Below are 57671 nucleotides of genomic sequence, written 5' to 3' on the forward strand. Positions count from 1 at the left end.
GTAGTAGCAGGTGTAGTCGGCGACGACGGAGATCCCGTTGCCGCGCAGGTACGCCTCCATCGTGAACAGGGCGTCCTCGCCCGTCTTCAGCTTCTCGTCGAAGGCCATGCCGAGGCGGACGAGGAGCTCGCGGCGGAACAGCTTCTGCGCGCTCAGGGTGAACTTGACGTTGGAGGAGAACAGGTCGGCGTGTTCGACCGTCTCCTTCCACATCGACTTCGCGGCCCCGCGGTTGACGCCGACGATCTTCCCGAGGACCACGTCCGTGCCCGCCCGGTCCCCCATGGCGACCATGCGCTCCAGGGCTTCCTCGCCGAAGTAGTCGTCCGCGTCGAGGAAGAAGACGTACCGGCCCCGGGCGAGGGCGAGGCCCCGGTTGCGCGGGCCGCTGGGCCCCCCGGAGTTCTCCTGCCGGACGACTCGCGTGGGGATCGCGGTCCGGGCGGCGAACTCCTCCAGGTACGCGCCGGTGCCGTCGGTGGAACCGTCGTCGATCGCGACGATCTCCATGCGGCCGGGGCCGATGGTCTGCGCTTCCACGGACTCCAGGCACCGGATCAGGTAAGGCATCGCGTCATAGGCCCCGATGATCACACTGACATCGGGCTCGTCGGCCGTCCTGGACGTGTCGAACATGTGCACCTGTCGATTTGATCACGAAAGAGGGAAGATCGCCCGATCCTGCACTCTTTTGCGCATTACGACACCGAACGACCCGTACGCCCCTCCCTCAGGGGAGACGTACGGGTCGCGTTCGGGGTTGCCCGTCGTTCGGTTATTCGATCAGTTGTGCGCCGCCCGGCGGTGCGCACACCGGGGTACGCGGCGCACGGGTTCCGGCCGGAACCCGTCAGAGCGCCGGCGAGGTCCCTTCGGTGAGGGCGGTCTCCGCCTCCATCTGCTCCGGGTCGGCCGCCGGGGCGTCCGGGTCCGCGGCGGCGGTGGCCGCGGCCACCGCCTGCGGGTCGATGCCCCCGGCCCCGCTGGTGGCGGCCTCCTCGTCCAACGCGGCCACGGCCACGGCCTGGTCGCCGAGACGCTGGGCGACGCCCAGGTTGCGGGCCTCGGCCTTGGCGGCCAGCGCCCGGACGGCGGCGTTGAACTGCTCCATGGAGGTCGGCTCGTCCGGCCCCAGCAGGTAGGTCTTCAGCTCGCGGCGGGCGCCCGCCAGGACGTCGGCGGCCGGGTCGGCCACCGCGGCCAGCAGCTCGTCCAGTTCCTCGGCCGTGTTGGACAGGATGACCGCGGCGCGCACGGCGGTGTTCTGCCGCTTGAACTCCGCGGCCCCGAGCGCCGCCGAGTCGGTCACCGCGTAGGGCTTGCCGCTCGCGATGAAGTCGGAGACCACACTGGAGATGTCCGAGACCATGGCGTCGGACTCGTTGAAGCAGTCGTACAGCTTGGGCTGCGCGCCGGTCACCGTACGGTGCTCCCACCAGCCGAAGGAGCGCCAGTAGGCGTCGTTCCACTCGGCCCGCAGCCGGGCGGCCTCCGCCTCGCGGGCCGGGTCGGCGAGCGAGATCCGCGACTCCTCCGCCTCGTCGCCGCCCGCGTGCCCGGAGGTCGCGAGCTTCGCCAGCCGCGCCTCGATCCGGACCAGCTCGGCCCGGGCGGCGCTGTGCCCGGCGGCGGCCGAGGACGTCTCCTTCGCCCAGCGGGGGTCGGCCGCGCGCTCGGCGGCGGCCTTCTCCAGCATCGCCTGGATGCGGGCGTCGACGGCCTTGGCCTTGCGGCTGCGGATACCGGTGAAGGGGTGCGGCTTGTAGATGATCCGGACCGGGTCCGCGGCGTTCAGCAGGCGGCGCACGATGTTCTCGCCCGCCAGCAGCAGGGAGGTGTTGCCCGGGTTGTCGTCCCAGCCCTCCCAGGTGGGCGCGTACAGGACGGTCGGGATGGGGTTCTTGGCGGCGCCCGTCCAGCTCTTGATGGGCTCCAGCTGCGGGCGGCCGACCTCGACGATGTCCTCGTCACGGACGCCCACGTCGGCCAGCGCGTAGCGGTCGCGGCCGGCCCGGCCCGCGGTCCAGACCTCGTCGTACACCTTCGAGTACGGGTTGACGCTGGCGAGCTTGTCGCTGTCGCCGTGGCCGATGAAGACGTGCTTCATCGTCGGAACCCGCAGGATGTGGATGTTCTTGCCGACGTTGGCGGGGTACAGGCAGACCCGGACGGTCGAGAGGTCCAGGTTCATCAGGTGGGTGCCGGCCGGGACGCAGAGGACCGGGACGGAGGTCTCGGCGAGCTGCGGTACGAGACCGCGCTCCCGCATCACGATCAGCGGGCGGCCCTCGACGCGGGCCATGGTCTCCAGCCACATGTTGCCCTGGTAGGCGGACTCGTTGGAGCCGGAGAAGTAGAGGACCACGGTCGGCTGGTACTCGCGCAGCCAGGTGTCGACGGCCTTGAGCACGACGGGGGCCGGGGGGGCCAGACGGCCGCGGCGCACGTAGGGGACGAGCGCCGCGAGGTAGGCCAGGGCGAGCAGCAGCGTCAGGCCGAGGCCCGCGTAGCCGATGACGTCGTCGCCGGTGCCGGCGGCGATCAGGACGCCCGCGACGGCCGGGATGTCCAGGTGCAGCATCTTCTCGGCGGAGCGCCGCAGCAGCACGCCGGGCGGGGCGTCGGGGATGCGGACCGCGTGCAGGTCCACGTTGCGGGTGACGACCGGCATGGTGCGGCGCATCCGGATCAGGGTGGTCAACGCCCCGTGCGGCGCCTGGAGCCCGTAGAAGAGCAGGAAGCAGGCGACCGCCGCGTAGAACAGCGGCGTCTCGGCGAGATCCAGGCGGGCCAGCAGCAGGATGACCATCAACTGCCGCAGCAGGAAGCGGATCGACAGCCCCGCCCGCACCTTGCCGAGGCGGTTGACCAGATAGCTCCCCTTCTGGTGCAGGTACCAGTCGGCCGCGTACGTGACGGCGGCGGCCGCCGCGAAGAACCAGATGTGGGGGATGAGCGCGGCGAGCATGACGCAGGGGTATCCGAGCCCCATCAACAACGCTGCCGCCAGTTCCGACCTGCTGCCCACACGGGCCAGGCGAATGGCTGTCGAGATCACGAAGAACCTGCTCCAGGGGGTGCCGGATGATTCACGTATAGGCGGAAATGTGAAGGTGCGGCTTCACGCATTCGGGCCTCTGCCGTCGCGCGGAGCGACAACAGAGGCCCGTAAAAACACATTTGTCAAGAATTATTACACATCTGCTTGACGGTCCAGCACCGAGGCCAGCGCCTGCTCGAACCCGGAGGATTCGGCGGCTCCCGCGGTCGGGTCCTGCTGGCGTACGTCGATGACGTGACCGGTCAGCGCGGACAGCAGGACGTCCAGCGAGGTGCGCGCCACGGCCTCCGAGGAGAGCAGCGAGCCCTCGGGCTCCTGGCCGAACGCCTTGGTGCGCATCGGCGTCGCGGTCCGCTCCGGGTTCACGCAGTTGACCCGGATGCCCTCCCCCGCCCACTCGTCGGCGAGCGCCTGGGTGAGGTTGACCATGGCGGCCTTGGTCGAGGAGTACAGGCTGTACTCGGCGCGGCCGCGGGTGTAGCTGCTGGAGGTGTAGAGCAGCAACTGGCCCTTGGTCTCGGCGAGGTACTTGTACGAGGCGCGGGCGATCTGGACGGGGGCCAGGTAGTTGACGTTCAGGGCTTCCTGGATCGTCGTGTTGTCGGTCTCGGCCAGCTTGCCGATCCGCAGCACGCCCGCGGTGTTGATGACGTAGTCGATCCGCCCCGTCTCGCCGTACGCCGTGGAGAGCGCGTCGTCCACGTGCTCCGGGTTCTCCACGTGCGTGCCGGTGGTGGAGCGGCCCAGCGCGTAGACCTTGGCCCCGTAGTTCTCGGCCAGCGTCGCGATGTCGGCGCCGATGCCGTACGAACCGCCGAAGACGACGAGGGTCTTGCCGGTGAGCAGCTCCCGGTAGGCGGCCTCGTCGGCCTGGCGGGGGGCGGCGGTGGAGGCCAGCTGGAAGAGCTTGTCGGTGATGAAGACGTCGACCGGCTGGGTCACCTTCATGTTGTACTCGTCGCCCGCGACCACGTAGATCGGCACGTCGGGCAGGTACTTGAGGACCACCGAGCAGTCGTCGGTGGCCTGGAAGTTGGGGTCGCCCGACGCGATCTCGTACGCCTTGCGGATCGTGGAGAGCTTGAACGCCTGCGGCGTCTGGCCCCGGCGCAGCCGGGAGCGGTCGGGGACGTCGGTGATGAACTCGCCGTCCTCGCCGTGCGTGCGGGTCACGATGATCGTGTCCGCGGACGGGATGGCGACGTCGACGGCCTGGTAGCGGTCGAGGGCGTCCACGCAGTCCTTGATCACGCGCTGTGACAGCAGGGGGCGCACCGCGTCATGGAAGAGGACATTGCGGTCCTCGCCCTCGGCGAGCCCCTCCCCGAGGGCCGCGATGGCGCGCTCGGTGGTCTCGTTGCGGGTGTTCCCGCCCTCGATGACGCGGGTGACCTTGGTCAGTCCGGCCTTCTCGACGATCTTCTCGACGTCGGGCACGAACCCGGGCGCCATCAGCACGATGACGTCGTCGATGCCCTCGGCGTTCTCGAAGATGGTCAGCGTGTGCTCGATGACGGCCTTGCCGGCGATCTTCAACAACTGCTTGGGGATCGACAGGCCCACGCGCTGGCCGGTCCCACCGGCGAGCACGACCGCTGTGGTCCGGGGCTTGGCTTCATGCGGCACAGACACAGACGACCTACCTTGCTATGACGGGGGAACAGTGTGATGGTCGCACTCTCCGTGACCGTCTCGCAAGGTGGACGCCGGCCGTCGCTCGCCTCGCCGATGCCCGCAGTTCACCCTCTGGCCAGGGAGGTTGGGCGCTTCCGGGTGCCACGCGGGGTGACCGACCCCACAGATGTGTTGCGCAATCGGCACATGAGCAGCACCTGCACCCGGTGTGACCGGCGGAAACCGCCGACGCCCGGGGCCAGAATCTACCGGACGGCCCGCCTCCGCGGAGACGGGCCGTCCGGTGGGGGCCTTCAGGAGGCGCGGGGCGGCGCCTTCGGGAGGAGGCCGCCCCGGAAGGGGGCCGCCCCGGAAGGGGGCCGCCTCCGGGGAAGGGCTCCGGAAACGGCTCCGAAGGCTCCCCCTAGAAGGGGTCGAACTCGTCGTACTCCTTCTGCGCGTCGTCGCGTTCGGCCTCGCGGTCCCGACGGCGCTGGGCGGCCGGGCGCGGCTCCTCCAGGCGGTGGTCCTCGCCCCGGCGGCCGAGCATCTCGGCGCCGGCCTGCACGGTCGGCTCCCAGTCGAAGACGACCGCGTTGTCCTCGGAACCGATCGCGACGCCGTCGCCGGCCCGGGCCCCGGCCTTCATCAAGGCCGCCTCGACGCCGAGGCGGTTGAGCCGGTCGGCGAGGTAGCCGACGGCCTCGTCGTTGTTGAAGTCGGTCTGGCGCACCCAGCGCTCGGGCTTCTCGCCGCGCACCCGGTAGAGGTCCTCGCCCTCGGCGGTGACCGTGAAGCCGGCGTCGTCGACGGCCTTGGGGCGGATGACGATGCGCGTCGCCTCCTCCTTCGGCTTGGTGGCGCGCGCCTCGGCGATGATCCCGGCGAGCGCGAAGGAGAGCTCCTTGAGCCCCTTGTGCGCGATCGCGGAGACCTCGAAGACGCGGTAGCCGCGGGCCTCCAGGTCCGGGCGGATCATGTCGGCGAGGTCCTGGCCGTCCGGGATGTCGACCTTGTTGAGGGCGACGATGCGGGGCCGGTTCTCCAGGCCGCCGTAGAGCCTCAGCTCCTCCTCGATCATGTCGAGGTCGGAGACGGGGTCGCGGTCGGACTCCAGGGTCGCGGTGTCCAGGACGTGCACGAGCACCGAGCAGCGCTCCACGTGCCGCAGGAACTCCAGGCCGAGGCCCTTGCCCTGGCTGGCGCCGGGGATGAGGCCGGGGACGTCCGCGATGGTGTAGACGGTGGACCCGGCGGTGACGACGCCCAGGTTCGGCACGAGGGTGGTGAACGGGTAGTCCGCGATCTTCGGCTTGGCCGCCGAGAGCACCGAGATCAGCGAGGACTTGCCGGCGCTCGGGTAGCCGACGAGCGCCACGTCGGCGACGGTCTTGAGCTCCAGGACGATGTCCCGGCTCTCCCCCGGCTCGCCGAGCAGTGCGAAGCCCGGGGCCTTGCGGCGGGCCGAGGCCAGCGCCGCGTTGCCGAGGCCGCCGCGGCCGCCCTGGCCGGCCACGAAGGTGGTGCCCTGGCCGACGAGGTCGGCGAGGACGTTCCCGGCCTTGTCGAGCACCACGGTGCCGTCCGGCACGGGCAGGACCAGGTCCTGGCCGTCCTTGCCGGAACGGTTGTCGCCGGCGCCGGGCTGGCCGTTGGTGGCCTTGCGGTGGGGGTGGTGGTGGTAGTCGAGCAGGGTGGTCACGGCCTGCTCGACGACGAGGATCACATCGCCGCCCCGTCCGCCGTTGCCCCCGTCGGGGCCTCCCAGCGGCTTGAACTTCTCACGGTGTACGGAGGCGCAGCCGTGGCCCCCGTTACCCGCGGCGGCATGCAGCTCGACGCGGTCCACGAAGGTGGTCATGGTCAGGGCCTCCAGGTACAGCGGAAAAAGCGGAATTGTCTCTGTCGTAACACGCCGAGGGCGGACCCGCTTCCCCGTTCACCGGGAAAGCCGCGATCCGCCCTCGGAAGGTGCTGTGTCGTTCTGCGCGCGCCGGGAAGAACTCAGACGGCGAGCGGAACGATGTTCACGACCTTGCGGCCGCGGTGCGTGCCGAACTCCACCGCACCGGCGGCGAGCGCGAACAGCGTGTCGTCGCCGCCACGGCCGACGCCCGTGCCCGGGTGGAAGTGGGTGCCGCGCTGGCGGACCAGGATCTCACCGGCGTTGACGGCCTGGCCGCCGAAGCGCTTCACGCCGAGCCGCTGAGCATTGGAGTCGCGCCCGTTCCGAGTGGAAGATGCGCCCTTCTTGTGTGCCATGTGTTCTCAGTCCCTTACTTCGCAGCCGCGGGGATACCGGTGACCTTGATCGCCGTGTACTGCTGGCGGTGACCCTGGCGACGGCGGTAGCCGGTCTTGTTCTTGTAGCGAAGGATGTCGATCTTCGCGCCCTTGTGGTGGTCCACGACCTCGGCCGTGACCTTGATGCCGTCGAGCACCCACGGGTCGCTGGTGACCGCGTCACCGTCGACAACGAGCAGGGTCGAGAGCTCGACCGTGTCGCCAACCTTGGCAGTGGAAATCTTGTCAACCTCAACGATGTCGCCGACAGCAACCTTGTGCTGGCGACCACCGCTGCGCACGATGGCGTACACGCGGATCTCTCTCTCGCTCGGAACGGAACCCCTGATGCCAGCCGCCCGCACGGGCCGGGGCCCGGGTCGATCCGGAAGGATGAGCGGCCTCTCCTGACGGACGGCGCGAACACCGACCGTGACCGGGAGGGATGTGCTCAGGGGTGGGTGCGTCGAAGAAACACACCGAGGGTCAAGGTTACGGGGCGGGGGTGTGGGGGTCAAACCGGGGTGCGGGCGGACGGCGGGCCCGCGCCCGGGGACCGGGCGGACCTCCCCCGTATGCTTTCCGGGCGCATCAGCTCTCCGAAAGGCATGCCGTGAACTACAGGGTCCAGCCCACCGCCCAGGTCGACGAGACCGCCGAGATCGGGGCCGGCTCCAGCGTCTGGGAGCTGGCGCAGATCCGCGAGGGGGCCAGGCTCGGCGAGGGCTGCGTCGTCGGCCGCGGCGCGTACGTCGGCACCGGTGTGCGCATCGGCGACAACGTGAAGCTGCAGAACTACGCCCTCGTGTACGAGCCCGCCGAGCTCGGCGACGGTGTCTTCGTCGGCCCCGCGGTCGTCCTCACCAACGACCACAACCCGCGCTCGGTCGACCCGGACGGCAAGCAGAAGCGCGGCGGCGACTGGGAGGCGGTCGGCGTGAAGGTCGCCGAGGGGGCCTCGCTCGGCGCCCGCTCGGTCTGCGTCGCCCCGGTCCGTATCGGCCGGTGGGCCATGGTCGCGGCCGGCGCGGTAGTCACCAAGGACGTCCCCGACTTCGCCCTGGTGGTCGGCGTGCCGGCCCGGCAGATCGGCTGGGTCGGCCGCAGCGGTGTCCGGCTGGTCGAGCGCGAGGGCGAGCCGGGGGCGTGGGAGTGCCCGCAGAGCGGAGCGCGGTACGAGGAGAAGGACGGGATGCTCGTCGAAGCGGCCGTGTAGGGCGCGCAGACTTGGTCGCCTCTTGATCTCGGTTCGGGATCTCGATCCGGGTCCTCCCGCCGTGGGGGCCCGCTGGTGCTCTCCCGGCTCGTGCACCGCTACGTCGAACGGCCTTCCGTGCGATGGCCGCGCACGAAGCTCCGGCACCTCCCCGCCGAACGCGTCAGGGCCCCGTACCGGTTTCCGGTTCGGGGCCCTGAGGTCTCCGGGGCTCAGGCGCGGGCGTCGGCCTTGGGCTCCGAGGACGCCGCGGGCACCCTGGCGCGGTCCGGCAGCAGGCGGCTGTAGATGCCGTCGAGGATCTCCGCCTGCGCCTCCCAGGTCCACTTCTCCAGCAGGCCCGGCGTGTCATAGGCGGCGCGGTAGCGCTCGGGGTCGGCCAGCACGGCCTTCACCGCCCGCACGTAGTCCTCGGTGTCCTGGGCGCGGAAGACCTCACCCTGGCCCGTCGACCTGACCATCTCGGACATCGTGCGGATATCGCTGACGACCTGCGGAAGCCGTGCCTGCGAGTACTCGAAGAACTTGTTGCTGAGCGCCAGTTCGTGGTTGGCGAGGTGGTGCAGCGGGCTGACGGCCGCGTCGGCCGGCGCCACGAACTCGGCGACCTGCCAGTGCGGGACGAACGGCAGGAAGTGCACCCGGTCGCCGACCCCGAGCTCGGCGACGAGCTTGCGGATCGTGGCCGTCGCCGCATACGGCTTGCCCGGCGGTACGGAGACCATCGCGACGTGCACGTCCGGCATCCGGGTCAGGCCCTCGATGATCGTCTCCACGCCGCGGACGGGGTTGATGCCACCGACGTACGCGAGCAGCGGGGTGTCCGGGCCCACACCGCACAGTTCCCGCAGGTCCGGTACGGGGTCCGCCCCCGCCACCTCGTCCGCGCCCGGCGAGATCACCGGAGCGTTCAGCACGACCGTGGGCAGCTCGGTGAGCTGGTGGCCCTCCTTCAGCAGCTCCGCGAGGGCCGGGGAGACCGTGACCACCGCGTCGGCGAACACGGCGTGCTCCTTCTCCCACGCCACGTGGGCGGGCAGCCACCGTCCGTGCCGCGGGGGCAGGCCCGGGACGTACTCGTGGGCGTCCCAGACGAGCTTCACGGGCCGTCCGGCCGCCCGTGCGCGCACAGCGGCCCGGGCGCCGACGCCGAGCATCTTGAAGTCGTGGGCGTGGATGAGGTCGGGCTTCAGGGCGTCGATGTGCTTGGCGAAGGCCAGCTCGAAGTCCCACAGGTTCGGCATCAGGCGGCGCCAGGAGCGCTGCCCCATCAGCTTCTGCCACAGGGCGGTCGCACACCGGTCGAGAGGGGCGTCCAGCATCGACCGGCGTTCCTGCAGATTCGTCGTCTCACGGGCGCGCAGCGCGACCCACTTGCCGTAGATCCTGGAACTCACCCGCGGCACCAGGAGCCGCCCCTTGGATCCACTCGCGCTGCGGCCCGGGTGCCCGGCCGCCGCCGCCTTCGCGGCCGCCTGCCGGAAGCTCAGGTCCGAGCGCCACGCCTTGACCGCCTGCACCCGGTAACGCGCCACCTGGGGCGACCGGTAGGCGAGCGGGCGGCGCGGGAAGGGGCGGCGCAGGTCGTGCCGGCGCGGCCTGAGGGGGTTGGGCTTGGGGATCAGGCGCACCTCGGCGTCGCCGATCTTCCAGGAGTGCTTCTCGCTGTTCGGGGAGACTCCGAAGAGCACGACGTCCCAACCGGCGTCCGCCGCGGACCTGGCCGCCTTCTGGACCCGGGAATCGCCTTTGACCCCGTTGTCCACGAGCATGACCACTCGTCCCCGGGACTTGTGCCGCGTGGTGCTGTCGGGCTCCATGTACGCGCCTTTCCTGATAGCCGCCGTCACGGCCTTCTCCCCGCCGCAGACATACCGCAGCCAGCGAGCATACCGGCCGCGCGGCACCCTGCGGTGCCCCTGCCCCGCAAGGCCCCACGTACCATCGGGAGCGGCCCGCAACGGGCCCGGCAAGCCTCCAAGGAGTAGAACAACGTGAAGGTCCTCAGCGTCGTCGGAGCACGGCCGCAGCTCGTGAAACTCGCCCCCATCGCCGCGGCCTTCGCCGGGACGCCCCATCAGCACGTCATCGTGCACACCGGCCAGCACTACGACGCCGATCTGTCCGACGTGTTCTTCGACGGGCTGGGCATCCCGGCGCCGGACGTCCACCTCGGGGTGGGCTCCGGAAGCCACGGAGTGCAGACCGGGGCGGTGCTCGCCGCCATGGACAAGGTCCTGGAGGACGAGCGTCCGGACTGGGTCCTGGTCTACGGGGACACCAACTCCACCGTCGCCGGAGCACTGTCCGCGGTGAAGATGCACCTGCCGGTCGCCCACCTCGAAGCCGGGCTGCGCTCCTTCAACCGCCGGATGCCCGAGGAGCACAACCGGGTCCTCACCGACCACTGTGCCGATCTGCTGCTGGCCCCCACCGAGGAGGCCATGCGCCACCTGGCGGCCGAGGGGCTGGCGGAGCGGTCCCGGCTCGCGGGCGATGTGATGGTCGACATCTGCCTGCGCATCCGTGACGCGGTGGCCGCCGGGGAACACCCCGCGCCGGCGCTGCCCGAGGGCATCGACCCGTCGAAGCCGTTCCTCCTCGCCACGCTCCACCGGCCGGACAACACCGACGATCCGGAGCGGCTCTCGGCCATCCTGGCGTCACTGGCCGCCCTGCCCGTGCCGGTGGCTCTGCTCGCCCACCCCCGGCTGGTGGCACGCGCCGAGGAGCACGGCATCAAGCTGGCGCAGGGCAACCTGCATGTCGGCCGTCCGCTGCCGTACGCCGGTCTGGTCGCCGCGGTGGTGGCGTCGGCCGGCGTCGTCACCGACTCGGGCGGTCTGCAGAAGGAAGCGTTCCTGCTCGGCCGTGCTTGCACGACGATCCGTCCCGAGACGGAGTGGGTCGAGACCCTGGAGGGCGGCTGGAACGTCCTCGTGCCGGACCCGCACGCGATGCCGTCGGACGAGTTCGCGGCGCTGGCCACCCGTCCGGCTCCGCGGACCGTACGGGGCGCCCCGTACGGCGAGGGCACTGCGGCCGTACGGGTCGTGGAACTGATGGAGCAGGCGCTCCGCGGCTGACCCCGCCCCGTTCCGTGAACAGGAGAACTCCCCGGCCGAGGCGGCCGGGGAGTTCTCCTGTTCACTGGGGGCCGGACGCGGTTCCTCTCCCCGGGCGCGTCCCGCCGGAGACGCCCTAACGGGTCAGGAAGGCGTCCAGCGCACGTGCCGTGGCGGTGCCGTCGTGGTACTTCCGCGCGAACGCCGCCGACTCGACGCCGAGCCGCGCCGTGCCCTCGCGGTCGGCGAGCAGGGCCTCCATGACGGAGTCCAGCGTCTCCGGGGTCGCGTTGACGATCGGCGGAGTCACCCCGCACGCGGCGATCGACTCCTTGTCGAGGTACGCGACGACGGGCTTGCCGGCGGCCATGCCCTCGCAGGCGAACGTGCCGTAGGTACCGATGGCGAACTGGTCGATGATGATGTCCGCCTCCATCACCATCTCCCGGACGGTGTTCCAGGAGACCTGCTCCGCCAGCCGGAAATCGATCCGGCCGCGGTCGTGGAGGTCCTGGAGCACCGGCAGCACCCGGTCGGTGCCCTTGGTCCAGCGTGCCGAGGGGGCGTGCAGGACCACCGGGCGCTCGCGCTCCATGACCGGCCGGTCGCAGGCCCAGGCGTCGACGTCGACGACGAGCGGCGCCCAGGTCGCCATCGGCAGGTCGAGCAGCAGATCGGGCGTCGTGACGAAGACCGGAAGACCGCTCTCACGTGCGATGCGACGATTCTGCTCCGCGATGGCGGCGAGCTTCTCCTCGTAGCCTTCGGGCGCGTCGAGGAAGAGGGAGTACGGGTTGCGCTGCCGGTGAAGCGCGGGGTCGCGGACCTCGCTGCCGTGGGCGAGCAGCGCGACCTTCACCTTTCCCTTGCGGAGCGCGGGCAGGTCGCCCTCGATGCTGTCGCCGTTGAGCCCGCCGAAGACGGGGCGGAAGGCGTCGGCGATGAGGTGCGTGTAGCGCGGCAGGATCCGCTGCACCTGTTCGAGCTGGACGTCGAGGTTCTTGAGGGTCTTGCCGTCGACGTAGACGTCGGCGGGGTAGTCGTGGGTCCGCGCCGTGCGGTGCTTCACCACTTCCGCCGAGACGTCGGCGCGCTGACGGGTGACGGCCTGGGCGAAGGCGGCGAGCTGCCCGGCGTAGTTGGCCGGGGCGAGGCCGAGCTTGATCGGGGTCTTGCCGAGCGGGGTCCAGCCTCGCTCCAGCTCCGCGCGCGGCTGCTCGTCCGCGTCGGCGGCGGTGACCGCGCGTTCGACGGCCTCCCAGGAGAACCCCGGCTCGGCGGGGGGCGGGGTGAGACCCGAGATGTCGCTGTAGAGCGCCATCAGGCCCTCGCACTGATGCTCCCAGGAGAGCTCGGTGAGGATGTCCTCGCTGATGTGCCCCTTCATGTCCGCGATGTGCGCGAAACCGCGCGTGACGGCCTCGGCGAACGAGTCCGCGTCGCCGGAGACGAACACCTGGCCGACCCCGTGCTCGCGCACGAACGCGCTGAGGGTCTGCACGTCGCTGGCGATGATCGGCAGTCCCGCGTGCAGGTACTCGGCCGTCTTGGTCGGCAGCGACAGCTCGTAGTTGATCGTCCGCTGGGAGCAGATCAGTCCCAGGTCGGCGGTGGAGAGGTAATCCGCCACCTCGTGCTGGGCCACGTAGGGCACCACATGGATCCGGTCCCGTACGCCGGTCTCCTCGGCCAGGGCGAGCAGCCTCACCAGCTCCGGGCTGCGCTTTCCGGCGACGATCGCGAGGTGGTGGCCGGGCAGCTGGGCCAGGCCCTCCACGGCGGTGCCGAGGCCGCGTTCGGAGGAGATCCACCCGGAGTACACCATCAGCGGGACATCGTCGCCCAGACCGCAGGCCTGGCGGACCGACACCCGTCCGCCGGCTCCCCCGATCGTCTCGCGGATCGGGGTGTTGCGAACCACCAGAGGCGTCTTGGCCAGGCCGTAATCCTTGCGGATGACCTCGGCGATCTCCGGGGAGACCGTCACCACCGCGTCGGCCTTGGCGATGAACTCCTTCTCCACGGCGGGGAAGGCGCTGTCCATCCGCGGCTGGGGCCACTCGACCCCCGCGACGTACTCGTGGGCGTCGTAGAGCCAGGCGCACTTGCGTCCGCTCGCCCGCAGCCGTGCCGCGGCCATGGCCCCCACGTTGATCGCGGTGATGTCGTTGGCGTGGATGACGTCGGGCGCGAGCTTCTCGATGACGGGACCGAACGCGAGGTCGATGTCGAGCAGGGCCGGCCAGTCCTTGCGCCACTCGCCCGTGGGCTGCTGCTCGGGCTTGCGCCGCTCCTCCCACTTGTACGCCTTCATCCGCAGCTTGTGCGCGCTGCGCCGGGCACGCACCACTGCCTTGAGGCCCACCGCCGCCGGGACGGTGTAGGCCGGGGACTGGCTCAGCCACCCGATCCTGGCGGTCTTCTCCCGTACCCAGGTGCTGTGCGCGGCGCGCAACTGCTCCAGGGCGGCGCGGTCCTTGATACCGAACTGCGTCAGGTGGGCGCGGGCGGTCCCCTGACCGGCACGGGCCGCCACACGACGCTTGATGTGCGAAGAGACCGGTACCCGAACGACCTTGACCGGTCCGAACCAGGAACGTTCCGTGTGCTTGGACGAGCTGCGACCGATGAGAGTGACGTCCCACCCGGCGCGCGCCGCGGCGAGCGCCGTCTTCTGCACCCGGGAGTCCCCAGTGATGCCGTTGGCGACGATGACGGCAAGTTTGGGGCGGGCTACAGATGTTGACATGCTTCAATCCTTACACGACAAAAGCTCTATTCCGGACATATCATTTCAACCACCGATGACCACGCGGCGCACGCCCGCCCAGTTGGCCGGGTCCGTGGTGCGGCGGCCGTCGACCAGGACGCGGACGTCCGGGAGGTCGGCGGCGGACAGCTCGCGGTACTCGGCGTGGTCGGCCTGGAGGATCGCGGCGGTGACGGCCTGGTGGCCGTCGTGCGGGACGAGACCCAGGGCGGTCAGCTCCTCGGGGGTGTACATCGGGTCCGAGACGAACGGCACCGCGCCGCGCGCCTTCAGGGCCTCGACGACGCCGAAGACGCCGGAGAACGCGGTCTCCTTGACGCCGCCGCGGTAGGCCGCGCCCAGCACCAGGACCCCGACGCCGTCCAGGTCGCCGTAGGCGGCGGCCAGCAGGTCGACGGCGTAGGCGGGCATCGCGGCGTTGGCCTCGCGGGCCGAGCGCACGACGGTCGCCTCCGGGTCGTTCCACAGGTACATCCGCGGGTAGATCGGGATGCAGTGGCCGCCGACGGCGATGCCGGGCTGGTGGATGTGGCTGTAGGGCTGGCTGTTGCAGGCCTCGATGACCTTCTTGACGTCGATGTCGTTCTGGTCGGCGAACCGGGCGAACTGGTTGGCCAGGCCGATGTTGACGTCGCGGTAGGTGGTCTCGGCGAGCTTCGCCAGCTCGGACGCCTCCGCCGTGCCGAGGTCCCAGACGCCGTTGGGGCGGGGCAGGTCCTCGCGCTCGTCGAAGTCGAGCACGGACTCGTAGAAGGCGACGCCGGCCGCGGCGGACGCCTCGTCGATGCCGCCGACGAGCTTGGGGTAGCGGCGCAGGTCGGCGAAGACCCGGCCGGTGAGCACCCGCTCCGGCGAGAAGACCAGGTGGAAGTCCTCGCCGGGGGTCAGGCCGGAGCCCTCGGCCAGCATCGGCGCCCAGCGCGTACGGGTGGTGCCCACCGGCAGCGTGGTCTCGTAGCTGACCAGCGTGCCGGGCTTCAGGCCCGCCGCGATGGCCCGGGTGGCGGCGTCCATCCACCCGAAGTCCGGGGTTCCCTCGGCGTCCACGAAGAGCGGGACGACGACCACGACGGCGTCGGACGCGGCGACCGCGGCCGTGGTGTCCGTCGTGGCGGAGAGCAGACCGGCGCCGACGGTCTCCTTGAGCTTCACGTCGAGGTCGTGCTCGCCGGGGAACGGCTCGGTGGCCGCGTTGACGAGTTCGACGACCCTCTCGTTGACGTCCGCGCCGATGACCCGGTGGCCCTTGGCGGCGAACTGCACGGCGAGCGGAAGCCCGATCTTGCCGAGCGCGACTACACAGATGTTCATCGGGTTACTTCCTCTTCGACCTTGACAGCGTTCGGCGCAGCCGCGCGCCCACGCTGGGCTTCGGTTCCCACAAGGGGGCCGTCGTGATCACGAGTCGCCCCTTGGAGTTGGGGCGCGCCGCCACCCGGTAGGGGGTACGGCTGCCCCAACGACGCGCCAACGGCATCGGCAGGCCCTCGGTGCGGACGGGGATCTCGTACGTGGAGCCGGCGACGTCGACGTGGACGCGCACGCCGCGCTTGGCCCGGACCGGCTCGATCGGGATGCGGGCGCTCAGCAGGGTGCCCGTGCCGTCCTCGGCGGGCTCCCGGGCGAACTCTCCGACCGCCTTCGGGCGCGCGGCGTCCGCGGGCAGCTTGCGGGCACCGGCCTTGTCGGCGGTCTTCGGCATGGCGCCCTGCGCGAGGACGACCACGGCCGACGACGTGTCGCCGACGACACCGAGTCGCAGTTCCAGGGCGAGGGTGAGCTGCTCGCCGCTCTGCTCCCACCGCGCCGACTCCAGCGTGGTGCCGGACGCGAGTCTGCCCGCGACCGTCTCGCGGGCCTCGTACCAGCGCTCGTCCAGGCCGACCGCCGGATCCCGGAAGCCCGGGTAGGCGGCGAAGGCCCTCCGACCCTCCAGCAGGAAGGGCGGGGGCCCGTGCTCGTCCTCCTCCGCGATGGCGCGGGTCAGCTCCTCGACCGCGCCGCTGCGGGCGAGGCCGAAGCGCACCCGGCGCTTGACGCCGGTGCGGTCCCGCAGGCCGTCGGTGAAGTACGCGTCCACCAGCGCGCCGACGCCCTCGCACACCTCGCGGCGGGTGTCGGCGTCGAGCAGGGGGAAGTCCTCCTGCAGGAGCTTGGTCAGCTCCCAGTCGAAATGCCGCTTGAACACAGCGTCGCGCCGCGTACCGGCGGGGATCAGCGCGGCCGTGTGCTCCATGATCCGCTGGACGCAGCGGAGCCGGGCCAGGTGGTCCGCCCGGTAGGTGATGTTGCTGGCGTCGCCGCGCTTGACCGCGTAGTAGCAGGTGTAGTCGGAGATCACGGAGATCTTCCGGGCCCGGACGCACGCCTCGATGGTGAACGGCTGGTCGCTGCCGACCGGCATGTCCTCGGGGAAGCGGAGCTTGTGCTTCTCCACCAGCTCCCGGCGGAACAGTTTGGTGTTGGCCAGCGTGAAGGGAAGCGCGGGGTCGTCGAGGGTGACGTCCCGGTTCCCGGTGTACAGCTTCTGGTGGACGTAGCGCCCGTTGGTGCCGACCATCTTGCCGATGACCACGTCGGACCCGTTGGCGTCGGCGCAGGCGACCATCCGCTCCAGCGCCTCCTCGCCGAGGTGGTCGTCGGAGCCGATGAAGTAGACGTAACGGCCGGTCGCCAGCTCCAGCGCGCGGTTGCTGGGAGCGGCCGGACCGCCGGAGTTCGCCTGGTGAAGGACCTTGACCGTGCCGGGGTACAGCTCCGCGAACCGGTCCAGTTCCTTGCCGCTGTCGTCCGTGGACCCGTCGTCCACGGCGATGACCTCGAGCCGCTCCTTGCCGATGCTCTGCCCCACGAGCGAGTTCAGGCACTCGGTGAGATAGGGCATGGTGTTGTACACGGCGACGACGACGGTGACCGCCGGCTCGGTCAACTGGCCACCTCCGCGGCGAGGAGGTCCTCGTCCTGCAACGGGACCGAGAGTCCGGTGGACGCCGAACGCAGCACCGCCGCCGCCACCTCGACGGTGCGCAGCCCCTGCCGCAGGGTGCAGATGTCGGCGGGCAGGCCCCGTACCGCGTCGCGGAACAGTTCGTGCTCGACGAGCAGCGGCTCGCGCTTGGGAATGGCGTAGCGGACCATGTCGCCCTCGGAGACCCCGCGGAAGGCGCGCAGCGCCTCCCATTCGGTGGTGACCGCGGCGTTGGAGTGGAAGGTGAGGTCGGCGGTGAGGGTGTCGGCGATGAAGCAGCCGCGCTCGCCGGTGACCGAGGTGAACCGCTCCTTGAGCGGGCTCAGCCAGTTGACCAGGTGGTTGACCATGGTGCCGTCGGAGAGCTGGCCCACCGCGGAGACCATGTCCTCGTGCGGGCGGCCCGACTTGGAGACGGTGTGCGCGGCGATCGAGGTGTACGCCTGGCCGGTGACCCAGCCCGTCAGGTCGATGTCGTGCGTGGCGAGGTCCTTGACCACGCCGACGTCCGCGATCCGGTGCGGGAAGGGGCCCTGGCGGCGGGTGACGACCTGGTAGACGTCGCCCAGCTCGCCGGCCTCCAGGCGGGCGCGGAGCGAGAGGAGGGCCGGGTTGCAGCGCTCGATGTGGCCGACGCCGGCCACCAGGCCGCGCGACTCGAAGGCGTCGACGAGGCGGCGGGCGCCCTCGACGGTGTCCGCGAGCGGCTTCTCGATCAGGGCGCAGATCCCGGCGTCGGCGAGCTGGAGGCCGACCTCCTCGTGCAGCGCGGTCGGGCAGGCGACGACGGCGTAGTCGATGCCGAGGGCGATCAGCTCCTCGACGGTGGACAGGACGGGGGCGCCCTGGGCCCAGCCGTTCTTGTCGCCCATCGGGTCGACGACGCCGACCAGCTCGACGCCCTCCAGGCCGGCGAGGACCCGGGCGTGGTGGCGGCCCATGGAACCGAGGCCGACGAGACCGGCTTTCAGTACGGCGCTCACAGGCTCTCCCCCAGGGAGTTCACGGCGGTCACGATGCGCGCCAGGTCGCCCTCGGTGAGCGAGGGGTGGACGGGCAGCGAGACGACCTCGGCGGCGGCCTTCTCGGTCTCGGGCAGGTCCCAGGTGCGGCCCGCCTTCTGGTCCGGCTCCCAGTAGGGCTTGAGCCGGTGGATCGGCGTCGGGTAGTAGACCGCGTTGCCGACGCCCGCCTCGGTGAGCCGGGCCATCGCGGCGTCCCGGTCACCCTGGATGCGCACGGTGTACTGGTGGTAGATGTGCCGGGCGCCCTCGGCCACCGGCGGCGTGATGACGTTCGGCGCGGTGATGTGGGCGTCGAGGTACGCGGCGTTGGCGCGGCGCTGCTCGGTCCAGCCCTCCAGCTTGGCGAGCTGTACGCGGCCGACGGCGGCGGACACGTCGGTCATCCGCATGTTGGCGCCGACGATCTCGTTGGCGTACCGCTGCTCCATGCCCTGGTTGCGCAGCAGGCGCAGGGTGCGGGCCAGTTCGGCGTCGGCCGTGCTGACCATGCCGCCCTCGAGCGAGTGCATGTTCTTGGTCGGGTAGAAGCTGAAGGTGCCGCCCGCGCCGAAGGCGCCGACCGGGGTGCCGTTCAGCGCGGCGGCGTGGGCCTGGCAGGCGTCCTCGACGACGGCGAGCTTGTGCTTCTCCGCGATGGGCATGAGCTTGTCCATCGCGGCGGGGTGGCCGTAGAGGTGGACGGGCATGATCGCGGCGGTGCGCGGCGTGATCGCGGCTTCGACCGCCGCCGGGTCGAGGCCGAAGCTGCCCGGCTCGATGTCGGCGAACACGACGTCGGCGCCGACGAGGCGGACCGCGTTCGCGGAGGCGGCGAAGGAGAAGGAGGGGACGATCACCTCGTCGCCCGGACCGATGCCCAGGGCGAGAAGGAGCAGGTGGAGGGCCGAGGTGCCCGAGTTGACGGCGACGCAGTGCCGGCCGTCGACCAGGCGCGAGAAGCCCTCCTCGAAAGCCGCGACCTCGGGGCCCTGCACGACGCGGCCGCTGCGCAGCACGCGCACCGCGGCCTCGATCTCGTCTTCCCCGATGACCGGACGGGCAGCAGGGATCGGCTGCTCGTTGATGCTCGTCATGGACGTCCTCCTTGAACACCGCAAGAGCTCGTTACCAGGCAGAGCTTTGAGGTGCGGGACGTCTTACCGAGGTCGCGCGAAACCCCACCGGCGCGATGCCGACGCCCTGCCGAGGAATGGCGGCCCGGTCGTGTCACCGGGCCTGTCACCAACCGTAGTTCCCGTGGAGCACATCCACCGGCATGGCAACCGCCGTCACATTATCAGGGATTTCTCGACCCATTTCGGGCCGGTTAACCAACGCTTGCATCAGTTCCGAAACAAAACAGGCGTCCCGCCCCCATGTGCTCGGAGCGGGACGCCTGAAAACGAACAACCGGTCACGGATGTGTCAGCCGGCCGACGACTCGCCCTCCCCGGAAGACGCGGGAGCCGTCACGGACGGCGACGACTGCTGCTCGGCGGCGACGGTCTTCTTCGTCGTCTTCTTCGCGGCGGTCTTCGTCGTCGTCTTCTTGGCGGTGGTCTTCTTGGCCGCCGTCTTCTTGGCCGCCGCCTTCTTGGCCGGGGCCTTCTTGGCGGCCGTCTTGCGGGCCGCCTTCTTCGCCGGGGCGGCTTCCTCGGATTCGGACTCCGCCGTTCCGCTTCCCGGCGTTCCCTCGGAGACCGGGACCTCGGAAACCGGGGCTCCGGAAGCCGGGGCCTTCGCCTCGGAGGCCGAGTCGACCACGACGATCGCCGCGTCGGCCGATCCGGTGGGCGAACCCGCCGGAGCGGTGACCTTGCGGGTCACCCGGCGCCGGGCACGCGGCGGGGCGGCCACGGGGGCCTCGGCCTCGGGGGCCTCCTCCGCCGGAGCCTCGGATGCCTCCGGAGCCTCGGACGCGGCCGGTGCGTCGGACGCCGTCGGAGCCGGAACCTCGGCGGCCGGCGGCTCGACCACCGGGTCCTCGACCGCGACCGGGTCCGCAGCGGGCTCGGCCGGCTGAAGCGGCTCCGCCGCCTCGGCCTGCTTCGGCGCGCCCGCCGGGGCGGTCGCCTTGCGGGTGGCCCGCCGACGCGTACGGCCCTGGGGCGCGGCCTCGGCCGGGACCTCGGCAGCGGGCGCTTCCGCGGCCGGGGTCTCGGCCACGGGGGCTTCGACGGCCGGAGCCTCGGCGGGCGTGTCGCGGACCGGCTCGGTGGCGGGGGCCTCGGCAGCCGCCTCGGCCTTCGGGGCGCCGACCGGGGCGGACGCCCTGCGGGAGGCACGGCGGCGGCCACGGCCGCGCGTGGCGGCCGCCTCCGCCTCGGCGGGGCTGCCGTAGAACTCGTCGTCCTCCCCGACCGCGGGCTCCACGGCCACCGGGGCGGCGACCTCGGCGGCCAGCTCGGCCTCCGTCTCGGTCTCCACGGGCTCGGCGGACGCGTGGTCCTCGGCGCCGTGGTCGTGACCGTGCTCGTGGTCCTGGCCCGCACCACCGCGGCGCTTCTTGGACTTCTTGCCGCCGCCACCGCCGCCGACGGACGTCGGCTGCTCCATGTGGACGATGACACCGCGCCCGTTGCAGTGGACGCAGGTCTCGGAGAAGGACTCCAGGAGCCCCTGGCCCACCCGCTTGCGGGTCATCTGGACCAGGCCGAGCGAGGTGACCTCGGCGACCTGGTGCTTGGTGCGGTCACGGCCCAGGCACTCCAGGAGCCGGCGCAGGACCAGGTCCCGGTTGGACTCCAGCACCATGTCGATGAAGTCGACGACGACGATGCCGCCGAGGTCGCGCAGCCGCAGCTGGCGCACGATCTCCTCGGCCGCCTCCAGGTTGTTCCTGGTGACGGTCTCCTCCAGGTTGCCGCCCTGGCCGGTGAACTTGCCGGTGTTGACGTCGACGACGACCATCGCCTCGGTCTTGTCGATCACCAGCGAACCGCCGCTGGGCAGGTAGACCTTGCGGTCCAGCGCCTTCATCAGCTGCTCGTCGATGCGGTACGTCGCGAAGACGTCGACCTCGGAGGTCCAGCGGGAGAGCCGATCGGTGAGGTCGGGCGCGACGTGCGAGACGTACCCGTGAATGGTCTCCCATGCCTCGTCGCCGCTGACGATGACCTTGGAGAAGTCCTCGTTGAAGATGTCGCGGACCACCCGGACGGTCATGTCCGGCTCGCCGTAGAGCAGCGTGGGTGCGTTGGAGGAGCTGGTGCCCTTGGCCTTCTTCTGGATCTCCTCCCACTGCTGCTGGAGCCGCTCGACGTCACGGCGCAGCTCGTCCTCGCTCGCGCCCTCGGCGGCGGTGCGCACGATGACGCCCGCGTCCTCGGGAACGATCTTCTTGAGGATCGTCTTCAGGCGGGAGCGCTCGGTGTCGGGCAGCTTGCGGCTGATCCCGGTCATCGAGCCTTCGGGCACGTACACCAGGTAGCGGCCGGGCAGCGAGACCTGGCTGGTCAGCCGCGCGCCCTTGTGGCCGATCGGGTCCTTGGTGACCTGGACCAGGACCGACTGGCCGGACTTGAGGGCGGTCTCGATGCGGCGCGGCCCGTGGGCCATGCCGAGCGCCTCGAAGTTGACCTCCCCGGCGTACAGGACGGCGTTGCGGCCCTTGCCGATGTCGACGAAGGCGGCCTCCATGGACGGCAGCACGTTCTGGACCTTGCCCAGGTAGACGTTGCCGACGTAGCTGGTGGACTGCTCCTTGTTGACGTAGTGCTCGACGAGCACGTTGTCCTCGAGGACGCCGATCTGGGTGCGCTCGCCGTTCTGGCGGACGACCATCACCCGCTCGACGGCCTCGCGGCGGGCGAGGAACTCCGCCTCGGTGATGATCGGAACCCGGCGGCGGCCCTGCTCGCGGCCCTCGCGGCGGCGCTGCTTCTTGGCCTCCATCCGGGTCGAGCCCTTGATGGACTGGACCTCGTCGAAGCCGGTGCCCGGCTCGCGCTCCTCCTTCTTGCGGGGCTCGCGGACCTTGACGACCGTGCGCTCCGGGTCGTCGGCGGTGCCGTGCTCGGCGTCGGCGACGGCGTCACCGCTGCGGCGGCGGCGACGGCGGCGACGGCGGGAGCTGCTGCTCGAACCGGAGGCCGAGGAGTCGTCGTCCTCGTCGTCCTCGTCGGCGGCCTCCTGGGTCCGGCCGCGGCCCCCGTCCTGCTCGTCCTCGGAGCGGGGCTCCTCGGCGCGGGGCTCGGCGGGCGCGTCGTCGGTGTGCTGCTCGTCGTCCAGGTCGTGGGCCTCACCGCGACGGCGGCGGCGGCCGCCCCGGCGACGGCGGCGCGAGGGGCGGTCGCCGTACTCGTCGGCGTCGTCGCCTTCGTGCTCCTCCGGCTCGGCCTCGGGGGCCTCGTCGGCGGGCGCCTCCACCGCAGCGGCGGGCTCGGCGGCCTGCTCGGCGGCGTCGGACTCGCCGCGGCGGCGGCGACGGCGGCGCGAGCCGCCCTGCGGCGCGGGCGCGGCGCTCTGCGCGGGCTCGACCGCGGGCTGTGCCTCGACCTCGTCGGCCTCGTCGGCCTCGTCGTACGCGGAGCCGGCGGCGGCAGCCGCGGCGGCGGCCGTCTCGGGGGTCTGGAACATCGGCTCGGCGAAGACCGGGGCCTGGAAGACGGCGACGGCGGGGCGCGTCGCCCGTCGGCTCTTCCGGGTCGGCTCCTCGGTCTTCGCGGTGAACTCGGGGCTGCCGGCGGTGGCGGTGGCCCGGCGACGGCGGCGTCCGCGCGGGGCGGCCTCCTCGACCTCGTCCACCTCGGCGGCGAGCTCCTCGGCGACGGCGGCGGGCAGGCTCTCGCCGGACTCGGCGGGCTCCTCCGCGACGGCGGCGGACTCGGCGGGCTCGGTCGGCTGCGGCGGACCGGCGGGCGCGGAGGCCTTGCGGGACGTCCTGCGGCGGGCGCGCGGGGCCGGGGCCTCTTCGGCGGTCTCGGCTTCGAGCGCCTCGGGCTCGGCGGCCTCGGCCTCGGCGGCCGGCTGCGGCTCGCTCACGGGCGCGGCGGCCTGCGGGGCGCCGGCCGGGGCGGAGGCGCGGCGGCGGGTACGGCCACGCGGGGCGGCCGGCTCGGCGGCGGGCGCGGCCTCCGCGACGGCGGGCTCGGGCTCGGCGGCCGGGGCGGCCTCCGCGACGGTGGGCTCCACCACGACGGCGGCCTCGGCGGACTGCGGAGCGCCGGCCGGGGAGGTGGCCTTGCGGGAGGCGCGGCGGCGGCGGGGCGCCGGGGCCTCGTCGGGGATCTCCACGGCGGCCACGGCCTCTTCCTCGGGGTCGGGCGCGGCGGCGTCCTCGGCCAGCGCCTCGACGGTCTCGGCGGCCTCCGGCGGACCGGCCGGAGCCGTCGCCTTGCGGACCGCACGGCGGCGGGTGCGCGGCGCGGGCGCGGCAGGCTCCTCGTCGGCGGCGGGCCGCACGGGGGCCTCCGCGGCGGGTGCGGGCTCGGCGGCCGCCGCGGGCGCCGGCTCGACGGGCTCCGCCTGCTGCGGGGCGCCGGCGGGGGCGGTGGACTTGCGCACGGCACGGCGGCGGGCGCGGGCGGGCGCGGCGGTTTCGGTGACCGTCTCCCCGGGCGTGTCGTCGGCTGCCGGGGCGGCGGTCTCAGCGGCCGGTATGGCCGGCGTGACGTCCTCGGCGGCGGGCGCGGCGCCGCCGGGCGGGCCGGCCGGGCGGGAGGCGGCGCGGCGCCTGCGGCGCGGCGGCAGCTTGTCGCCGGGGGTGTTCTCTTCGTTGTTCCCGGTCGTGCCGGGTTCGTTCGGCTGAGGCATGCGGGCGTTTCTCCCGTCGTGCTCCCGGGCGCCGCGTCGGATTCCGGTCCGGCCGGTCCGCAGTGGTGCGATACCGCCGTCCGGGGCGCGGGCGCCGCACGGGAGCTGATGTCTGGCTCGCCGGTTCCGTATGCGGTGTGCGTACGGCCTGGCGAAAGTCTTGTGGGTCAGTGCGCGGCCCGACCCAGGTGGCTCCCGAGTCGGAGGGCTGCGCTACGACGACCGCCTTACGCGGAACCTGCACCTTCCGGCGCCGTCGCGACGGCTGCCCCGGCGACCGCGGGATATGCGGTCGGGGCGGCCTCGCGGTCGGGCGCGAGCGGGTCGGTCACCGTGCCGGACTCCTCGTCGAAGAGCCCCTGCGCCAGCCTGGTCACCGCGGCGGGGACAGGCGGCGCCAGGTCGGCCACAGCTCGGAGACCGGACAGGACGTCGTCGGGTCGCACGGCAGGTGTCACGTGCCGCACAACCAGGCGCAGTATCGCACAGGGCCGCTCGCCCGGCCTATCGGCCGGAGCGTCCACGACCCGCAGGTCGGCGACGGCCGCGCGGGCGTCGAAGGTCCGGATGCCGTTCTTCGCCTTGCGCTGGACCTCGACGCTCCCGGCGGCGTTGAAGGCGGCCACCGCGGGGCGGGCGTCCTCGGCGTCGACGCCGTCGAGGCGCATCTCCCAGACGGAGGCGGTGAGCCGTTCGGCCAGGCCGGATGTCCGGGCCTCCACCGCGTCGACGATGTCGAGGCCGGTGGGCATCGAGGCGTCGAGCATGGCGCGCAGGGTGTCGGGGTCACGCGCCTCGGTGAGGGCGATCTCCAGGAACTCGGCCTCGCTGCCCGTGCCGGTGGGTGCGGCGTTGGCGTAGGAGACCTTGGGGTGCGGGGTGAAGCCCGCGGAGTACGCCATCGGCACCTCGGAGCGGCGCAGTGCCCGCTCGAAGGCCCGCTGGAAGTCTCGGTGACTGGTGAACCGGAGGCGGCCGCGCTTCGTGTAGCGCAAGCGGATGCGCTGCACTGCCGGTGCGGGCGGCGGGCCTTCGGGCTGTCGCTTGCCCAGTGGTTCTTCTCCTCGGTGCGGGGCGGGCGCGGTGGCGCGCCGCCCACGAGATTTCGGGTCGCCCCGGGGTGCCGCTCCGGCCCGCCCCCGCTCGACGAGTTTCTCGCCGCCCGGAGGGGTCTCGGTCGCCTGCGCCGCGCTGGGGACAGTCGGTGTACTACCCAGAGTACGCGCAGCGATCCCTCGCGGTTCCCCGGACCGTGCGGCGGCCGGGGAACCGGCGAGCGCCCGCCAGGCGTCGCGGCGCGCCCGCCGCACGGTTTCCCGTGCGCTCGCGAGGGCGGCGCGGGCGGCCCGGCCCGCTTCGACGGCGGCGCGTCGGGCCGGGGCCAGCAGGGCGGTGCCGATCCGGCGCAGGCCGTGACCCGGCGGAGTGGGGACGGCCCGGTACAGCCGGGCGGCCGGCGCGGCGATGCCGTAGCGGGCGACGGGGGCGACCACGTACCGCCACAGGCCGGTCCAGGGCCACAGGAGAAGGGCGACGGCCAGCCGGCGGGCGGCCTTGCCGAGTGGTGTCAGGACCCAGGTGTACAGCCGGGCCAGCGGGGTCGGGACCAGCGCCTCCCCCAGCCACAGCAGGCCCGGCCGAGCGGGCGCAGCAGGACGCGGTCGGCGCCGTGCCGGAGCGCGGTGAGCGCGTCCCCGGCCATGCGGACCGGCAGGACGAGCACCAGGACGACGAGCCGCACCGGGATCCTGATCAGCGTGGTCAGGGCGCCCTCGCCCGGTTCGTGCCTCCGGGGCGCCCGGTGCCTGCTGTGGTCCGCCATGCCGCGGGGGACGCGTCAGGCCCGGTCCGGGGTTGCCGGGCCGGGCCTGCGGTGCGTCCGGGGACGCGCTACTTGTTGACGACGCTGAGCGGCAGGAGCTTCTTGCCGGTCGGGCCGATCTGGATGTCCAGGTCGAGCTGCGGGCAGACGCCGCAGTCGAAGCAGGGGGTCCAGCGGCAGTCCTCGACCTCGGTCTCGTCGAGCGCGTCCTGCCAGTCCTCCCAGAGCCAGTCCTTGTCCAGACCGGAGTCGAGGTGGTCCCAGGGCAGGACCTCCTCGTAGGTGCGCTCGCGGGTGGTGTACCAGTCGACGTCCACGCCGAAGCCGGGCAGCGTCTTCTCGGCGCAGTTCATCCAGAGGTCGTAGCTGAAGTGCTCGCGCCAGCCGTCGAAGCGGCCGCCGGCCTCGTAGACCGCGCGGATGACGGAGCCGACGCGGCGGTCGCCGCGCGAGAGCAGGCCCTCGACGATGCCGGGCTTGCCGTCGTGGTAGCGGAAGCCGATGGAGCGGCCGTACTTCTTGTCGTCCCGGATCTTGTCCCGGAGCTTCTTCAGCCGCGCGTCGGTCTCCTCGGCGCTGAGCTGCGGGGCCCACTGGAAGGGGGTGTGCGGCTTGGGCACGAACCCGCCGATGGAGACGGTGCAGCGGATGTCGTTCTGGCCGGAGACCTCGCGGCCCTTGGCGATGACGTTCACCGCCATGTCGCCGATCTGGAGGACGTCCTCGTCGGTCTCGGTGGGCAGGCCACACATGAAGTACAGCTTCACCTGGCGCCAGCCGTTGCCGTAGGCGGTGGCGACCGTGCGGATCAGGTCCTCCTCCGAGACCATCTTGTTGATGACCTTGCGCATGCGCTCGGAACCGCCCTCGGGGGCGAAGGTGAGACCGGAGCGGCGGCCGTTGCGGGTCAGCTCGTTGGCCAGGTCCACGTTGAACGCGTCGACGCGGGTGGAGGGCAGCGAGAGACCGATCTTGTCCTCGGTGTAGCGGTCCGCGAGGCCCTTGGCGATGTCGCCGATCTCGCTGTGGTCGGCGGAGGAGAGCGAGAGCAGGCCGACCTCCTCGAAGCCGGTCGCCTTGAGGCCCTTGTCGACCATTTCGCCGATGCCGGTGATGCTTCGCTCCCGCACGGGGCGCGTGATCATGCCGGCCTGGCAGAAACGGCAGCCGCGGGTGCAGCCGCGGAAGATCTCCACGGACATCCGCTCGTGCACGGTCTCCGCGAGCGGGACGAGGGGCTGCTTGGGGTAGGGCCACTCGTCGAGGTCCATCACCGTGTGCTTGGAGACCCGCCACGGCACGCCGGACCGGTTGGGCACGACGCGGCCGATGCGGCCGTCGGGGAGGTACTCGACGTCGTAGAAGCGCGGGACGTAGACGCCGCCGGTCTTCGAGAGCCGGAACAGCACCTCGTCGCGGCCGCCGGGGCGGCCCTCGGCCTTCCAGGCGCGGATGATCTCGGTGATCTCCAGGACCGCCTGCTCGCCGTCGCCGACGACCGCGCAGTCGATGAAGTCCGCGATCGGCTCGGGGTTGAACGCGGCGTGGCCGCCCGCGAGGACGATCGGGTGGTCCACCGTGCGGTCCTTGGACTCCAGCGGGATGCCCGCGAGGTCCAGGGCGGTGAGCATGTTGGTGTAGCCCAGCTCGGTGGAGAAGCTGAGTCCGAACACGTCGAACGCGCCGACCGGGCGGTGGCTGTCCACGGTGAACTGGGGCACGTCGTGCTCGCGCATCAGCTCTTCGAGGTCGGGCCACACGCTGTACGTGCGCTCCGCGAGGACGCCCTCGCGTTCGTTCAGTACCTCGTAGAGGATCATGACGCCCTGATTGGGGAGCCCGACCTCGTAGGCGTCGGGGTACATCAGGGTCCAGCGGACGTCACAGCTGTCCCAGTCCTTGACGGTGGAGTTCAGCTCACCGCCGACGTACTGGATGGGCTTCTGCACATGCGGGAGCAGAGCTTCGAGCTGTGGGAAGACCGATGCGGCAGACATCTCGCGAACCTTCGTGAGCCGGCAGGGGTGACCATCCAGCGTACCCCGCTCACCGGTGCTTCAGATCCGCGCGCAGTCGGCGGCCGGCCGCGCGGGCCCAGACCGCGGGCAGTTCGCGCTCCCGGGCCTCGGCGGCGGCCTCCTCCCGCCCGTACAGGAGGCCCCAGGTGAAGGCGGTCTCGCCCGCCGCGTGGGCCTGGATGCCGAGGGTGCGCAGGGCCTCGCGGGCGACGACGCTGTCCTGGTGGTCGCCGAGGAGGGACTGCACGGCCTTCACCCGCTTCGCGAAGCGCCTGGCGGGTTTGCCGAGGGCGGGGCGGGCCGCCTCGCCCGCGTACCGGGCGCGCTTGGCCGCCTTGCGGGCCTCGTGCAGCGCGACGTCCCGCTCGGGTCCGGGCGGCAGCGCGAGGGCGTGCTCGACGCGGGCCGTGAGGCGCTGGTGGTCCTTGAGCACCACCCGCGGCAGAACCTTCCCGGGCTTGCGGGAGGCGGCGGGGCGCAGCGGCGGGTCGGCGCTCAGCGCGTGGAGCGCGTCCAGGAGGTCGAGGTACCGCTTCCCGTCCAGTACGTCGATGATCCTGCTGCGGGCCCCGGTGCGGCGGGCGGCCGACCAGGCGCGGAGCCGGCCGCGCACCGGGCCGAGGGCGAGAGCGGTGGGCAGTTCCCCGACGTGGGAGCCGAGCCGTCCGTCCAGGACCTCCTGGTCGCGGTCGAGGCCCAGTTCGGCGGCGAGCCACTTGAGCTCCGCGCCGAGGGGGTCGGTGACCTCGCGGTCGAGGATCGTGCGGTGGGTCTTGAAGGTGCTGCGCAGTCGGCGGGTCGCGACGCGCATCTTGTGGACGGAGTCGGGAAGGTCGCGGCGGACGGCCGGGTCGAGCCGGACGATCGCGTCGATCTGTTCGCGTACGTAGGCGAGGACGTGGTCGCCCGCGGTGCGCCCGGAGGGCCGGTCACGGCCGTTCTCCTCGCGGCCCGGCGTCGTCTCCGCCAGCGCCCTCGCCAGCTTCGACGAGGACTCCGCGGGGCGCACCCCGGCCTTGCGGAGCCGCTTCTCGACGGCGTCCAGGAAGGCCGGGTCGCCGTCGTCCGCCAGCTCGACCTCGATCTCGGTCCAGGTGGCGGTGGCGCCGGCGCCCTCTCCCGCCAGGCGCTCCGCGAGGACCGTGTCGACGCTCACCTCGGCCAGAAGCGTGCCGTCCGCGGCCAGCAGATGGTGGACGTCGCGGGAGGAGAGCAGCCGGACGACGGGGGCGATCTCCGCGTGCCGGACCCGGGAGCGGAGCAACGCGGCCAGCGTGGGCGGCAGCGTGTCGGAGAGGGGTTCGTGGATCTCGTCCCGGACGCCGACGGCGACGGGGAACTTCACGTGCCAGCCCTCGTCGGCCCCGCCGGTCCTGCGGCGCAGGGTGAGGCCGTCGGCGGCGAGGCGGAGGCCGGGGGTGTCCCAGTAGACGGCGTCCAGCTCGGTCCGCCCGCGTGGGACGGTCCGGGCGACCCCGGCCACCCGGTCCAGGTCGGGCAGCCGGGTGGCGTCGGTGGCCTCGTACTTCCGCTCGATTTCGCGCTTGGTGTCCGCCATGTACGGACACCTACCCGCGACGGCCGGGGTTCAGGCGGACATCGGCCGTTGCACCCTGATCGACTGGAGCAGTCCGATCGCCACCCAGACGGCGAACATCGAGGACCCTCCGTAGGAGACGAAGGGCAGCGGGAGCCCGGCGACCGGCATGATGCCGAGCGTCATGCCGATGTTCTCGAAGGACTGGAAGGCGAACCAGGCGATGATCCCGGCGGCGACGACCGTGCCGTACAGCTCGGTGGTCTCGCGGGCGATCCGGCAGGCGCGCCACAGGACGACGCCCAGCAGCACGATGATCAGCCCGGCGCCGAGGAAGCCCAGCTCCTCGCCGGCGACGGTGAAGACGAAGTCGGTCTGCTGCTCGGGCACGAACTGACCGGTGGTCTGCGTGCCCTCGAAGAGGCCGGTGCCGGTGAGGCCGCCGGAGCCGATCGCGATGCGGGCCTGGTTGGTGTTGTAGCCGACGCCGGCCGGGTCGAGCGCGGGGTTGGCGAAGGCGGCGAACCGGGCGATCTGGTACTCGTCGAGCAGACCGAGCTGCCAGACGGCGACGGCGCCGCTCGCCCCCGCCCCGAGGAGGCCGAAGACCCAGCGGTTGGAGGCGCCGGAGGCCAGCAGGACGCCGAGGACGATGACGGCCATGACCATCACCGAGCCGAGGTCCGGCATCAGCATGACGATGGCCATCGGGACGGCCGCGAGCCCCAGCGCCTTGGCGACGGTGCGGTGGTCGGGGTGGGCCTGGTCGCCCGCGTCGACCCGGGCGGCCAGCAGCATCGCCATCACGAGGATGATGGTGATCTTGGTGAACTCGGACGGCTGGATCGAGAAGCCGGCCGGCAGCTTGATCCACGCGTGGGCGCCGTTGACCGTGGTGCCGAGCGGGGTGAGGACCGCCAGGACCAGCAGCACCGAGATGCCGTAGAGGACCGGGACGGCCCCGCGCAGCGTGCGGTGGCCGAGCCAGATCGTGCCGATCATCAGGGCGAGCCCGATGCCGGTGTTGAGGGCGTGCCGGACGAGGAAGAAGTACGGGTCGCCCTGGGTGAGGTGGTCGCGGTTGCGGGTCGCGGACCACACGAGCAGCGCGCCCATGAACGAGAGCGCGAGCGCGGCCCCCAGCAGGGGCCAGTCCAGCCGCCGCACGAGGGAGTCGCGGGCGGTCAGCTTGGCCCAGGAGCCCTGGTCGGGGCCGTACCGGGAGACGGAGAATCCACCTGCCATCAGGGCTGCCTCCCCGTCGAAGCGGGCGCTCCGGTGAGTCCGGGCTGGCCTCCGGGCCGCAGCGGGAGCTGGGGCTCCTGCCCGCCGGGCTGCTGCTCGGGCGTGACCGGGGCGGGGTCGTAGGGCTTGACCTTCGGCGCGCGGATCGAGCCGTCGGGCTGGATCTTCGGCAGCGCCTTCTGGGGCTTCGGCAGCAAGGCCCTCTTCTTGTCCTGGTTGCCCTCGGCGTCGAGGCCGTAGAGCGCGTCGTAGATCTTGCGGACGGCGGGACCGGCGGCGCCGGAGCCGGTGCCGCCCTGGGAGATCGTCATGACGATCGTGTAGTCGTCGGTGTAGGTCGCGAACCAGGCGGTGGTCTGCTTGCCGTACACCTGGGCCGTACCGGTCTTGGCGCGCATCGGGATCTTGTCCTGCGGCCAGCCGCCGAACCGCCAGGCGGCGGTGCCGCCCGGCTCGACGACCGAGCGCAGGCCCTTGTCGAGGTCCTTGATGGTCTGGGCGTCGACCGGCAGCTTCCCGCTGACCTTGGGTGTGATCTCCCGGACGGACTTGCCGTCGGGGCTGATCACGGCCTTGCCGACGGTCGGCTCGTGGAGGGTTCCGCCGTTGCTGATGGCCGCGTAGGCGGTGGCCATCTGGATGGGCGTGACGAGCACGTCACCCTGGCCGATCGCGTAGTTGATGCTGTCGTAGGCCTTGAGCTGGTTGCCTTCGAGGCAGCTCTCGTACGCGATCTGCTGGACGTAGGTGCCGCCCTTCTTGCCCTCCTTGCACCAGGCGTCCTTGTTGGCCTTCCAGAAGTCCTGCTTCCACTGGCGGTCCGGGATGCGGCCCTTGACCTCGTTGGGCAGGTCGATGCCGGTCTCGGAGCCGAGGCCGAAGTCGCGGGCGGTGCGGTAGAACCAGTTCTTGGCGTCCTTCTTGGGCTTTATGCCGCCGTCCTTGACCCACTCGTCGTGGCCGAGGCGGTAGAAGACCGTGTTGCAGGAGTACTTGAGCGCGTCCCCGAGGGTGATGGGGCCGTGGCCCTTGGACTCGAAGTTCGCGAAGGTCTGGTTGCCGAGGCTGTAGGAGCTGCTGCACTCGTACAGGTCGTTGAAGGCGTGGCCGCCGCGCACGGCGGCGCTGGCCGACACCACCTTGAAGATCGAGCCGGCCGGGGCCTGGCCCTGGATGCCCCGGTTGAGGAGCGGGTAGTTGGACTTCTTGCTGGTGAGCTTGGCGTACTGCTTGCCGGAGATGCCGCCGACCCAGTCGTTGGGGTCGTAGTCGGGCTGGGACGCCATCGAGACGACACGGCCGGTCTTGGACTCCATGACGACCACCGCGCCGGAGTCGGCCTCGTACTTCCGGCCGGTGATCTTGTCGGTCTCCTGCCGGACGGTCTTCATGGCCTGCGCCAGCTCGTACTCGGCCACCGCCTGCACCCGCGCGTCCAGGCTGGTGACGAGGGTGGAACCGGCCACGGCCGGGTCGTTCTCCGCCTCGCCCATGACGCGGCCGAGGTTGTCGACCTCGTAGCGGGTGACGCCCGCCTTGCCGCGCAGCTCCTTGTCGTAGGTGCGCTCGATGCCCGAGCGGCCGACCTGGTCGGAGCGCAGGTAGGGCGACGGTCCGTCCTGGGCCTGCTGGATCTCCTCGTCGGTGACGGGCGAGAGGTAGCCGAGGACCTGCGCGGTCCTCGCCTTGGCGGGGGCGGCGTAGCGGCGTACGGCGGTGGGTTCGGCGGTGATGCCGGGGAAGTCCTCGGCGCGCTCGCGGATCTGGAGGGCCTGCTGGGTGGTGGCCTCGTCGGTGACCGGGATCGGCTGGTAGGGCGATCCGTTCCAGCAGGGCTGGGGGGTCTTGGAGTCGCAGAGGCGGACCTTGTCCCGGACCTCCTTCGGCTCCATGTCCAGGACCTCGGCGAGGCGGGTGAGGACGCCTTCGCCGTCGTCCTTCATCTTCAGCAGCTCGGTGCGGCTGGCGGAGACGACGAGGCGGGTCTCGTTGTCGGCGAGGGGCACACCGCGGGCGTCGAGGATCGAGCCGCGCACGGCGGGCTGGACGACCTGCTGCACGCCGTTGCCGGCGGCTTCGGCGGTGTACTCGTCGCCGTTGCGGATCTGGAGGTACCAGAGGCGGCCGCCGAGGGTGAGCAGCAGCGAGAAGACGAGGACCTGGATGACGATGAGCCGGATCTGGACCCGCTGGGTCCGCCCGGTCTCGGGAATGTTGCTCACGCGGCGCCCCCGCTGACGGTCCGGCCGGGGGTACGGGGGTCCCCCGGGAAGTACAGCCTCACGCGGCGCCCCCGGCGTCCTCGGTGATGTACGGGATCACAGTCGCTTGACCCCTTTGATCCTGCCCGCGCGGGCGGCGCGGCTGCGGGCGGCCTTCACGCGCAGGCCGCCGCGCTGGTTGCCGATCCGCAGGCCGGTGCCCGAGGCGAGCCAGCCGGCGGCGACGTCGTTGCCGCCGGCGGACGCCTCGGCGATCGGGTCGTTCTCGGTGCGTCTGGCCAGCGCCATGATGACGGGCACCGTGAAGGGCGCCAGCAGCAGGTCGTAGACCACGGCCGTGAACAGGAGGCTGCCCAGCCCCACGTGGCGGGCGGCCGTGTCGCCGACGAGCGCGCCGACGCCCGCGTACAGCAGGGTCGATCCGATCGCGGCGGCGACGACCGCGGCCATCGGGGCGAACGCCGACCGCAGTTGTCCGTTCTCCGGCCGGATCAGCCCCGCCAGATAGCCGATGACGCAGAGCACCAGGGCGTACCGGCCCACGGCGTGGTCGGCGGGCGGGGCGAGGTCGGCGAGGAGGCCCGCGCCGAACCCGATGACGGCGCCGCTCACCGGCCCGTACACGAAGGCGAGTCCGAGGACGGTGAGCAGCAGCAGGTCGGGGACGGCGCCGGGGAGCTGGAGGCGGGCGAGGACGGAGACCTGGACGACCAGGGCGACGACGACCAGGGCGGTGGAGAGCAGAGTCCGGTTGATGCGCATGGGATCAGCCCTGCTCCTGGTCGTCGGCCGCGTTGTCGGGTTGCTGGGCGGGGTCCTGCTGGTCGCCCGCCGCGTTGCCGGCGGCGTCGCCGTTCTCGTTGACGTTGCCGACGACCTTGCCCGAGCCGTCCACCAGGTCGCCGTTGGGCTGGACGGTGACGGTGACCGTGGGAGTCGGCTTCGGCTTGGCCTTGGCCGGCTGCTTGGGCAGCACCGCGTCGCGCGGGTCCTCGCGGGGCGCCTGGACGACGACCCCGACGATGTCGAGCTTGGTGAACCCGACGTACGGCTTGACGTAGACGGTCCGGGTCAGCGCGCCGCCCGAGGGGTCGACGCGGACAACCTCGCCGACCGGCACGCCGGGCACGAAGGGCTTGTCCTTGCTGGATCCGAAGGTGACGAGCCGGTCGCCCGGCTTCACCTCGGCCTTCCCGTTGAGGAACTGCACCGACAGCGGGCGCGAGCCCTGCCCGGTGGCGAACCCGAGCTCGTCGGTCTTCTCCATCCGGGTGCCGACGGTGAAGTCGGGGTCATTGGCGAGCAGGACCGTGGCGGTGCCGGGGCCGACGGTGGTGACCCGGCCGACCAGCCCCTCCCCGTTGAGGACGGTCATGTCGCGGCGGATGCCGTCGTTCGAACCGACGTCGATGGTGATCGTCCAGGAGAAGCCCTGGGCCGCTCCTATGGCGATGACCTCGGCGCCCTTGATGCCGTACTGCCCGGCGCCGGCCTTCTTCAGCATGGCGTCGAGCTGGCGGACGCGGCTGTTGGTGCGGTCGTCGCTGCCGAGCCTGGCCTTCAGCGCGGCGTTCTCCTTCTCCAGGACGGAGATCCGGTCGTGCCGGCTGCCGGAGTCGCGGACCGCCCCTATGGCGTTGCCGACCGGGTCGACCGCCGCTGATACGCCGTTCTCGATCGGCCCGAAGACGGTGGCCGCGGCCTGCCGCGCGCCATCGACCGGTGACTCCTCGCCGCCTCGGATATCCACCGTGATCAGGGCGAATGCGATGGCGATCAAGAGCACCAGAAGCAGCCGGCTCTCTCGTGTGTCCCTCACGTGCGGCGGCCGTGCCTTCCTCGTCGGAATGTTCGTGCCCGTGTACGTCTCCGTACGGGTACCGGTGCGGTGAGTCCCGCCCCGGCGCCCGTACAGCAACGATCTATATCAACGATCCGGCGGACGGAGCGTCAGCGTCCGCTCTCCGGATCGGGTGTGTCCCGCAGGACGGCTAGCGGCGGGGCTGGGCGTCCAGCACCTGCTGGAGCGCCTCGAACTCCTCGACGCACTTGCCGGAGCCGAGCGCCACCGAGTCCAGCGGGTCCTCGGCGATGTGGATCGGCATGCCCGTCTCGTTGCGCAGCCGCTCGTCCAGCCCGCGCAGCAGCGCGCCGCCGCCGGTGAGGACGATGCCGCGGTCCATGACGTCGCCGGACAGCTCGGGCGGGCACTTGTCGAGCGTCGTCTTCACGGCGTCGACGATCGCGTTGACCGGCTCCTCGATGGCCTTGCGGACCTCGGCGGCCGAGATGACGACCGTCTTGGGCAGACCGGAGACCAGGTCGCGGCCGCGGATCTCGGTGTGCTCGTCCTTCTCCAGGTCGTACGCCGAACCGATCGTGATCTTGATCTGCTCGGCGGTCCGCTCGCCCAGGAGGAGCGAGTACTCCTTCTTGATGTGCTGGATGATCGCGTTGTCCAGCTCGTCGCCGGCGGTGCGGATCGACTGCGCGGTGACGATGCCGCCGAGCGAGATGACGGCGACCTCGGTGGTGCCGCCGCCGATGTCGACGACCATGTTGCCGGTGGCCTCGTGGACCGGCAGACCGGAGCCGATGGCCGCGGCCATGGGCTCCTCGATGATGTGCACCTGGCGCGCGCCGGCCTGGGTGGACGCCTCGATGACGGCGCGGCGCTCGACCCCGGTGATACCGGAGGGCACGCAGACGACGACCCGGGGGCGGGCCAGGTAGCGGCGCTTGTGGATCTTGAGGATGAAGTAGCGGAGCATCCGCTCGGTGATCTCGAAGTCGGCGATCACGCCGTCCTTCAGGGGTCGCACGGCGACGATGTTGCCCGGCGTGCGCCCGATCATCTTCTTGGCCTCGGAGCCGACCGCCAGGATTCCGCCGGTGTTGGTGTTGATGGCCACGACGGACGGCTCGTTCAGGACGATGCCGCGCCCCCTGACGTACACCAGCGTGTTGGCAGTCCCGAGGTCGATAGCCATGTCACGGCCGATGAACGACATTGAGTTCCCCTTGTTCCCCATGAGGATGCGTCGGGCCTTCCCAAGAAACGAAGATGGCTTGTTCTGGTAGGCGAGGTTGGCGCTGCGGGCGTGGAAGCTTCCATCGTAGTGCCGTATGCACGGACACCACGCGAGGGTCCTTCGCCAGGACGAGCGGAACGCGTACCCGTTCCACCCATGGTGACGTTACGTCGGAGGGATGCGTTCCCGCGACACCGAACCCTATGCCGAGGGGCGACCGAATTACTTCGGTCGCCCCAGGCGTACAGCGCTGTTTGGCCGATCGGGTCAGGAAAGTCCCGGAAAGAAAAGCTTCAGTTCTCGCTCTGCGGACTTCTCCGAGTCCGAGGCGTGGATGAGGTTCTCCCGCGTGATCGTGCCGAAGTCGCCGCGGATCGAACCGGGCGCGGCGGCGATCGGGTCGGTGGGGCCGGCCAGGGCGCGGACGCCCTCGATGACCCGCTCGCCCTCGGCCACCAGGGCGACGACGGGGCCGGAGGCCATGAACTCCATGAGCGGCTCGTAGAACGGGCGGCCCTTGTGCTCGCCGTAGTGCTGCTCCAGCGTCTCGTGGTCCAGGGTGCGCAGCTCCAGCGCGGTGATCCGCCAGCCCGCCTTCCGCTCGATACGGCCGACGATCTCGCCGATCAGGCCACGACGGACCGCGTCGGGCTTGAGCAGGACGAGGGTGCGCTGGGTCATGTACGGGCTCCTTGCAAGACCGGGCTGTGCGGGTGCGGTGAGGGCGAGATTACAGGGGTACGGAGACGGGTTTGCGCCGGGGTTCACCCAGGGTCACCTTCACGCCCCCCGGAACGGCCGGAACCCGGGGCCGGCCCGGGGGTGTCGGCCGGGCTCCGGGAGCACGGGGGCGGGAGGCCCGGCGGCCCCGGCACGGCGGCCCGGGGCCCGGACCCGGCTCCCCCCGGGCGCGGCGGCGCCGGGGGCCGGGGCGGTCGGCGCCCGCGGGCACCGGGGGTCAGGCGGCGGCTTCGCCGGCCTCCTGCGCGGCCCAGCGCGCCTTGGCCTCGTCGATCTTGCGGCCGTAGTGGATCGAGGCCCACCACAACGCGCCGAAGGCCAGGCCCAGGACGAACATCACCGGGACCACGAAACCGCTGAGCACCAGAGCGATCTGGAGCGCCCAGCCGAGCTGGATGCCGCCGGGCCGGGTGAGCATGCCGCACAGCAGCACGGACAGGGCCATGCCGATGCCGCACACCGTCCAGACCACGCCCATGGAGGCGTCGTCCATCTTCATCGCGACGAGACCGGCGAAGCCGATCACGAAGAACTCACTGATCAGCGTCGAGGCGCAGAGCGTCCGCATGCTTCTTCTCAGCCCCTTCCCAGCAGCAGCCGGGCTTCGCCGACCGTGATCACGGACCCGGTCACCAGCACCCCGGCGCCCGCGTACTCGTCCTCCTCCTCGGCCAGCGTGATCGCCGCCTCCAACGCGTCGTCGAGGCGCGGTTCGACCTGGACCCGGTCGTCGCCGAAGACCTCGACGGCGATCGCGGCCAACTCGTCCGCGTCCATCGCACGCGGGGTGGAGTTCTGCGTGACGACGATCTCGGCGAAGATCGGCTCGAACGCCTCCAGGAGCCCCCGGACGTCCTTGTCGCCGCTCGTGCCGACCACGCCGATCAGCCGGGAGAAGCTGAACGCCTCGGAGACGCCCTCCGCCGCCGCCTTGGCCCCGGCCGGGTTGTGCGCGGCGTCCAGGACGACGGTCGGGCTGGAGCGCACGACCTCCAGGCGGCCCGGCGAGAGCACCGAGGCGAACGCCTTGCGGATGGCGTCGATGTCGAGGGAGCGGGCCTGCTCGGCGCCGATGCCGAAGAACGCCTCGACGGCGGCGAGCGCGACGGCCGCGTTGTGCGCCTGGTGGGCCCCGTACAGCGGGAGGAAGATCTGGTCGTACTCGCCGCCGAGTCCGCGCAGGGTCAACAGCTGCCCGCCCACCGCGATCTCGCGGGAGACGACGCCGAACTCCATGCCCTCGCGGGCCACGGTGGCGTCCACCTCGACGGCCTTCTTCAGCATCACCTGCGCGGCGTCCACCGGCTGCTGCGCCAGGATGACCGTGGCGCCCGGCTTGATGATCCCGGACTTCTCCCCGGCGATCTCGGCGGGGGTGGTGCCGAGCCGGTCGGTGTGGTCCAGCGAGATCGGGGTGACGACGGCGACCGTGGAGTCGATGACGTTGGTGGCGTCCCAGGCGCCGCCCATGCCGACCTCGACGACCGCGACGTCGACGGGCGCGTCGGCGAAGGCCGCGTACGCCATCCCGGTGAGGACCTCGAAGAAGGAGAGCCGGTAGGGCTGCTGGGCGTCGACCATCTCGACGTACGGCTTGACGTCCTCGTACGTCTCGACGAACCGCTCGGGCGCGATCGGGGAGCCGTCGAGGCTGATCCGCTCGGTGATCGACTGGACGTGCGGGGAGGTGTAGCGGCCGGTGCGCAGCTCGAAGGCATTGAGCAGGGCCTCGATCATGCGGGCCGTGCTGGTCTTGCCGTTGGTGCCGGTGATGTGGATCGAGGGGTAGGCGCGCTGCGGCTCGCCGAGGACGTCCATCAGCGCGGCGATGCGCGTGACGGACGGCTCCAGCTTGGTCTCGCCCCAGCGCCCGGCGAGCTCCTGCTCCACCGCCCGCAGCGCCTTGTCGGTCTCGGGGTCGGCCGGGCGGGCCGGGACCGCTTCGCCCTGCGGCTGTCCCGAGTAGGCGCGCAGCGTGCGGCTCCCGGCCTCGATCACCGCCAGGTCGGGGTCGCGCTGGGTCGCCTCGTCGACGATCCCCTCGAAGGTGTCGTCGGGATCGGGCGCGTCGTGCCGGTCTGAAGGGCGGGGCTCACTCACGGGCCCAGTCTACGGATGGGGCCGGGCGTCGCACGCAGCGCCCGGCCGACTCCGCCCGAGCCGGTACGGCGAAGCCCCCGCGCGCCCGGTCGGTCGGGTGCGCGGGGGCTCCGCCCTCAGCTCATCAGCTCTGCGGGAGACCCGCCAGCTGGGCGCCGAGCCGCTCGATGTCGGCCTCGGCCTTGGCGAGCCGGCCGCGGATCTTGTCGACCACCTGGTCCGGCGCCTTGGCGAGGAACGCCTCGTTGCCGAGCTTGCCCTCCGCCTGGGCCTTCTCCTTCTTCGCCGCCTCCAGGTCCTTGGTGAGGCGCTTGCGCTCGGCCGCCACGTCGATGGTGCCGGACAGGTCCAGCGCGACGGTGGCCCCGGCGACCGGGAGGGAGGCGGTGGCGCTGAAGCCGTCCCCGGCCGCCTCCAGGCGCAGCAGCTGACGGATCGCGGGCTCGTGCGGGGCGAGCGCCGTGCCGGTCAGGGTCAGCTCGGCCGGGACCTTCTGGCCGGGCTTGAGGCCCTGGTCGCCCTTGAAGCGGCGGACCTCGGTGACGACCTGCTGGACCAGCTCGATCTCCTTCTCGGCCGCCTCGTCGCGGAAGCCGGAGTCGGCGGGCCACGCGGCGACGACGACGGACTCGCCGCCGGTCAGCGTGGTCCACAGCGTCTCCGTGACGAACGGGACGATCGGGTGGAGCAGGCGCAGGGTCACGTCGAGGACCTCGCCGAGGACCCGGCCGGAGACCTTGGCCTGCTCGCCGCCGGCGAAGAACGTCGTCTTCGACAGCTCGACGTACCAGTCGAAGACCTCGTCCCACGCGAAGTGGTAGAGCGCGTCGGAGATCTTCGCGAACTGGAAGTCCTCGTAGTAGCGGTCGACGTCCGCGACGGTCTCGTTGAGCCGGGAGAGGATCCAGCGGTCGGTGGCCGTCATCCGCGACGGGTCCGGCAGCGGGCCCTCGATCGTCGCGCCGTTCATCAGGGCGAAGCGGGTGGCGTTCCAGATCTTGTTGGCGAAGTTCCGGGAGGCCTTGACCCAGTCCTCGCCGATCGGGACGTCGGCGCCCGGGTTGGCGCCGTTGGCCAGAGTGAAGCGGACGGCGTCGGAGCCGTAGGCGTCCATCCACTCGATGGGGTCGACCGCGTTCGGGTTGGACTTCGACATCTTCTTGCCGAACTCGTCGCGGACCAGGCCGGTGAGGGCGACCGTCTTGAACGGCACCTCGCCGTCCATCGCGTACAGGCCGAACATCATCATCCGGACGACCCAGAAGAAGATGATGTCGTGGCCGGTGAGCAGGACGTCGGTGGAGTAGAACTTCTCCAGGTCCGGGGTCTGCTCGGGCCAGCCGAGCGTGGAGAACGGCCACAGGCCGGAGGAGAACCAGGTGTCGAGGACGTCCTCGTCCTGGGTCCAGCCCTCGCCGGTGGGCGGCTCCTCGTCGGGGCCGACGCAGACGACCTCGCCGTCCGGGCCGTACCAGACGGGGATGCGGTGGCCCCACCAGAGCTGGCGGGAGATGCACCAGTCGTTGAGGTTGTCGACCCAGTCGAAGTACCGCTTCTCCATCTCCTTGGGGTGAAGGGCGACCCGTCCGTCGCGGACCGCGTCGCCGGCGGCCTTGGCGAGCGTCTCGACCTTGACCCACCACTGGAGGGAGAGGCGCGGCTCGATGGTGGTCTTGCAGCGGGAGCAGTGCCCGACCGAGTGGACGTACGGACGCTTCTCGGCGACGACCCGGCCCTGTTCGCGCAGCGCCGCGACGATGGCGGAACGCGCCTCGAAGCGGTCGAGTCCCTGGAAGGGGCCGGGCACGGTGATGACACCGCGCTCGTCCATGATCGTCAGGGACTCCAGGTCGTGGCGCTGGCCGATCGCGAAGTCGTTCGGGTCGTGCGCCGGGGTCACCTTGACGGCGCCCGTGCCGAACTCCGGGTCGACGTGGGTGTCGGCGACGACCGGGATCGTGCGGTCGGTGAGCGGCAGCTTGATGCGCTTGCCGATCAGGTGGGCGTACCGCTCGTCGTCGGGGTGGACGGCGACGGCGGTGTCACCGAGCATCGTCTCGACCCGGGTGGTGGCGACGACCAGGGTCTCGTCGCCCTCGCCGTACCGGAGGGAGACCAGCTCGCCGTCGTCCTCCTGGTAGTCCACCTCGATGTCCGAGATGGCCGTGAGACAGCGCGGGCACCAGTTGATGATGCGCTCGGCGCGGTAGATCAGACCGTCGTCGTAGAGGTCCTTGAAGATCTTCTGGACGGCGCGGGAGAGCCCTTCGTCCATGGTGAACCGCTCGCGCGACCAGTCGAGGCCGGCGCCGAGGCGGCGCAGCTGGCCGAGGATGCGCCCGCCGTACTCGTCCTTCCACTGCCAGACGCGCTCGGTGAAGGCTTCCCGGCCGATGTCGTGGCGGGACTTGCCCTCCTCGCCGAGCTGCTGCTCCACCTTGTTCTGGGTGGCGATGCCGGCGTGGTCCATGCCGGGCAGCCACAGCGTCTCGAAGCCCTGCATCCGCTTGCGGCGGGTCAGGGCGTCCATCAGCGTGATCTGGAAGGCGTGGCCCAGGTGGAGGGCGCCGGTGACGTTGGGCGGCGGGATGACGATGGTGTACGGAGGCTTCTCGCTCTTCGCGTCGGCCTCGAAGTAACCGCGTTCCACCCAGCGCTCGTACAGCTTCCCCTCTACGTCGGCCGGCGCGTACGTGGTCGGCAGTTCGGGGTTGCTGGCTGGCTGCTGCGATGAGTTCTCGGTCACGGGGACAGTTTAGGGCCGTCACAGGACTGCACTGAAACGGATTGGTTCGGTAACGGTGTCCGGCCCGGTCGCCCGTGCCGGGGCGGCTTCCGTCAGGATGTTCGCAACGCATAAGGGCTGCCCTCCCCGTGTCGGTCGGCCCGAGACGATCTGGAGGGGACACCCCGATGAGCTACAACCAGCCGGGCCCGTACGGCGGGCAGCCGCCGCAGGGCCAGCCCGGACCGTACGGACAGCAGCCGGGTCCGTACGGAGCCCCGCCGCCGCAGGGCCGGCCCGGCTACGGCTACCCGCAGCAGGCCCCGCAGGGCGTCCCCCCGCAGCAGCCGAACCCGTACGCGCAGCCGCAGCAGCAGCCGGGCTACGGCTACCCGCAGGCACAGCAGCCGGGCCCGTACGGTCAGCAGCCGCCCGGTCCGCAGTACGGGGGGCAGCCTCCGTACGGGGGACAGCCTCCCTACGGCGGGCCGCCGCCGCAGCCGAAGAAGAAGACCGGGCTGATCATCGGGGTCGCCGTGGTGGCGCTGGCGGTCATCGCGGGCGGGGTGTACTTCCTCACCTCGGGCGAGAAGGTCAGCAACTCGGACGTGTCCGAGGCGACCAAGGGCTACAAGATCACGCCGCCGGACGCGGTCGACGCCTACAAGCGGGACGTCTCGAAGCCCGTTCTCAGCGCTCCTCTGACCGGCAGCGAGAAGACGGAGGTCGAGGCGCTGGGGATCAAGAACCCCAGCACCGCCAAGGCCGACTACTCGGTGGGCACCGGGAGCGCCGCCACCAAGGTGATCAACTTCCAGGGCTTCTGGGGTGAGATCGAGGACCCGGCCAAGGTGGTCAACAACGCCTTCGTGGACGCGGAGAAGGACGCGAAGTCGGGCGGCGAGGACGTGGAGATCGAACTCGTCGGTTCGGCCGAGGTCTTCGAGCCGGAGGGTTTCGAGGGGGCGGTGATGAAGTGCCAGGACCTCAGGATGACCAACAAGAAGGCCGACGCCGCCGCCGCGAAGGGGCCCCAGTCCTTCGTGCTCGCGATCTGCGTCTGGGCCGACTACAGCACGGCCGGTGTCACGACGTCCGCGGACAAGCTCCTGGCGCTGGCCGGGAAGGGCGTGCCCAAGGAGGACGCCGCCGCGCTCACCGCCAAGCTCTACAACACCGCCCGCACCAAGATCTGACCGCCCGACGCCGAAGGGGCGCCCGCCGGTCGAACCGGTGGGCGCCCCTTCGGCGTACGCGTCTCGGGTACGGCTACGCGGACTTCTCGTGCCGGCCGCCGTCGTTCTTGCCGATCGTGCGCGGCTCCCGCGGGACCAGCGTCGGGTTGACGTGGTCGCGGACGACGTCCGGGGTGATGACGACACGGGCGACGTCCTTGCGGGACGGGACCTCGTACATCACGGACTGGAGGACTTCCTCCATGATGGCGCGCAGACCGCGCGCACCGGTCTGGCGCAGGATCGCCTGGTCGGCGATGGCCTCCAGCGCCTCGCGCTCGAAGTCCAGCTCCACACCGTCGAGTTCGAAGAGGCGCTGGTACTGCTTGACCAGCGCGTTGCGCGGCTCGATGAGGATCTGGAGCAGCGCCTCGCGATCCAGGTTGTGGACCGAGGTCAGCACGGGGAGACGGCCGATGAACTCGGGGATCATCCCGAACTTCACCAGGTCCTCCGGCATGACCTCCTGGAACTGGTCGCTCGCCTGGATCTCCCGCTTGGAACGGATCGTGGCCCCGAAACCGATGCCCTTGGCCCCGGCCCGCGACTCGATGATCTTCTCCAGGCCGGAGAACGCGCCGCCCACGATGAACAGCACGTTCGTCGTGTCGATCTGGATGAACTCCTGGTGCGGGTGCTTGCGTCCGCCCTGCGGCGGGACGGAGGCGGTGGTGCCCTCCAGGATCTTCAGCAGCGCCTGCTGCACGCCCTCGCCCGAGACGTCGCGGGTGATCGACGGGTTCTCGCTCTTGCGGGCGACCTTGTCGATCTCGTCGATGTAGATGATCCCGGTCTCGGCCTTCTTGACGTCGTAGTCCGCCGCCTGGATCAGCTTGAGCAGGATGTTCTCGACGTCCTCGCCGACGTAGCCGGCCTCCGTCAGCGCGGTGGCGTCCGCGATGGCGAACGGGACGTTGAGCATGCGGGCCAGCGTCTGCGCGAGCAGCGTCTTGCCGGAACCCGTGGGGCCCAGCAGGAGGATGTTCGACTTGGCCAGCTCGATCGCGTCCTCACGACCCGAACCGCCGCCGTTCTCCCCGGCCTGGACCCGCTTGTAGTGGTTGTACACCGCGACGGAGAGGGCCTTCTTCGCGGGCTCCTGCCCGACGACGTACCCCTCCAGGAACTCGTAGATCTCGCGGGGCTTGGGAAGCTCCTCCCAGCGCACCTCGCTCGTCTCCGCGAGCTCCTCCTCGATGATCTCGTTGCAGAGATCGATGCACTCGTCGCAGATGTACACACCAGGACCCGCGATGAGCTTCTTCACCTGCTTCTGGCTCTTTCCGCAGAACGAGCACTTGAGCAGGTCGCCGCCATCACCGATGCGTGCCACGAGGTGCTTCCCCTTCGCCTGGGAGACGCCTGGTTCAGCGGCTCCTGGTGCCTCTATTCGACGGTACCTTGCCTGGGCCCCCGTTCGGGCCCCCCTTGGCACGGTTCACACGGCCGGGCCGTGGACACGGAATGTGCCAAGGGGAAAGACCGACGTCAGAGCGATGCGCCCGCGGTGGTCTTGCGGGTGGAAACGATCTGGTCCACCAGACCGTACGCCAGAGCGTCCTCGGCCGTCAGGATCTTGTCGCGCTCGATGTCCTCGCGGATCTTCTCCAGCGGGGTCGTCGAGTGCCGGGCCAGCATCTCCTCCAGCTGCGAGCGCATGCGGAGGATCTCGTTGGCCGCGATCTCCAGGTCGGAGAGCTGCTCACGTCCCGTCTGCGAGGACGGCTGGTGGATGAGCACCCGGGCGTGCGGGAGCGCCATGCGCTTGCCCGGGGTGCCCGCGGCGAGCAGGACGGCGGCGGCGGAGGCCGCCTGGCCCATGCAGACCGTCTGGATGTCGGGCTTCACGAACTGCATCGTGTCGTAGATCGCGGTGAGCGCGGTGAACGAGCCGCCGGGGCTGTTGATGTAGATCGAGATGTCCCGGTCGGGGTCCATCGACTCCAGGCACAGCAGCTGCGCCATGACGTCGTTGGCCGAGGCGTCGTCGATCTGGACGCCCAGGAAGATCACGCGCTCCTCGAAGAGCTTCGCGTACGGGTCGTACTCGCGCACGCCCTGCGAGGTGCGCTCCACGAAGCGCGGGACGACGTAGCGGTTGTCCACCTGCGGGCCGGTGTAGAGGCCGCTCGCGGAGGCGCCGGAGAAGTTGTTCATGTGGGTGTTCACCATCCTGGTGGCGTTCTGGGGCTGGAGGTCTCGGCGTACGAGAGGGGGGGGCGGGAGTGCCGCCGGTCCGGTGGGAGCCGGATCAGGCGCCGGTGCCGCCGCCGCCCGGGATGCCCGACGCGACCGTGATGATCTCGTCGATGAGGCCGTAGTCCTTGGCCTCCTCCGCCGTGTACCAGCGGTCGCGGTCGCCGTCGCGGATGATCGTCTCGACGGTCTGGCCGGAGTGGTGCGCGGTGATCTCGGCCATGCGCGTCTTGGTGCGGAGCAGGTACTGGGCCTGGATCTTGATGTCCGAAGCCGTACCGCCGATGCCGGCCGAACCCTGGTGCATCAGGATGTCGGTGTTCGGGAGCGCGAAGCGCTTGCCCGCGGCGCCGCCGGTGAGCAGGAACTGGCCCATGGAGGCGGCCATGCCCATGCCGATGGTGACGACGTCGTTCGGGATGTACTGCATGGTGTCGTAGACGGCCATGCCGGCCGTCACCGAACCACCGGGGCTGTTGATGTAGAGGTAGATGTCCTTGTCGGGTTCGGCGGCAAGGAGGAGGAGCTGTGCGGTGATCTTGTTGGCGATGTCATCGTCGACCTGCTGACCGAGGAAGATGATGCGCTCGCCGAGCAGTCGGCTGTAGACCTGGTCACCGAGGCCTCCACCGAGGGACGGCTCTCCGGCGGCGTAGGGCATCAGATTCGTCACGTATCCACCTGCTCGTCTCTGACGGCTCCGGCCGTCTCAGCGTCTTCGTACCGGGCGGGTGAAGTCACTGCCCCACCCTTCCTCTTCATGGACCCTAACGCGCAGGTGGGACAACGCCATCCCGCTTCCCCAACTGTTCGCTGGGAGCGCAAGCTCGGCAGTGCGCACACGGGTTCCGGGGCCGTACGGCGATGCGACGCGGTACGGCGACGGGCCCCGGACGCGCGGTGCGTCCGGGGCCCGTCGTGACGGTCAGCGCGAGGCTGCCGCGGAGGAGAGCGAGGCTCAGGCCTCGTTCTTCTCCTCAGCCTTGTCGTCCGCCTTCTCGTCGGCGGCGGCCTCGGCCGTCTCCGTGGACTCGGCGGCCTCGGCGGCCTCGTCCTCGTCGTCCTCCAGGTCGACGACCTCGCCGTTGGTGTCGACGACCTTGGCGGCCTCGACGACGACGGCGAGCGCCTTGCCGCGGGCGACCTCGCCGACGAGCATCGGCACCTGGCCGCCCTCGACGACGGCCTGGGCGAACTGGTCGGGGCTCATGCCGGAGGAGGCGGCACGGCGCATGAGGTGCTCGGTGAGCTCCTCCTGGTTGACGTTCAGCTTCTCCTTGTTGACGATCTCGTCGAGGAGGAACTGGGTCTTGATGCCCTTGACGGCCTGCTCGGAGGTCTCGTTCTCGAACTCCTCCAGGGACTTGCCCTGGATCTCGAGGTACTTCTCCAGGTCGAGGCCCATCTGACCGAGCTGGTGGTGCTCCAGGTTGTGCTTGCGGGTCTGGACCTCGTCCGCGAGCAGCTTCTCCGGGATCGGGACCTCGGCGAGCTTCAGCAGCTCCTCCAGGACCCGCTCCTGGGCCTGGGTGGCCTGGTCGTACTGCTTGGTGGTCTCCAGGCGCTTGCGGCTGTCGGCCTTCAGCTCCTCCAGCGTGTCGAACTCGCTGGCCATCTGGGCGAAGTCGTCGTCCAGCTCGGGGAGCTCGCGGGAGGCGACGGCGGTGACCTTGACGGTGACCTCCGCGTCCTTGCCCTCGGCGGAGCCGCCCTTCAGCTGCGAGGTGAAGGTGGCCTCGCCGCCGGCCTCCAGGCCGGTCACGGCCTCGTCGATGCCGTCGAGGAGCTCGCCGGAACCGATGGTGTACGAGACACCGTCGGCCACGCCGTCCTCCAGGACCTCGCCGTCGACCTTGGCCTGCAGGTCGATCGTGACGACGTCGCCTTCGGCGGCGGCGCGCTCGACCGGGTTGGTGGAGGCGAAGCGCTCGCGGAGCTGCTCCACGGCCTTCTCGACCTCTTCGTCGGTGACCTCGAGGGCGTCGACGGTGACCTCGATGCCGGAGTAGTCCGGGATCTCGATCTCGGGGCGTACGTCGACCTCGGCGGTGAAGGCCAGCAGCTCGCCGTCCTTCAGCTCGGTGATGTCGACCTCGGGCTGGCCGAGGACGTTCAGCTCACCCTCGTTGACCGCCTCGGTGTAGAACTTCGGGAGGGCGTCGTTGACGGCCTCCTCCAGCACCGCACCGCGGCCGAACCGCTGGTCGATGACCCGGGCGGGGATCTTGCCCTTGCGGAAGCCCTTCACCGTGACCTGCTGGTTGATCTTCTTGTACGCCGCGTCGAGGCTGTCCTTGAGCTCCTCGAAGGGCACCTCGATGCTGAGCCGAACCCGGGTCGGGTTCAGGGTCTCCACGGCGCTCTTCACGGTTCGGTCTCCTTGGTGGCTGACTTCTTGGGGTTCTGCTGGGCCGCCGAGTGGCGGCTTCGCGGACCGAGCCCGGTACATCAGACACACGGGCACGCATTTTGCATAGTAACGGCAAGGAGGATGACTCCCACAACGCGATCTTGCCGGTGGTCGGGGTGGCCGGATTCGAACCGACGACCTTCCGCTCCCAAAGCGGACGCGCTACCAAGCTGCGCCACACCCCGTCGGTGCGACACGTAGGGTACATGGACGACGACCGGGGATACGCCGCTTTACGGGGCGGCTCCACCGGGTCCGGTGCGGTGCGGGTCCGGTACCGCGTCCGGCGGTCGGAGCGACAGGTGTGCGGACACCGCCGCCGACCCGCTACGATGCTCTTCGTGCCGCGGTCCACGGACCTGCGGTGCGGTGCATGCGGGCGTAGCTCAATGGTAGAGCCCTAGTCTTCCAAACTAGCTACGCGGGTTCGATTCCCGTCGCCCGCTCCATGTGGCCGAGGGCCGGGCCGGAGGATCATCCTCCGGCCCGGCCCTCGCGCGTCGTGCACACCGGCGGGGGCGGTCCGCCGCACCCGGCGGGCCGCCCCTGCCCGGAAGCCGATCAGAAGCTGATCTGGTTGATGGTGTCGGCTATCGAGTTCATGAACCTGTTGATCGACGGCGCCATGCCGGTCGAGGCCAGGAAGAAGCCGAAGAGCACGGCGACGAGCGCGGGGCCGGGCTTGATGGAGCCGCTACGGATCATTACCACCAGGATGACCGCGAACAGCAGCACCATCGACAGTGAAATAGCCACGTCTGATCACACCTTCGGTCGGTCCGCCTTGCCGGCCCGGAAGCGTGCACCGCCGCGCGCCCCGTCGCCCCCCATCGTGCCACCAACTCCCCCGTGGGTGCTGCCGGGTGACGGAACGGGGTGACGGAATCCCGCCATCCTTCACGGCCGTCGCCCGCGCCCGGCCCAGGGGGCGGGGACGGGCGGACCGAGCCCGGAGGCCGCTCGGCGCAAGGGACGCGACCGGGGCCGGACGACGGCCAGACGCTCCGGGCCCGCCCTGTGCGGCAGCTGTGAAATCGCGGCGGCCGAATATCGGCTCCGGCGATCGTTTCCGCATCCCCACACTTTATTCACAGCCCACGGACAGAATGGGTGCGACGTAATTCACCCTCCTCAACGCCCAGGCGGTATGCACCATTTCATGGGGATCAATGGTGCCATATCGGACCGTGTTCGACGGTTTCACATTCGAATAGAGGGGAACACGCGATATCTCCCCGCGGTTTTACGCACGGCAATCGACCGGTCTAAGGTGCCTGAGATGTTCCAAGCTCCGAGCGTATTTCAGAGGGCCCCGCTCCCCCCGGCGACCCGGGAGCCGGAGCCCAGACGCGAGCAGACGCTCACCGCCACCGCACCCCGGCCCGCCCCGGTCGGCGGCGCCCCCCGCGCCACCGCTCCGGCGCCCGCGCCGACGAGGAAACGCGATCCCTACTTCGACAATGTGAAATATCTGGCCATCGTTCTCGTGGCGGTGGCCCACGCCTGGGAACCCGTGATGGACGGCAGTCGCGCCACCCGGGCGCTGTACATGATCGTGTACGCGTTCCACATGCCGGCCTTCATCCTCGTCTCGGGCTACTTCTCCCGGAACTTCGACATGACGGCGCCCAAGGTGAAGCGCCTGATCACCGGTGTCGTGGTGCCGTACGTGCTCTTCGAGACGGCCTATTCGCTCTTCAAGCGGTACGCGGACGATTCGCCGGACATGGCCATCAGCCTGGTCGACCCGTTCTTCCTGACCTGGTTCCTCATCGCCCTGTTCATCTGGCGGGTGACCACGCCGATCTGGCTGTCCCTGCGCCACCCGCTGCCGGTGGCGCTCGCCATCGCGGCGCTCGCCTCGATCTCCCCCGAGATCGGCGACGACCTCGATCTCCAGCGGGTGCTGCAGTTCCTGCCCTTCTTCGTGCTCGGCCTGCTGCTGAAGCCGGAGCACTTCCAGCTGGTCAGGCGGCGCGAGGTGCGGCTGCTGTCCGTGCCCCTCTTCGCGGGCGCCCTCCTCTTCGCGTACTGGATCGCCCCGCACATGCAGCTCGGCTGGCTCTACCGCGCCAACAGCGCGCAGGAGATGGGCGCGCCGTGGTGGTCGGGCGCGGTGATGACGCTCGCGATGTTCGGCTGCGCACTGGCCCTGACGATCGGCTTCCTGGCCTGGGCGCCCGGCGGGGCCCGGTGGTTCACGGTGCTCGGCGCCGGAACGATCTGCGGCTACCTGCTGCACGGCTTCCTGATCAAGGGGGCCGGGTACGCGGGCCTGTTCGACCGCCACGCCTGGCTCTCCGACCCGGTGGGCCTCGTCGTCGTCTCCCTCGCGGCGGCGGCCGCGGTGACCCTCATGTGCACCCCGCAGGTGGGCCGGGCCCTGAAGTGGGCCACCGAGCCGGAGCTGTCCTGGGCGTTCCGGAAGGCTCCCGCGAAGCGGTGAACCGTCGACCCGTCGCCCGCCCGGGCGAGGGGCCGCCCCCGCCCTCTCGCGCTGATCCACCCGCGGCCCGGCCGCGGGTGGATCAGCGCGTTCCCGGGTGGATCAGTGCGTTCCCGGGTTGGCCGAATCCTTTCGGTCCGGGGGCGGTTCGCCCCCGGGCAGCCCCAACAGGCCCCGTACCTGCGCATACTTCGCCGCCAGCCGGGTAAGCGTCGCCGTTTCCAGGGCCGCGAGACGGTCGGGATCGGCGTTGTGGGCGAGGTCCGCCTCCTTGACCAGCAACGCGCCGGGGGTGGCCAGAATCCGGGCGGTGTACGAGGTCAGCGCCTCGCCAGGCCGCTTGGTCACCGCCAGGACCATGTCCTTCACCCGCCGGGGCAGGGCGGCGGCCTCCAGCCACTCCGCGGAGAGTGCGCCGTCCTCGATCGCGTCGTGCAGCCAGGCCGCCGCGATCTGCCCGTCGTCGCCGCCGCGCACCCGTACGCCTTCGGCCACGGCCGCCAGATGCTCCGCGTACGGGCGGCCCGCCTTGTCGGACTGGCGCGCGTGGGCCTCACGGGCGATCGACTCCACCTCGAAGACGCTCAACTGGTGTCCGGTCATGGGCCGACCCTACGGCCGCCCCCGCAGCCGAACCCGAACTCGCGGCGGCCGGGAGCCGGTTGACGTGCCGCCCCCGCCGAGCAGGGCAGACAAAACCTGACAATACGAACAACCCGTAGTTGCAGAGTTAATCGTTCGGTAAACTAATTACTGATGGATTCTTGACGCCCTCTTGACCCGTACGTGACCCCACCCCGAAGGAACAGGCTCATCGGACACGCAGACACCCTCCTCGCCATGGGTGGCGCCTTCCTGGCCGCCGCCGTCCTCGCCCGCCTCGGTGGCCGTATCGGGCTGCCGACGATCCCCCTGTTCATCCTGGCCGGGATCCTCCTCGGCCCGCACACCCCCGGGTACACCCTCCTCTCCAACCCGCACGACCTGGAGATGCTCTCCGCGCTGGGACTCGTCCTCCTGCTCTTCTACCTGGGGCTCGAGTTCCACATGGACGACCTCAGGACGGGCGGCCGGAAGATGGCCGTCGCGGGCGGGACGTACCTCGCCCTGAACGTCGGCGCCGGTCTCGCCTTCGGTTTCGCGCTGGGCTGGGGCACCTCGGAGGCGCTGGTCCTCGCCGGTGTCCTCGGCATCTCCTCGTCCGCGATCGTCACCAAGATCCTGGTGGACCTCGGGCGCATCGGTAATCCGGAGACCCGGCCGATCCTCGGCATCATCGTGGTCGAGGACATCTTCCTCGCCCTCTACCTGGCCGCCCTCCAGCCGATCCTGTCCGGCGCGGACAGCCTCTCCACCGCGCTGGTCGACGGCGGCAAGGCGTTCGGGTTCCTGCTGCTGCTGGCGCTGGCGGCCCGGTTCGGCACGAAGATCATCGGCAAGCTCATGAACACCAAGGACGACGAGCTGCTCGTCATCTCGTTCCTGGGGGTGGCGGTCTTCGTCGCCGGCGTCTCCGAGATGTTCGGCGTGGCCGACGCGATCGGCGCCTTCATGGTGGGCCTGATGCTCGGCTCCACCTCGTCCGGCGACCGCATCCTCAAACTGGTGCACCCGCTGCGGGACGCCTTCGGCGCCATATTCTTCTTCGCCTTCGGCCTCTCCATCGACCCGGGCGACCTCCCGAGCGTGCTGTGGCCGGTGCTGGCGGCCGTCGCGCTGACGCTCGCCATGAACGTCGCGGCCGGTTTCGCGGCGGCGAAGGTGTACTCCTTCGGCGCGCAGGCCACCGCCAACATCGCCACCACCCTGGTGGCCCGGGGCGAGTTCGCGCTCATCCTCGCCACGATGGCGGCCGCCGCCGGACTGGACGAGCGGCTTTCGCCGTTCATCGCCGGCTACGTCCTCCTGCTCGCCGTCCTCGCGCCGCTGGCCGCCGGACGCTCGCACTGGCTGGCCCGCATCCTGCCGGGCGGCCGTGCGAAGGACGACCACCAGGACCGGGATCAGGTCCCCGTGTCGGTCTGAGCGGCTCCGAACGACGGAGAGGCGCCCCCGGGCCGGGCCTCGGGGCGCCTCTCCGTCGTTCGGGGCCCGGTGCCGTGCCGGCTCCCCCGGTGCGCGGCCCCTCCGGGGGACGCGAGGGGTGCGGGGCCCGCTGCGCCCCCCGGCCCCGGCGACCGTGCCGGAAGCGGTCCGGACCCGAGGAGACGGCGGCGGTCGCGGGCTACCGGCCGAGCGGGGCGGCCGCGGCCGTTCAGGCCCGACGGGAGAGCAGCAGCAGGGCCCGGTCGTCGTTGACGTCCTTGGCGCACGCCTCGATGAGGTGCCAGGCCGCGCCCTCGAAGCCGGTGGAGACATAGCGGTCGGCCTCGCCGGTCAGCCGGTCGATGCCCTCGGCGATGTCCCGGTCGGACGCCTCCACGAGGCCGTCGGTGAACAGCATCAGCACATCGCCCGGCGCGAGCGACCCCTTCACCGCGTCGAACTCGGCCCCGTCGTAGACGCCGAGCAGGGGCCCCTCCCCCGACTTCTCCTCCCACCGGCCGCTGCCCGCGTGCAGTTGGAGGGCGGGCGGATGGCCCGCGGAGTAGATCTCGTAGTCGCCCGACTCCAGGTCCAGCACCAGGTGGATCGATGTGGCGAAGCCCTCGTCCCAGTCCTGGCGCAGCAGGTAGCCGTTGGCGGCCGGCAGGAAGGCGTGCGGGGGCAGCGAGCCGAGGAGGCCGCCGAAGGCGCCGGACAGCAGCAGGGCCCGGGAGCCCGCGTCCATGCCCTTGCCGGACACGTCGGTGAGCACGGCTTCCAGGGTGCGGCCCCCGTGGGTGCGGGCCGCGACGACGAAGTCCCCGGAGAACGACTGGCCGCCGGCCGGGCGCAGGGCCATCTCGCGGTGCCAGCCCTGGGGCAGCCGGGGCAGGGAGCTCTGGACCCGGATGCGTTCGCGCAGGTCGAAGAGCATCGTGCCGCCGCGCCGCCAGGGCACGCCGACCCGGGCCCGGAACTGGGCGAGGACCAGCCCGAAGAACCCGCAGGCGGCGACCACCAGCACCGTGCCCGGGGTGACCCGGGCGGGGCCCTCCAGGTAGGGGCCCAGGGTGAGCGCCTCGGCGATCAGTGCGCCGGCGGCCGTCGCGTACAGGCCGAGCAGGCTGGCGGGGCGCAGCAGCAGGCCGCCCGCCACGATGGGCAGGGCGAGGGCTGCGGGGTCGAACCAGACGGGGCTGACGACGGTGGCGAGGGTGATGGCCGGGATCGTCAGCAGCAGACCGGCCAGGGCGATCCAGTCGGAGCCGTCGCCGCGGAAGTAGTCGACCCCGGATCTGCGCAGCCCGTTGCGGACCCGGTGCACGTTCTTGCGCCACCGGGCCCAGAAGTCGTCTACTCCTCCGCTGCGGGCCACTGCCCGGACCCTATCCACCCGGACGCCTCCGGTGCAGGGGGCCCCGGTGACAAGATGCGCGAAAAGGGATCGCCCGCACGTTCCCGGCGGCCTTCTTCGAGTGGTTTTCAGCCTTTTTCTCCACCGGGGAGGCCCGGGGGCTGGCACCGGGGGCACCAGAAGAGGTTGCGCGAGACGAGGTCCGCGGTGCGGATCGGCGTACCGCAGATGTGGCAGGGCAGGTTCGCCCTCCGGTAGACGTAGACCTCGCCGCCGTGGTCGTCCTCGCGGGGCGGGCGGCCCATGGCCTCGGGGAGGTGTTCGGGCCGGACGGTGTCGATCCGGTTGTTCGCCACGCCCTCGCGCATCAGCTCCCCCAGGTCCGCCCAGAGGGCGTCCCATTCGGCGCGGGTGAGGTCGCGGCCCGTCCGGTAGGGGTCGATGCCGTGGCGGAAGAGGACCTCGGCCCGGTAGACGTTGCCGACGCCGGCGATGACCTTCTGGTCCATCAGCAGGGCGGCGACGGTGGTGCGGCTGCGGGAGATCCGCTGCCAGGCTCGCTCCCCGTCCTCGTCGCCGCGCAGCGGGTCCGGGCCCAGGCGCTCGTGTATCGCGCGCTTCTCGGGCTCGGTGATCAGGGCGCAGGCGGTGGGGCCGCGCAGGTCCGCGTAGTGGCCGGTGTTGACGAGGCGCAGCCGGACGGTGTCGGTGGGCGGCGGGGGCGGGGCGGCGCCGAAGCCGAGCTTGCCGAAGAGGCCGAGGTGGATGTGGACCCAGCCGGCTTCGCCGAAGCCGAGGAAGAGGTGCTTGCCGTGGGCGTCGGCGGCGGTGAGGGTGCGCCCGTCGAGGAGGGCCGCGCTGTCGGAGAACCTGCCCTGGGGACTGCTCACCCGGACCGGTGCGCCGACGAACCGTTCGGCGTGGTCGTCGGCGAGGCGGCGGATGGTGTGTCCCTCGGGCACGGCGGGCTGCTCCCTGTGGCGCTGGTGGCGGGCGGTGACACGGCCGTGCCGCCGGGTCGGGGACCCGGCGGCACGGGAAGGCGGGGGGTGCGGCGGGAGGTCAGTCCTGCTGCGGGTGGTGGGCCGGGACCGGGGGCAGCTCGCCGGTGTTCTCGTACGCCGTGAGCATCTCGATGCGGCGCGTGTGGCGCTCCTCGTTCGAGTACGGGGTGGAGAGGAAGATCTCGACGAACTTCGTGGACTCCTCGACCGTGTGCATCCGGCCGCCGATCGCGACGACGTTGGCGTTGTTGTGCTCGCGGCCGAGGGCGGCGGTCTGCTCGCTCCAGGCCAGTGCGGCGCGGACGCCCTTGACCTTGTTGGCGGCGATCTGCTCGCCGTTGCCGGAGCCGCCGATCACGATGCCGAGGCTGTCCGGGTCGGCCGCCGTCTTCTCGGCGGCGCGCAGGCAGAACGGCGGGTAGTCGTCCTGGGCGTCGTAGATGTGGGGGCCGCAGTCGACGGCCTCGTGGCCGTGGGTGCCGAGCCACTCGACGAGGTGGTTCTTGAGTTCGTAACCGGCATGGTCGGATCCGAGGTACACGCGCATGGTGGGAAGTGTGGCACGAACTTCGGCGGGTAACCGTCAGCGGGGTCCGGGCTTCCCGCCCGCCGCGCGCGGTGTGGTCGACGCCACGCGGGCAACGATCGGGCAAATGATCTGGAAGAGGGGGTTCCGCTTCTGCCCCTTTCCGGGCTTCAATGCGTGGCCCTGTCTTCGCACCACCCCACCGCGGAGCAGGGCGCACCCTCAGGTTCGAAAACGTAAAGGACTCCCCCCATGACGTCGCAGACGACGCTGGCGAAGCCGGGCCAAGAGCCCGGTGAGCCGGGCCGGCCGGACTCGTCGGACGGGCTTCAGGCAGGCCTGAAGAACCGCCACCTCTCGATGATCGCGATCGGCGGTGTGATCGGCGCCGGGCTCTTCGTCGGTTCCAGCGCGGGCATCGCGGCGGCGGGCCCGGCGATCCTCATCTCGTACGCGATGGTCGGTCTGATGGTCGTCCTCGTGATGCGGATGCTCGGCGAGATGGCGGCCGCCCGCCCCAGCTCGGGCTCCTTCTCCGCCTACGCCGACCAGGCGCTCGGCCGGTGGGCCGGCTTCTCCATCGGCTGGCTCTACTGGTTCTTCTGGGTCGTGGTGCTCGCGGTGGAGGCCACGGCGGGCGCGAAGATCCTGGAGGGCTGGATCCCCGGGGTGCCGCAGTGGGCCTGGGCGCTGATCGTGATGGTCGTGCTGACCGCCACCAACCTGGTCTCGGTGGGCAGTTACGGCGAGTTCGAGTTCTGGTTCGCCGGGATCAAGGTCGTGGCGATCGGCGCGTTCGTGGTCGTCGGCCTCCTCGCGGTCTTCGGGTTCCTGCCCGGGTCGGACAACCCGGGGTCGGGCCTCGCCCATCTGACGGACTCCGGCGGGTTCTTCCCCGAGGGCCCGGGCGCGATCCTCACCGGTGTGCTGATGGTCGTCTTCTCGTTCATGGGCAGTGAGATCGTGACGCTGGCCGCCGGGGAGTCCACGGACCCGCAGCGGGCCGTCTCGAAGGCCACCAACAGCGTGATCTGGCGCATCGCCGTCTTCTACCTCGGCTCGATCTTCGTGGTGCTGACCCTGCTGCCGTGGAACGACCCCTCGATCGTCGAGAAGGGCAGCTACGTCGCCGCCCTCGACTCGATCGGCATCCCGCACGCGGGCCAGGTCATGGACTTCATCGTGCTGACGGCCGTGCTGTCCTGCCTCAACTCCGGCCTCTACACCGCCTCCCGGATGGCGTTCTCGCTCGGCGAGCGGGGCGACGCGCCGAAGTCCTTCGCCAAGGTCAACCGGCGGGGCGTGCCGCAGGCGGCGATCCTGTCGTCGGTGGTCTTCGGCTTCGTGGCGGTGTTCTTCAACTACCAGTGGCCCGACACGGTGTTCCAGTTCCTGCTGAACTCCTCCGGGGCGGTCGCGCTCTTCGTGTGGCTGGTCATCTGCTTCACCCAGCTGCGGATGCGCGGGATCATCCTGCGCGAGAACCCCGGCAAGCTGGTCGTGCGGATGTGGCTCTTCCCGTACCTCACCTGGGCGACGATCGCGATGATCTCCTTCGTCCTGGTCTACATGCTGACCGACGACGCCGCCCGCGAGCAGGTCGTGCTGTCGCTTCTGGTCGCGGCCCTGGTGGTGGGCGTCTCGCTGGTACGCGAGTGGCGCGGCCGTAAGGCCGTCGCGGGGTGACACCCCCGGTCCGTACGCGATCCGCACCCGCGTGATCCATACCTGACGGAGGTTGTCAGGTATGCCGGGGAAGCTCTCCCTCGCACCGCAGAAACGCGAGCGAAGGAGAGCTTTCCCATGTCGTCCCAGCACCGGTCCCCGTCCTCGGCCCAGGGGTCCGTCCCCGTCAGCTTCCAGACCGGTTTCCCGATCCGTCCCGGCCGGGTGGTGGAGGCCCGTACCGCCGCCGACGTGCGGGAGGCCGTGGCGTACGCCGCCGAGCGCGGGCTCCGGGTGACCGCGCACGCCACCGGGCACGGGCTGGCCGGCGCGATCGAGGGCGGGGTCCTCGTGGCCACCGGCGCCCTGGACCCGGTCACCGTCGACCCGGTCGCCCGCACCGCCAGGGTCGGCGCGGGCGCGACCTGGGGCGCGGTGGCCGCCGCCGCGGCCCCGCACGGCCTCGCCCCGCTCAACGGCTCGTCGCCCTCGGTGGGCGCCGTCTCGTACACGCTGGGCGGCGGACTGGGCATCCTGGCCCGGGAGTTCGGGTACGCGGCCGACCGGGTCCGGGCGCTGGAGGTGGTGACCGCCGACGGCGTCCTGCGCCGGGTCACCCCGGAGCGGGAGCCGGAGCTTTTCTGGGGGCTGCGCGGCGGCGGCCACCGGCTGGGGGTGGTGACGGCCCTGGACATCGGTCTGGTGGCGGTGGAGCGGCTGTACGGGGGTTCGATCGCGTTCGACGGGGAGCGGGCCGCCGAGGTGGTGGCGGCCTATCTGGAGTGGACCAGGACCGTGCCCCGGACGCTGACCTCCTCGCTGGCCGCGCTGGTCTACCCGGACATGCCGCAGCTTCCCGAGGGGCTGCGGGGGCGGTACGTCGTCTCGGTGCGGGTCGCCTTCACGGGGGACGCGGCCGAGGGCGAGCGGCTGGTGGCCCCGCTGCGGGCGATCGGCCCCGCTCTGGCGGACTCGCTGCGGGAGATGCCGTACGCGGAGAGCCCCACCATCCACAACGACCCGCCGTTCCCGCACGCGTACTACGGGGACGGGCTGATGCTGCGGGAGCTGGACGCCGAGAGGGCCGCACGGGTGCTGGAGGCGACCGGGCCCGGCGCGCCGATGATGACCGTGGTCCAGCTCAACCACCTCGGCGGCGCGCTGGCCGAGCGGCCGGAGACGGCGAGCGCGGTCCCCCACCGGGACGCGGGGTTCCTGCTGCGGGTCCTGTCGCCGCTGGACGGTACGGACGTGGCGGCGGTGCGCTCGCTGTACGGGGAGGTGGCCGGGGTGCTGGGGCCGCTGGTGCTGGGGCGGTCGCTGAACTTCTCCTTCGGCGGCGGGGACCGCACCGCCGGTCTCCACGAGCCGGAAACGGCGAAGAGGCTCGCCGGTCTGGTCTCCCAGTACGATCCGGCGGGCCTCTTCGGGGGCCCGTACGAGAGCTGAGCCCTCGGGGGGTCAGCCGCGGTGGCCGAGGAGCTTCCACGTGGTGGGCAGCAGGCCCATGGCCAGAGCCGCCTTGAGGGCGTCGCCGATCAGGAACGGGACGAGGCCGGCCGCGACGGCGGCGCTCAGCGACATCCCCGTGGACAGGGCGAGGTAGGGCACGCCGATGGCGTAGATGATCGCG

General features: G+C 71.3%; 42 protein-coding genes and 2 tRNA genes (2 of these 44 only partly in view). 8 read left to right on the plus strand and 36 right to left on the minus strand.

Features of this window, described 5'->3' with window-relative positions; all coding sequences use genetic code 11:
- The 6 genes from AMK24_RS06495 to rplU form a co-directional block, all read right to left on the minus strand.
- On the minus strand, window positions 1-636 hold the 5' portion of the coding sequence (locus AMK24_RS06495) for a glycosyltransferase family 2 protein (protein WP_073765978.1). The gene continues 594 nt to the left of window position 1, outside the view; only the first 636 of its 1230 coding nucleotides appear in the window; it begins with the start codon at window positions 634-636; the stop codon falls past the left edge of the window.
- A 214-nt stretch (window positions 637-850) separates the two neighbouring features.
- Complete coding sequence (locus AMK24_RS06500; RefSeq protein ID WP_242435055.1) at window positions 851-2968, minus strand: CDP-glycerol glycerophosphotransferase family protein; 2118 nt, start codon at window positions 2966-2968, stop codon at window positions 851-853.
- Window positions 2969-3193: 225 nt separating this feature from the next.
- Entirely contained in the window at window positions 3194-4693 is a 1500-nt protein-coding gene (locus tag AMK24_RS06505) for a bifunctional cytidylyltransferase/SDR family oxidoreductase (RefSeq protein ID WP_073765982.1), read from the minus strand.
- A gap of 406 nt (window positions 4694-5099) precedes the next feature.
- Window positions 5100-6536, minus strand: coding sequence for a GTPase ObgE (obgE, locus tag AMK24_RS06510; protein WP_073765984.1), 1437 nt, complete (start codon window positions 6534-6536; stop codon window positions 5100-5102).
- A 143-nt stretch (window positions 6537-6679) separates the two neighbouring features.
- Entirely contained in the window at window positions 6680-6937 is a 258-nt protein-coding gene (gene rpmA, locus AMK24_RS06515) for a 50S ribosomal protein L27 (protein WP_026291105.1), read from the minus strand.
- Between the two features lie 14 nt (window positions 6938-6951).
- Window positions 6952-7272: a 50S ribosomal protein L21 gene (rplU, locus tag AMK24_RS06520; protein ID WP_018487143.1), complete on the minus strand. Its 321-nt coding sequence runs from the start codon at window positions 7270-7272 to the stop codon at window positions 6952-6954.
- Between the two features lie 299 nt (window positions 7273-7571).
- Here rplU and AMK24_RS06525 point away from each other — a divergent pair, with 299 nt between their 5' ends.
- Window positions 7572-8174: an acyltransferase gene (locus tag AMK24_RS06525; protein WP_073765986.1), complete on the plus strand. Its 603-nt coding sequence runs from the start codon at window positions 7572-7574 to the stop codon at window positions 8172-8174.
- Between the two features lie 212 nt (window positions 8175-8386).
- Here the strand turns inward: AMK24_RS06525 and AMK24_RS06530 are convergent, their stop codons facing one another.
- Window positions 8387-9994, minus strand: coding sequence for a glycosyltransferase family 4 protein (locus AMK24_RS06530; protein ID WP_073765988.1), 1608 nt, complete (start codon window positions 9992-9994; stop codon window positions 8387-8389).
- A gap of 174 nt (window positions 9995-10168) precedes the next feature.
- On the opposite strand from AMK24_RS06530, the gene wecB reads away from it, so the two are divergent.
- Window positions 10169-11260, plus strand: coding sequence for a non-hydrolyzing UDP-N-acetylglucosamine 2-epimerase (wecB, locus tag AMK24_RS06535; protein WP_073765990.1), 1092 nt, complete (start codon window positions 10169-10171; stop codon window positions 11258-11260).
- A gap of 115 nt (window positions 11261-11375) precedes the next feature.
- Here wecB and AMK24_RS06540 read toward each other — a convergent pair whose 3' ends face one another.
- From AMK24_RS06540 to AMK24_RS06630, 18 genes are all read right to left on the minus strand, one after another.
- Window positions 11376-13988 (minus strand): glycosyltransferase, encoded by a 2613-nt coding sequence (locus AMK24_RS06540; protein WP_073765992.1) that lies wholly within the window; start codon window positions 13986-13988, stop codon window positions 11376-11378.
- 45 nt (window positions 13989-14033) lie between these two features.
- The gene (locus tag AMK24_RS06545; protein WP_073765994.1) at window positions 14034-15320 is read right to left on the minus strand and encodes a nucleotide sugar dehydrogenase; all 1287 of its coding nucleotides are present in this window, start codon (window positions 15318-15320) and stop codon (window positions 14034-14036) included.
- 4 nt (window positions 15321-15324) lie between these two features.
- On the minus strand, window positions 15325-16938 hold the full coding sequence (locus AMK24_RS06550) for a glycosyltransferase family 2 protein (protein WP_073765996.1): 1614 nt from the start codon (window positions 16936-16938) through the stop codon (window positions 15325-15327).
- Window positions 16935-17960 carry a Gfo/Idh/MocA family protein gene (locus tag AMK24_RS06555; protein WP_073765998.1) on the minus strand — a complete coding sequence of 342 codons (1026 nt, stop codon included), beginning with the start codon at window positions 17958-17960 and terminating at the stop codon, window positions 16935-16937. Before AMK24_RS06555 ends, AMK24_RS06550 begins: the two co-directional genes overlap by 4 nt.
- A complete protein-coding gene (locus tag AMK24_RS06560; RefSeq protein WP_073766000.1) occupies window positions 17957-19075 on the minus strand; it encodes a DegT/DnrJ/EryC1/StrS family aminotransferase in 1119 nt (372 codons plus the stop codon). The genes AMK24_RS06555 and AMK24_RS06560 overlap by 4 nt, the downstream gene beginning before the upstream one ends.
- A gap of 331 nt (window positions 19076-19406) precedes the next feature.
- A complete protein-coding gene (locus AMK24_RS06565) occupies window positions 19407-23735 on the minus strand; it encodes an Rne/Rng family ribonuclease (protein ID WP_073766002.1) in 4329 nt (1442 codons plus the stop codon).
- Between the two features lie 227 nt (window positions 23736-23962).
- The gene (locus AMK24_RS06570) at window positions 23963-24745 is read right to left on the minus strand and encodes a TIGR03936 family radical SAM-associated protein (RefSeq protein WP_073766004.1); all 783 of its coding nucleotides are present in this window, start codon (window positions 24743-24745) and stop codon (window positions 23963-23965) included.
- 880 nt (window positions 24746-25625) lie between these two features.
- Window positions 25626-27554, minus strand: coding sequence for a TIGR03960 family B12-binding radical SAM protein (locus AMK24_RS06580; protein WP_073766008.1), 1929 nt, complete (start codon window positions 27552-27554; stop codon window positions 25626-25628).
- A 49-nt stretch (window positions 27555-27603) separates the two neighbouring features.
- Complete coding sequence (locus tag AMK24_RS06585) at window positions 27604-29133, minus strand: CYTH and CHAD domain-containing protein (protein ID WP_073766010.1); 1530 nt, start codon at window positions 29131-29133, stop codon at window positions 27604-27606.
- A 30-nt stretch (window positions 29134-29163) separates the two neighbouring features.
- A complete protein-coding gene (rodA, locus tag AMK24_RS06590; protein ID WP_073766012.1) occupies window positions 29164-30357 on the minus strand; it encodes a rod shape-determining protein RodA in 1194 nt (397 codons plus the stop codon).
- Window positions 30357-32579, minus strand: coding sequence for a penicillin-binding protein 2 (gene mrdA, locus AMK24_RS06595; protein ID WP_073766014.1), 2223 nt, complete (start codon window positions 32577-32579; stop codon window positions 30357-30359). Before mrdA ends, rodA begins: the two co-directional genes overlap by 1 nt.
- A gap of 96 nt (window positions 32580-32675) precedes the next feature.
- Window positions 32676-33341, minus strand: coding sequence for a rod shape-determining protein MreD (mreD, locus tag AMK24_RS06600; protein WP_073766016.1), 666 nt, complete (start codon window positions 33339-33341; stop codon window positions 32676-32678).
- Between the two features lie 4 nt (window positions 33342-33345).
- Window positions 33346-34398 carry a rod shape-determining protein MreC gene (mreC, locus tag AMK24_RS06605; protein ID WP_073766018.1) on the minus strand — a complete coding sequence of 351 codons (1053 nt, stop codon included), beginning with the start codon at window positions 34396-34398 and terminating at the stop codon, window positions 33346-33348.
- A gap of 172 nt (window positions 34399-34570) precedes the next feature.
- Window positions 34571-35590 (minus strand): rod shape-determining protein, encoded by a 1020-nt coding sequence (locus AMK24_RS06610; RefSeq protein ID WP_030118912.1) that lies wholly within the window; start codon window positions 35588-35590, stop codon window positions 34571-34573.
- Window positions 35591-35878: 288 nt separating this feature from the next.
- Window positions 35879-36292, minus strand: a complete 414-nt coding sequence (gene ndk / locus AMK24_RS06615; protein WP_073766020.1) for a nucleoside-diphosphate kinase — start codon at window positions 36290-36292, stop codon at window positions 35879-35881.
- A 277-nt stretch (window positions 36293-36569) separates the two neighbouring features.
- Window positions 36570-36920, minus strand: a complete 351-nt coding sequence (locus tag AMK24_RS06620; RefSeq protein ID WP_073766022.1) for a DUF4233 domain-containing protein — start codon at window positions 36918-36920, stop codon at window positions 36570-36572.
- 8 nt (window positions 36921-36928) lie between these two features.
- A complete protein-coding gene (gene folC / locus AMK24_RS06625; RefSeq protein WP_073766024.1) occupies window positions 36929-38452 on the minus strand; it encodes a bifunctional tetrahydrofolate synthase/dihydrofolate synthase in 1524 nt (507 codons plus the stop codon).
- A gap of 124 nt (window positions 38453-38576) precedes the next feature.
- Window positions 38577-41198 (minus strand): valine--tRNA ligase, encoded by a 2622-nt coding sequence (locus AMK24_RS06630; RefSeq protein WP_073766026.1) that lies wholly within the window; start codon window positions 41196-41198, stop codon window positions 38577-38579.
- 167 nt (window positions 41199-41365) lie between these two features.
- On the opposite strand from AMK24_RS06630, the gene AMK24_RS06635 reads away from it, so the two are divergent.
- Complete coding sequence (locus AMK24_RS06635) at window positions 41366-42373, plus strand: hypothetical protein (protein WP_073766028.1); 1008 nt, start codon at window positions 41366-41368, stop codon at window positions 42371-42373.
- 73 nt (window positions 42374-42446) lie between these two features.
- Here AMK24_RS06635 and clpX read toward each other — a convergent pair whose 3' ends face one another.
- From clpX to AMK24_RS06660, 5 genes are all read right to left on the minus strand, one after another.
- Complete coding sequence (gene clpX / locus AMK24_RS06640) at window positions 42447-43745, minus strand: ATP-dependent Clp protease ATP-binding subunit ClpX (protein WP_073766030.1); 1299 nt, start codon at window positions 43743-43745, stop codon at window positions 42447-42449.
- Window positions 43746-43900: 155 nt separating this feature from the next.
- The gene (locus AMK24_RS06645; RefSeq protein WP_073766032.1) at window positions 43901-44584 is read right to left on the minus strand and encodes an ATP-dependent Clp protease proteolytic subunit; all 684 of its coding nucleotides are present in this window, start codon (window positions 44582-44584) and stop codon (window positions 43901-43903) included.
- 79 nt (window positions 44585-44663) lie between these two features.
- Complete coding sequence (locus tag AMK24_RS06650) at window positions 44664-45269, minus strand: ATP-dependent Clp protease proteolytic subunit (RefSeq protein ID WP_018511477.1); 606 nt, start codon at window positions 45267-45269, stop codon at window positions 44664-44666.
- Window positions 45270-45566: 297 nt separating this feature from the next.
- Window positions 45567-46976 (minus strand): trigger factor, encoded by a 1410-nt coding sequence (gene tig, locus AMK24_RS06655; RefSeq protein ID WP_073766034.1) that lies wholly within the window; start codon window positions 46974-46976, stop codon window positions 45567-45569.
- A gap of 150 nt (window positions 46977-47126) precedes the next feature.
- Window positions 47127-47203: transfer RNA gene (locus AMK24_RS06660), tRNA-Pro, on the minus strand.
- Window positions 47204-47393: 190 nt separating this feature from the next.
- Between AMK24_RS06660 and AMK24_RS06665 the strand changes: the two genes are divergently transcribed.
- A tRNA-Gly gene (locus AMK24_RS06665) sits at window positions 47394-47467 on the plus strand.
- 112 nt (window positions 47468-47579) lie between these two features.
- Here AMK24_RS06665 and AMK24_RS06670 read toward each other — a convergent pair.
- Entirely contained in the window at window positions 47580-47774 is a 195-nt protein-coding gene (locus tag AMK24_RS06670; protein ID WP_012380975.1) for a hypothetical protein, read from the minus strand.
- A gap of 523 nt (window positions 47775-48297) precedes the next feature.
- Between AMK24_RS06670 and AMK24_RS06675 the strand changes: the two genes are divergently transcribed.
- Entirely contained in the window at window positions 48298-49464 is a 1167-nt protein-coding gene (locus tag AMK24_RS06675) for an acyltransferase family protein (protein ID WP_073766036.1), read from the plus strand.
- Between the two features lie 102 nt (window positions 49465-49566).
- Here the strand turns inward: AMK24_RS06675 and AMK24_RS06680 are convergent, their stop codons facing one another.
- On the minus strand, window positions 49567-50067 hold the full coding sequence (locus AMK24_RS06680) for an HD domain-containing protein (protein WP_073766038.1): 501 nt from the start codon (window positions 50065-50067) through the stop codon (window positions 49567-49569).
- Window positions 50068-50304: 237 nt separating this feature from the next.
- On the opposite strand from AMK24_RS06680, the gene AMK24_RS06685 reads away from it, so the two are divergent.
- Window positions 50305-51489, plus strand: coding sequence for a cation:proton antiporter (locus tag AMK24_RS06685; protein ID WP_073766040.1), 1185 nt, complete (start codon window positions 50305-50307; stop codon window positions 51487-51489).
- Between the two features lie 229 nt (window positions 51490-51718).
- Here the strand turns inward: AMK24_RS06685 and AMK24_RS06690 are convergent, their stop codons facing one another.
- The 3 genes from AMK24_RS06690 to AMK24_RS06700 form a co-directional block, all read right to left on the minus strand.
- Window positions 51719-52864, minus strand: coding sequence for a PP2C family protein-serine/threonine phosphatase (locus AMK24_RS06690; protein ID WP_073766042.1), 1146 nt, complete (start codon window positions 52862-52864; stop codon window positions 51719-51721).
- A gap of 107 nt (window positions 52865-52971) precedes the next feature.
- Entirely contained in the window at window positions 52972-53805 is an 834-nt protein-coding gene (locus AMK24_RS06695) for an Fpg/Nei family DNA glycosylase (RefSeq protein WP_073766044.1), read from the minus strand.
- A 100-nt stretch (window positions 53806-53905) separates the two neighbouring features.
- Window positions 53906-54394, minus strand: coding sequence for a ribose-5-phosphate isomerase (locus AMK24_RS06700; RefSeq protein ID WP_073766046.1), 489 nt, complete (start codon window positions 54392-54394; stop codon window positions 53906-53908).
- 231 nt (window positions 54395-54625) lie between these two features.
- On the opposite strand from AMK24_RS06700, the gene AMK24_RS06705 reads away from it, so the two are divergent.
- Window positions 54626-56059 carry an amino acid permease gene (locus AMK24_RS06705; protein ID WP_073766048.1) on the plus strand — a complete coding sequence of 478 codons (1434 nt, stop codon included), beginning with the start codon at window positions 54626-54628 and terminating at the stop codon, window positions 56057-56059.
- Between the two features lie 117 nt (window positions 56060-56176).
- Window positions 56177-57487, plus strand: a complete 1311-nt coding sequence (locus AMK24_RS06710) for an FAD-binding oxidoreductase (RefSeq protein WP_073766050.1) — start codon at window positions 56177-56179, stop codon at window positions 57485-57487.
- A 12-nt stretch (window positions 57488-57499) separates the two neighbouring features.
- On the opposite strand, the gene AMK24_RS06715 is transcribed toward AMK24_RS06710, so the two are convergent.
- Window positions 57500-57671: the 3' end of a biotin transporter BioY gene (locus AMK24_RS06715; RefSeq protein WP_073766052.1), read on the minus strand. 422 nt of this gene lie beyond the right edge of the window; 172 of the gene's 594 nt are visible here — the last part of the coding sequence; the start codon falls outside the window, past its right edge — the gene reads right to left on this strand; its stop codon occupies window positions 57500-57502.

It is taken from the genome of Streptomyces sp. CB02366, assembly GCF_001905905.1.
GTDB lineage: Bacteria > Actinomycetota > Actinomycetes > Streptomycetales > Streptomycetaceae > Streptomyces.

Excerpts from the sequence above, each read along its gene's own strand:
- rpmA (WP_026291105.1), bottom strand. The coding sequence starts at position 6,937 with ATGGCACACAAGAAGGGCGCATCTTCCACTCGGAACGGGCGCGACTCC.
- AMK24_RS06685 (WP_073766040.1), top strand. The coding sequence starts at position 50,305 with ATGGGTGGCGCCTTCCTGGCCGCCGCCGTCCTCGCCCGCCTCGGTGGC.
- mreD (WP_073766016.1), bottom strand. The coding sequence starts at position 33,341 with ATGCGCATCAACCGGACTCTGCTCTCCACCGCCCTGGTCGTCGTCGCC.
- AMK24_RS06710 (WP_073766050.1), top strand. The coding sequence starts at position 56,177 with ATGTCGTCCCAGCACCGGTCCCCGTCCTCGGCCCAGGGGTCCGTCCCC.
- AMK24_RS06650 (WP_018511477.1), bottom strand. The coding sequence starts at position 45,269 with ATGCCCTACGCCGCCGGAGAGCCGTCCCTCGGTGGAGGCCTCGGTGAC.
- AMK24_RS06700 (WP_073766046.1), bottom strand. The coding sequence starts at position 54,394 with ATGCGCGTGTACCTCGGATCCGACCATGCCGGTTACGAACTCAAGAAC.
- AMK24_RS06580 (WP_073766008.1), bottom strand. The coding sequence starts at position 27,554 with ATGTCTGCCGCATCGGTCTTCCCACAGCTCGAAGCTCTGCTCCCGCAT.
- AMK24_RS06500 (WP_242435055.1), bottom strand. The coding sequence starts at position 2,968 with ATGCTCGCCGCGCTCATCCCCCACATCTGGTTCTTCGCGGCGGCCGCC.
- AMK24_RS06675 (WP_073766036.1), top strand. The coding sequence starts at position 48,298 with ATGTTCCAAGCTCCGAGCGTATTTCAGAGGGCCCCGCTCCCCCCGGCG.
- AMK24_RS06565 (WP_073766002.1), bottom strand. The coding sequence starts at position 23,735 with ATGCCTCAGCCGAACGAACCCGGCACGACCGGGAACAACGAAGAGAAC.
- rodA (WP_073766012.1), bottom strand. The coding sequence starts at position 30,357 with ATGGCAGGTGGATTCTCCGTCTCCCGGTACGGCCCCGACCAGGGCTCC.
- ndk (WP_073766020.1), bottom strand. The coding sequence starts at position 36,292 with ATGACCCAGCGCACCCTCGTCCTGCTCAAGCCCGACGCGGTCCGTCGT.
- AMK24_RS06645 (WP_073766032.1), bottom strand. The coding sequence starts at position 44,584 with ATGGTGAACACCCACATGAACAACTTCTCCGGCGCCTCCGCGAGCGGC.
- obgE (WP_073765984.1), bottom strand. The coding sequence starts at position 6,536 with ATGACCACCTTCGTGGACCGCGTCGAGCTGCATGCCGCCGCGGGTAAC.
- AMK24_RS06545 (WP_073765994.1), bottom strand. The coding sequence starts at position 15,320 with ATGAACATCTGTGTAGTCGCGCTCGGCAAGATCGGGCTTCCGCTCGCC.
- AMK24_RS06705 (WP_073766048.1), top strand. The coding sequence starts at position 54,626 with ATGACGTCGCAGACGACGCTGGCGAAGCCGGGCCAAGAGCCCGGTGAG.
- AMK24_RS06680 (WP_073766038.1), bottom strand. The coding sequence starts at position 50,067 with ATGACCGGACACCAGTTGAGCGTCTTCGAGGTGGAGTCGATCGCCCGT.
- AMK24_RS06530 (WP_073765988.1), bottom strand. The coding sequence starts at position 9,994 with ATGGAGCCCGACAGCACCACGCGGCACAAGTCCCGGGGACGAGTGGTC.
- AMK24_RS06635 (WP_073766028.1), top strand. The coding sequence starts at position 41,366 with ATGAGCTACAACCAGCCGGGCCCGTACGGCGGGCAGCCGCCGCAGGGC.
- AMK24_RS06560 (WP_073766000.1), bottom strand. The coding sequence starts at position 19,075 with ATGACGAGCATCAACGAGCAGCCGATCCCTGCTGCCCGTCCGGTCATC.
- AMK24_RS06610 (WP_030118912.1), bottom strand. The coding sequence starts at position 35,590 with ATGTCGTTCATCGGCCGTGACATGGCTATCGACCTCGGGACTGCCAAC.
- AMK24_RS06620 (WP_073766022.1), bottom strand. The coding sequence starts at position 36,920 with ATGCGGACGCTCTGCGCCTCGACGCTGATCAGTGAGTTCTTCGTGATC.
- AMK24_RS06540 (WP_073765992.1), bottom strand. The coding sequence starts at position 13,988 with ATGTCAACATCTGTAGCCCGCCCCAAACTTGCCGTCATCGTCGCCAAC.
- AMK24_RS06585 (WP_073766010.1), bottom strand. The coding sequence starts at position 29,133 with ATGGCGGACACCAAGCGCGAAATCGAGCGGAAGTACGAGGCCACCGAC.